52 protein-coding genes (2 of these 52 only partly in view) are annotated in these 57671 nt (G+C 60.7%); 22 read left to right on the forward strand and 30 right to left on the reverse strand.

Features of this window, described 5'->3' with window-relative positions:
- Positions 1–973, forward strand: partial view of an aspartate-alanine antiporter gene (aspT, locus tag GL286_RS03680; RefSeq protein ID WP_155094166.1) — the 3' portion only. The gene continues 707 nt to the left of window position 1, outside the view; 973 of the gene's 1680 nt are visible here — the last part of the coding sequence; its start codon lies beyond the left edge, outside the window; its stop codon occupies positions 971–973.
- Here aspT and GL286_RS03685 read toward each other — a convergent pair.
- The 5 genes from GL286_RS03685 to GL286_RS03705 all read right to left on the reverse strand — a co-directional run bounded on the left by GL286_RS03685 (position 970) and on the right by GL286_RS03705 (position 5654).
- Complete coding sequence (locus GL286_RS03685) at positions 970–1632, reverse strand: aspartate/glutamate racemase family protein (RefSeq protein WP_155094167.1); 663 nt, start codon at positions 1630–1632, stop codon at positions 970–972. The two genes, aspT and GL286_RS03685, sit on opposite strands and share 4 nt — an antisense overlap.
- Positions 1632–2450, reverse strand: a complete 819-nt coding sequence (locus tag GL286_RS03690) for an ABC transporter permease (protein WP_155094168.1) — start codon at positions 2448–2450, stop codon at positions 1632–1634. Before GL286_RS03690 ends, GL286_RS03685 begins: the two co-directional genes overlap by 1 nt.
- A gap of 1 nt (position 2451) precedes the next feature.
- Complete coding sequence (locus tag GL286_RS03695; RefSeq protein WP_155094169.1) at positions 2452–3312, reverse strand: ABC transporter permease; 861 nt, start codon at positions 3310–3312, stop codon at positions 2452–2454.
- 65 nt (positions 3313–3377) lie between these two features.
- Positions 3378–4634, reverse strand: coding sequence for an ABC transporter substrate-binding protein (locus GL286_RS03700; RefSeq protein ID WP_155094526.1), 1257 nt, complete (start codon positions 4632–4634; stop codon positions 3378–3380).
- Between the two features lie 45 nt (positions 4635–4679).
- Positions 4680–5654 carry an ABC transporter ATP-binding protein gene (locus tag GL286_RS03705; RefSeq protein ID WP_155094170.1) on the reverse strand — a complete coding sequence of 325 codons (975 nt, stop codon included), beginning with the start codon at positions 5652–5654 and terminating at the stop codon, positions 4680–4682.
- Between the two features lie 231 nt (positions 5655–5885).
- Between GL286_RS03705 and GL286_RS03710 the strand changes: the two genes are divergently transcribed.
- The 3 genes from GL286_RS03710 (at position 5886) to GL286_RS03720 (ending at position 8129) form a co-directional block, all read left to right on the forward strand.
- Positions 5886–6569, forward strand: coding sequence for a GntR family transcriptional regulator (locus GL286_RS03710; protein WP_155094171.1), 684 nt, complete (start codon positions 5886–5888; stop codon positions 6567–6569).
- Complete coding sequence (locus GL286_RS03715) at positions 6566–7390, forward strand: GNAT family N-acetyltransferase (protein WP_155094172.1); 825 nt, start codon at positions 6566–6568, stop codon at positions 7388–7390. The genes GL286_RS03710 and GL286_RS03715 overlap by 4 nt, the downstream gene beginning before the upstream one ends.
- Positions 7391–7472: 82 nt before the next feature.
- Positions 7473–8129: a hypothetical protein gene (locus GL286_RS03720; RefSeq protein ID WP_155094173.1), complete on the forward strand. Its 657-nt coding sequence runs from the start codon at positions 7473–7475 to the stop codon at positions 8127–8129.
- A gap of 5 nt (positions 8130–8134) precedes the next feature.
- Here GL286_RS03720 and GL286_RS03725 read toward each other — a convergent pair whose 3' ends face one another.
- Positions 8135–8638, reverse strand: coding sequence for a MarR family winged helix-turn-helix transcriptional regulator (locus GL286_RS03725; RefSeq protein WP_170295029.1), 504 nt, complete (start codon positions 8636–8638; stop codon positions 8135–8137).
- Between the two features lie 120 nt (positions 8639–8758).
- On the opposite strand from GL286_RS03725, the gene GL286_RS03730 reads away from it, so the two are divergent.
- A complete protein-coding gene (locus tag GL286_RS03730; protein ID WP_246184811.1) occupies positions 8759–10312 on the forward strand; it encodes an MDR family MFS transporter in 1554 nt (517 codons plus the stop codon).
- On the opposite strand, the gene GL286_RS03735 is transcribed toward GL286_RS03730, so the two are convergent.
- The 6 genes from GL286_RS03735 to GL286_RS03760 all read right to left on the reverse strand — a co-directional run bounded on the left by GL286_RS03735 (position 10309) and on the right by GL286_RS03760 (position 17000).
- Entirely contained in the window at positions 10309–11367 is a 1059-nt protein-coding gene (locus tag GL286_RS03735; protein ID WP_155094175.1) for a glycosyltransferase family 4 protein, read from the reverse strand. The genes GL286_RS03730 and GL286_RS03735 overlap by 4 nt on opposite strands.
- Positions 11364–12917 carry an ABC transporter permease gene (locus GL286_RS03740; RefSeq protein ID WP_155094176.1) on the reverse strand — a complete coding sequence of 518 codons (1554 nt, stop codon included), beginning with the start codon at positions 12915–12917 and terminating at the stop codon, positions 11364–11366. The genes GL286_RS03735 and GL286_RS03740 overlap by 4 nt, the downstream gene beginning before the upstream one ends.
- Positions 12914–13663 carry an ABC transporter ATP-binding protein gene (locus tag GL286_RS03745; protein WP_155094177.1) on the reverse strand — a complete coding sequence of 250 codons (750 nt, stop codon included), beginning with the start codon at positions 13661–13663 and terminating at the stop codon, positions 12914–12916. Before GL286_RS03745 ends, GL286_RS03740 begins: the two co-directional genes overlap by 4 nt.
- 10 nt (positions 13664–13673) lie before the next feature.
- Positions 13674–14666 (reverse strand): ABC transporter substrate-binding protein, encoded by a 993-nt coding sequence (locus GL286_RS03750; RefSeq protein WP_155094178.1) that lies wholly within the window; start codon positions 14664–14666, stop codon positions 13674–13676.
- Between the two features lie 97 nt (positions 14667–14763).
- Positions 14764–16296, reverse strand: coding sequence for a sulfatase-like hydrolase/transferase (locus GL286_RS03755; RefSeq protein WP_155094179.1), 1533 nt, complete (start codon positions 16294–16296; stop codon positions 14764–14766).
- The gene (locus GL286_RS03760) at positions 16293–17000 is read right to left on the reverse strand and encodes a CDP-alcohol phosphatidyltransferase family protein (RefSeq protein ID WP_246184812.1); all 708 of its coding nucleotides are present in this window, start codon (positions 16998–17000) and stop codon (positions 16293–16295) included. Before GL286_RS03760 ends, GL286_RS03755 begins: the two co-directional genes overlap by 4 nt.
- Positions 17001–17136: 136 nt before the next feature.
- On the opposite strand from GL286_RS03760, the gene GL286_RS03765 reads away from it, so the two are divergent.
- Positions 17137–17685, forward strand: a complete 549-nt coding sequence (locus GL286_RS03765; protein WP_155094180.1) for a cytochrome b — start codon at positions 17137–17139, stop codon at positions 17683–17685.
- An 8-nt stretch (positions 17686–17693) separates the two neighbouring features.
- On the opposite strand, the gene GL286_RS03770 is transcribed toward GL286_RS03765, so the two are convergent.
- Positions 17694–18395, reverse strand: a complete 702-nt coding sequence (locus GL286_RS03770; protein WP_246184813.1) for a helix-turn-helix domain-containing protein — start codon at positions 18393–18395, stop codon at positions 17694–17696.
- Positions 18396–18655: 260 nt separating this feature from the next.
- Between GL286_RS03770 and GL286_RS03775 the strand changes: the two genes are divergently transcribed.
- The 9 genes from GL286_RS03775 to GL286_RS03815 all read left to right on the forward strand — a co-directional run bounded on the left by GL286_RS03775 (position 18656) and on the right by GL286_RS03815 (position 31720).
- Positions 18656–21367 (forward strand): nitrate/nitrite transporter, encoded by a 2712-nt coding sequence (locus tag GL286_RS03775; protein WP_155094181.1) that lies wholly within the window; start codon positions 18656–18658, stop codon positions 21365–21367.
- 20 nt (positions 21368–21387) lie between these two features.
- The gene (locus GL286_RS03780) at positions 21388–25155 is read left to right on the forward strand and encodes a nitrate reductase subunit alpha (protein ID WP_155094182.1); all 3768 of its coding nucleotides are present in this window, start codon (positions 21388–21390) and stop codon (positions 25153–25155) included.
- Positions 25152–26675: a nitrate reductase subunit beta gene (gene narH / locus GL286_RS03785; RefSeq protein ID WP_155094183.1), complete on the forward strand. Its 1524-nt coding sequence runs from the start codon at positions 25152–25154 to the stop codon at positions 26673–26675. The genes GL286_RS03780 and narH overlap by 4 nt, the downstream gene beginning before the upstream one ends.
- A complete protein-coding gene (gene narJ, locus GL286_RS03790; RefSeq protein ID WP_155094184.1) occupies positions 26672–27361 on the forward strand; it encodes a nitrate reductase molybdenum cofactor assembly chaperone in 690 nt (229 codons plus the stop codon). The genes narH and narJ overlap by 4 nt, the downstream gene beginning before the upstream one ends.
- 13 nt (positions 27362–27374) lie before the next feature.
- Positions 27375–28061: a respiratory nitrate reductase subunit gamma gene (gene narI, locus GL286_RS03795; protein ID WP_155094185.1), complete on the forward strand. Its 687-nt coding sequence runs from the start codon at positions 27375–27377 to the stop codon at positions 28059–28061.
- A gap of 5 nt (positions 28062–28066) precedes the next feature.
- The gene (locus GL286_RS03800; protein WP_155094186.1) at positions 28067–28858 is read left to right on the forward strand and encodes a peptidylprolyl isomerase; all 792 of its coding nucleotides are present in this window, start codon (positions 28067–28069) and stop codon (positions 28856–28858) included.
- Between the two features lie 12 nt (positions 28859–28870).
- Entirely contained in the window at positions 28871–29383 is a 513-nt protein-coding gene (locus GL286_RS03805) for a DUF2478 domain-containing protein (protein WP_155094187.1), read from the forward strand.
- A gap of 302 nt (positions 29384–29685) precedes the next feature.
- Positions 29686–30801, forward strand: a complete 1116-nt coding sequence (locus GL286_RS03810; protein WP_155094188.1) for an alpha/beta hydrolase — start codon at positions 29686–29688, stop codon at positions 30799–30801.
- Positions 30802–30865: 64 nt separating this feature from the next.
- Complete coding sequence (locus tag GL286_RS03815) at positions 30866–31720, forward strand: 2-keto-4-pentenoate hydratase (protein WP_155094189.1); 855 nt, start codon at positions 30866–30868, stop codon at positions 31718–31720.
- 2 nt (positions 31721–31722) lie between these two features.
- On the opposite strand, the gene GL286_RS03820 is transcribed toward GL286_RS03815, so the two are convergent.
- Positions 31723–32664: a helix-turn-helix transcriptional regulator gene (locus tag GL286_RS03820; protein ID WP_155094190.1), complete on the reverse strand. Its 942-nt coding sequence runs from the start codon at positions 32662–32664 to the stop codon at positions 31723–31725.
- A gap of 181 nt (positions 32665–32845) precedes the next feature.
- On the opposite strand from GL286_RS03820, the gene cysD reads away from it, so the two are divergent.
- Positions 32846–33751 carry a sulfate adenylyltransferase subunit CysD gene (gene cysD / locus GL286_RS03825; RefSeq protein ID WP_155094191.1) on the forward strand — a complete coding sequence of 302 codons (906 nt, stop codon included), beginning with the start codon at positions 32846–32848 and terminating at the stop codon, positions 33749–33751.
- Positions 33752–33796: 45 nt separating this feature from the next.
- On the forward strand, positions 33797–35704 hold the full coding sequence (gene cysN / locus GL286_RS03830) for a sulfate adenylyltransferase subunit CysN (RefSeq protein ID WP_155094192.1): 1908 nt from the start codon (positions 33797–33799) through the stop codon (positions 35702–35704).
- A gap of 54 nt (positions 35705–35758) precedes the next feature.
- On the opposite strand, the gene GL286_RS03835 is transcribed toward cysN, so the two are convergent.
- Positions 35759–36439 carry a Crp/Fnr family transcriptional regulator gene (locus tag GL286_RS03835; protein ID WP_155094193.1) on the reverse strand — a complete coding sequence of 227 codons (681 nt, stop codon included), beginning with the start codon at positions 36437–36439 and terminating at the stop codon, positions 35759–35761.
- A 342-nt stretch (positions 36440–36781) separates the two neighbouring features.
- Between GL286_RS03835 and GL286_RS03840 the strand changes: the two genes are divergently transcribed.
- A complete protein-coding gene (locus GL286_RS03840; RefSeq protein WP_211596169.1) occupies positions 36782–37669 on the forward strand; it encodes a hypothetical protein in 888 nt (295 codons plus the stop codon).
- 20 nt (positions 37670–37689) lie between these two features.
- Here GL286_RS03840 and GL286_RS03845 read toward each other — a convergent pair whose 3' ends face one another.
- The 4 genes from GL286_RS03845 to GL286_RS03860 all read right to left on the reverse strand — a co-directional run bounded on the left by GL286_RS03845 (position 37690) and on the right by GL286_RS03860 (position 41463).
- Positions 37690–38340 carry a hypothetical protein gene (locus GL286_RS03845; RefSeq protein WP_211596171.1) on the reverse strand — a complete coding sequence of 217 codons (651 nt, stop codon included), beginning with the start codon at positions 38338–38340 and terminating at the stop codon, positions 37690–37692.
- Positions 38341–38497: 157 nt separating this feature from the next.
- Positions 38498–39781 (reverse strand): TfuA-like protein, encoded by a 1284-nt coding sequence (locus tag GL286_RS03850; RefSeq protein ID WP_155094195.1) that lies wholly within the window; start codon positions 39779–39781, stop codon positions 38498–38500.
- A complete protein-coding gene (locus GL286_RS03855; RefSeq protein WP_155094196.1) occupies positions 39778–41031 on the reverse strand; it encodes a YcaO-like family protein in 1254 nt (417 codons plus the stop codon). Before GL286_RS03855 ends, GL286_RS03850 begins: the two co-directional genes overlap by 4 nt.
- A gap of 60 nt (positions 41032–41091) precedes the next feature.
- On the reverse strand, positions 41092–41463 hold the full coding sequence (locus GL286_RS03860; protein WP_170295030.1) for a GNAT family N-acetyltransferase: 372 nt from the start codon (positions 41461–41463) through the stop codon (positions 41092–41094).
- A gap of 323 nt (positions 41464–41786) precedes the next feature.
- On the opposite strand from GL286_RS03860, the gene GL286_RS03865 reads away from it, so the two are divergent.
- Both GL286_RS03865 and GL286_RS03870 read left to right on the forward strand, forming a co-directional pair.
- Entirely contained in the window at positions 41787–43553 is a 1767-nt protein-coding gene (locus tag GL286_RS03865; RefSeq protein ID WP_155094198.1) for an adenylate/guanylate cyclase domain-containing protein, read from the forward strand.
- A gap of 42 nt (positions 43554–43595) precedes the next feature.
- The gene (locus GL286_RS03870; protein ID WP_155094199.1) at positions 43596–43943 is read left to right on the forward strand and encodes a cupin domain-containing protein; all 348 of its coding nucleotides are present in this window, start codon (positions 43596–43598) and stop codon (positions 43941–43943) included.
- Positions 43944–43989: 46 nt separating this feature from the next.
- On the opposite strand, the gene GL286_RS03875 is transcribed toward GL286_RS03870, so the two are convergent.
- From GL286_RS03875 to araD, 11 genes are all read right to left on the reverse strand, one after another.
- Positions 43990–44724, reverse strand: coding sequence for an SDR family oxidoreductase (locus tag GL286_RS03875; protein WP_155094200.1), 735 nt, complete (start codon positions 44722–44724; stop codon positions 43990–43992).
- 11 nt (positions 44725–44735) lie between these two features.
- Positions 44736–45686 carry a 2-hydroxyacid dehydrogenase gene (locus tag GL286_RS03880; protein WP_155094201.1) on the reverse strand — a complete coding sequence of 317 codons (951 nt, stop codon included), beginning with the start codon at positions 45684–45686 and terminating at the stop codon, positions 44736–44738.
- Positions 45683–47314, reverse strand: coding sequence for an ABC transporter ATP-binding protein (locus tag GL286_RS03885; RefSeq protein WP_155094202.1), 1632 nt, complete (start codon positions 47312–47314; stop codon positions 45683–45685). Before GL286_RS03885 ends, GL286_RS03880 begins: the two co-directional genes overlap by 4 nt.
- Positions 47307–48227 (reverse strand): ABC transporter permease, encoded by a 921-nt coding sequence (locus GL286_RS03890; protein ID WP_155094203.1) that lies wholly within the window; start codon positions 48225–48227, stop codon positions 47307–47309. Before GL286_RS03890 ends, GL286_RS03885 begins: the two co-directional genes overlap by 8 nt.
- A 9-nt stretch (positions 48228–48236) precedes the next feature.
- The gene (locus GL286_RS03895; RefSeq protein ID WP_155094204.1) at positions 48237–49151 is read right to left on the reverse strand and encodes an ABC transporter permease; all 915 of its coding nucleotides are present in this window, start codon (positions 49149–49151) and stop codon (positions 48237–48239) included.
- Between the two features lie 77 nt (positions 49152–49228).
- Positions 49229–50731 carry an ABC transporter substrate-binding protein gene (locus tag GL286_RS03900; RefSeq protein WP_155094205.1) on the reverse strand — a complete coding sequence of 501 codons (1503 nt, stop codon included), beginning with the start codon at positions 50729–50731 and terminating at the stop codon, positions 49229–49231.
- Positions 50732–50823: 92 nt separating this feature from the next.
- On the reverse strand, positions 50824–51726 hold the full coding sequence (locus GL286_RS03905) for a DMT family transporter (RefSeq protein ID WP_246184814.1): 903 nt from the start codon (positions 51724–51726) through the stop codon (positions 50824–50826).
- 22 nt (positions 51727–51748) lie between these two features.
- Positions 51749–52822 carry an Ldh family oxidoreductase gene (locus GL286_RS03910; protein WP_155094206.1) on the reverse strand — a complete coding sequence of 358 codons (1074 nt, stop codon included), beginning with the start codon at positions 52820–52822 and terminating at the stop codon, positions 51749–51751.
- 54 nt (positions 52823–52876) lie between these two features.
- Positions 52877–53587: a ribonuclease activity regulator RraA gene (locus GL286_RS03915; RefSeq protein ID WP_155094207.1), complete on the reverse strand. Its 711-nt coding sequence runs from the start codon at positions 53585–53587 to the stop codon at positions 52877–52879.
- 1 nt (position 53588) lies between these two features.
- Positions 53589–54779 (reverse strand): L-talarate/galactarate dehydratase, encoded by a 1191-nt coding sequence (locus GL286_RS03920; protein WP_155094208.1) that lies wholly within the window; start codon positions 54777–54779, stop codon positions 53589–53591.
- Positions 54780–54791: 12 nt separating this feature from the next.
- Entirely contained in the window at positions 54792–56534 is a 1743-nt protein-coding gene (araD, locus tag GL286_RS03925; protein ID WP_425496081.1) for an L-arabinonate dehydratase, read from the reverse strand.
- A 153-nt stretch (positions 56535–56687) separates the two neighbouring features.
- On the opposite strand from araD, the gene GL286_RS03930 reads away from it, so the two are divergent.
- Complete coding sequence (locus GL286_RS03930; RefSeq protein WP_155094210.1) at positions 56688–57398, forward strand: GntR family transcriptional regulator; 711 nt, start codon at positions 56688–56690, stop codon at positions 57396–57398.
- A gap of 37 nt (positions 57399–57435) precedes the next feature.
- Positions 57436–57671 carry the 5' portion of an enolase C-terminal domain-like protein gene (locus GL286_RS03935; RefSeq protein WP_155094211.1) on the forward strand. 1171 nt of this gene lie beyond the right edge of the window, so only the first 236 of its 1407 coding nucleotides appear in the window; its start codon is at positions 57436–57438; the stop codon falls past the right edge of the window.

The raw sequence follows: 57671 nt of genomic DNA on the forward strand, positions 1-57671 counted from the left end.
GACCGTGGTCATCCATGCGGTCAAACGCGGCGATCAGTTGCTGTTGGCCGATTTGGACTTCGTCATCGAACCCGGCGACATCGTCGTTTTGCGCGGTCGTCGCAGCACCTTGATCGCAGCCGGAAAAATGCTGGGCCGCGAGGTTCCGCTGTCAGAAGGCGTGGGCTTCCCGCTGGTTTCGGACGAGGTGATCCTGACCCGCCGCGAGGCATTTGGCCATGAATCGCGCGACTTGCGCCGTCTTGCCAATCCCGAGGAACAGCGCGGCATCTTCCTGACCCAGATCCGCCGCATGGGGCATGAAATCCCTGCTCTGCCCAAAACAATTCTTCAAGAAGGCGATATCCTGACGCTTTACGGCCCCGCCGAAGCGGTCAAGCGGGCTGTCGCAGCACTGGGCGAACCTCTTCCTCCGGATGAGAACACCGACTTCGTCTTTCTCGGCCTTGGCATCGTGGTCGGTCTGCTGATCGGGCATCTCAGCTTCAAGATGGGTGCGCTGGATCTGACCTTGGGCTTGGGTGGCGGCGCGCTGCTTTCCGGCTTGCTGTTTGGCTGGCTGAACATGCGGTTTCCTCGCCACGGCGCTTTCCCCGAAGCAGCGGCCCATTTTGCCAAGGATTTCGGCCTAGCGGCCTTCATCGCGGCAATCGGGCTGGGGGCCGGGCCGGATGCGATCAAACTGATCAAGGAATACGGTCTGGTCTTCCCCATTTTGGGTATCCTGCTGTCGATTGCGCCTGCATTCGTATCGCTCTTCATCGGTGCGAAGCTCATGAAAGTGCCGATGCCGATCCTGCTGGGCGCGATTGCCGGTCAGCATTGCAGTACGCCCGCGATCAGCGCCTTGGTCAATCAGGCCGGAAATACTACGCCGGTGATCGGCTACACCGTCACCTATGCCGTCGCGAACGTCCTGCTTCCCTTGACCGGACCGGTGATTGTGAACCTTGCATTTGCCCTGACCGGCTAGGAACCGGTCCGGCCCATCGACGCCATCGCGGCAGCAAGATGGGCCGAAGCCTCTACCCCGTCGATCAGTTTCAACGAAACCAAATGCTCAAGCTTCGGCTTGAGCGTTGCCATTCCTGCACAGCCCAGAATGGCGACCTGCGCGCCCTCGGTATCGGCAGCATCGCGGATGACCTCGGCCAAACGATTGCAGACCGCGTCACCGCCCGCTTCGACCGTCAGCACCGACAGGTCCGACGCCCGGACCGAGGTGCAAAGCCCGCCATACCCCGTGCGGTGAACGTTCTGTTCGATGACCGGAACCGAGACCTGCAGGGTCGTCACAATCGCATATGGCAAACCCAGCAATGTCGCGGTCGCACAGGCGGCTTGACCGATCCCCAGAACCGGACAATGCGCGGCTGCCCGCATTTCCTCCAAGCCCGTATCGTCGAAGCAGGCTATGATGATTGCGTCCGCGCCAAGCGACTTCGCCGCCGGCAGTTGCGCCATGAGGCCCGAAACCGCCGCCATCCCGTCCTCGGGGCCTTGGATCGCAGGCGGCGCGCCGTGGTTGGTCCAGCCAATGATCTCGGCCCGAGGCAAGGTTTTCCGGGCAACGTCAACAATGCTTGTGGTCATATGTTCGGATGAATTCGGGTTAAGGTACAGAAGCCGCATCAGCTGGCCCGCCGCGCGCGACGTTTTCCCAAGATCCAAAGCGTGCCAAGAAACACGAGGATCATCACCAGCGAAAAGACCGTGGTCAGCGTCCCCAGTGCATAGATCACCGGCTTGGTGACATTGGTCGTCATACCGAAGATCTCGAGCGGCAATGTGTTGTGACTGCCCGCCGTCAGCAGAGTGCGCGCAAACTCGTCATAGGAAAGCGAGAAGCCGAACAGCGCCACCCCAATGACCGAAGGCGCGATGATCGGCAGAACGACGTGCCGGATGGTCTGCCAAGCCGTTGCGCCTTGGTCGCGGGCAGCTTCTTCGAAGCGTTTGTCGAAGCGGTTGAACACCGCGAACATGATCAACAGGCCGAATGGCAGCGTCCATGTCAGTTGCGCGCCGAAACCCGACGTCGCCCAATAAACCTTGGCTCCGACCTGATTGAAGATCAGCCCCACCCCGAGCGACACGAGGATCGACGGGATCACCAGCGAAGCAATCGTCAGATAGAACAACACGCCCGAGCCCGCGAATTTCTTGCGGAATGCCAGACCGGCCATGACCGAGATGACCACGGTAGCCACCATCACCATCAGACCCAGCGCGAATGATCGGCGGAACGCACCCCAGATGTCGCCCACGGCCTGCTGCTCGAACAGATTGTGGAACCAGTAGGTCGAGACGCCATTCATCGGGAAGGTCAGCCCGCCCTGCGGGCCCTGAAAGCTGAGAATGCCGATGGTGATCGTCGGGCCGTACAGGAAGATCACGAACAGGATAAAGAAGGCAGTCAGCCAATAGAAGCTGCGCGGACGGGGTTCCATGTCAAAGCTCCTTGCGGATGTTCACAAAGCGCATCAGCGTGCCGATGATCAGCAGCACGGTGACAAGCAATACGACCGAGGTCGCCGAGGCTGACGGATATTGCAGCAGCGAAATATCGTTCGAGATCAACCGCCCGACATTGGCCGCCTGTGATCCCGACATGACCCGCACGGTAATGAAATCACCCATCACCAGCGTCAGCACAAAGATCGTACCGATCATGATTCCGGGCTTGGACAGCGGCAGGATCACATTGGTCAGGATCTGCCGACCGGATGCACCATTGTCCCGCGCGGCCTCGATCAGCGATCGGTCGATCCGCATCATCGTGTTGAAGATCGGGACGATCATAAACAGCGTGTAAAGATGCACGAATGCGAGGATCACCGAGAAATCCGAGTAGAGCAGCCATTCCAGCGGTTCATTGATCACACCCATTCCGATCAGGGTCTGGTTGGCGATGCCGTTCCGGCCCAGAAACGGTATCCACGAGATCATGCGGATGATGTTCGAGGTCAGGAACGGGATCGTGCAGACCAGAAACAGGATCGTCTGGACATTGCTCGACCGGATATGGAAAGCCAGATAGTAGGCGACGGTGAAACCGATCAACAAGGTCAGCGCCCAAGTGATCAGGGCATAGCGGAACGTCGCCCAGAAGACCTTGTAGGTCACCGACGACCCGAATAAAAATTCATAGTTCTCAAGCGAGAACGCCGGAATGATCGAAAATTCGGTTGCCTGCCAGAAACTGACGATGGTGATCATGACAATCGGCAGCAGCAGGAATCCCAGCAGCACGACCAGCAGCGGTAGGGCCAGCGCCCAGCCCTTGAGCGTTTCGGATTTTGCGGATTTCATTGACAAGCCTTTGGGCAGGGCGGGAAACGAAGGCAGGCCGAAGGCCCGCCTTCGCATGAGGTCCGTTAAGCGGCGATGAACTCGTTCCATTTGCGAACCATGTACTGGTTCTCATCCATGACCGAGTTCCAGCAGGCGACCGCACCCATCCGGTCGTAGAAGGAACCGCCATCGCGGCTTTCTCCGGCCTTGGCCATGACATCGCCGAATGGGTTGGCGATGTCCTCGGCTGCGGGCTTGCCCTCGAACCAATAGCCCCATTCGTTCGGGGTCATGTGTTCCTTGGACGTCTCCGGCACGGCCGAGTAGTAACCCTGCCGCATCAAGAAGCCGCCGACCCAGCCGGACAAGTACCAGTTGATATATTCATAGGCCGCATCCAGAGCGATGCCGTTCAGCGATTTCGACAGGCCAATGCCACCGCCCCAGCTGCGATAACCTTCCTTCAGCGGCTGGTAGACGCAGGGAATGCCGCGGGTCTTGACGGCAGTAATGGCGGGCGACCACATCGACTGGATCACCACCTCGCCCGACGCCATCAGGTTCACGCTTTCATCGAAGGACTTCCAGAAGGCGCGGAACTGGCCGTTCTTCTTGGCCTCGGTGAAGATCGCGATGGTCTTGTCGATCTCCTCTTTGGTCATATTGCCCTTGTCGCCGTATTTGATCTCGCCCATGGCTTCGCAGACCATGGCCATGTCCATGATCCCGATCGAGGAAATATCCAGAAGCGAGGCCTTGCCCTTGAACTCGGGGTTCAGCAGTTCGGTCCAGCTGGTGATCGGACGTCCGATCAGGTCAGGACGGATACCCAAGGTATCGGCGTTGTAGATGGTCGGGATAAGCGTCATCCATTGCGTCTGTTCCTTGGCGAATGCCTTGCTGTCCGGCCCCTCGACGAAGCCCACCGTATGCGGTGCCGTACCCTGCGCGATGACGCTTTCGGGGGTCAGCTTGCCGTCCTTGAAGATGCCGATGATCTTGTCGTAATTCTTGATCTTGCTGGTATCCATCGCCTGCAAGTTGCCGGTCGGCCAGACCTTCTTGCAGATCCAGTATTCGATATCGGCGATGTCGAAGCTGTCGGGCTGGGTCGCGGCGCGCTGGGTGACGCTGTCGCTGTCCAGCGCGGTCATTTCCAGCGTGAAGCCCAGATCCTCTTTCACCTTCTGCGCCACCTCGTTCAGGTTCGAGACCCCGGTGCCGAATTGGCGCAGGGTCACGTCCTTGATTTCCTGCGCCCAGATCATCGGCGCGGGCAAGGCCGATGCGGCCAGCACGGCGCCTCCGGTCTTGAGCAAAGAACGACGGGAAAATCTCATTCTGGACACGGTATTTCCTCTCTGTTGGTTCTTCTTGGTGGTTTTTCAGGCTTCCAGCAGGTGCTGCCAGCGGGCGTCCCAGCCCAGTTGAACAGCATCGCCCGGATTGATCGGCTGGGTGAAAAAGGCGTCCTCGGGCATCAGGGCCACGATTTCCTCGTCAGCAGCGGTGCGGGTTGTGACGGCGACACGGTCGCCCTGATATTCAACGCCCGTCGTGGTTGCGGGCAGGCCCTCGGCTCCGATGCGGATCACATCCGAGCGGATGGCATAACGGCCCCCGTCAACGGTCACGACGTTATGGCCGCCCATGAAACGCGCGACGAATTCGGTGCGGGGTTTGCCCCAGACCTCGCGCGGGGGGCCGGCCTGTTCGATGACCGCGTTGTTCATCACGACAACCTCGTCGGCCAAAGCCAACGCCTCGTCCTGACCGTGGGTGACATGGATGAAGGTGATCTCAAGTTCGCGCTGCAGGCGTTTCAGTTCGGCGCGCATGCGGATGCGCAGGAAGGGGTCCAGCGCCGATAGCGGCTCGTCCAGCAGCAATACGCGCGGCTCGGTGATCAAGGCGCGGGCCAGAGCCACGCGCTGCTGCTGACCGCCGGAAAGCTGGGCGGGCATACGGTCGGCCAGATGCGTCATCGCAACCAGTTCCAGCAGCGTATTGGCCTTGGCGTAGCGGGTCGCCTTGTCCACGCCTTTCATTTTCAGACTGAAGGCCACGTTGTCGCGCACCGAAAGATGCGGAAATAGGGCATAGCTTTGAAACATCATCGCCGTACCGCGCTGCGCGGGCGGCAGATGCGCGATCTCTTTCCCCTCCAGCACGATATTGCCGTCAGAGACGCTTTCATGCCCCGCGATCATCCGCAGCGTGGTGGACTTTCCGCAGCCCGAGGGACCAAGCAGGCAAACATAACTTGCCGGAGCGAAAAGATGGCTGATGCCGTTGACGGCCACGGTGTCGCCGTAGCGTTTGGTCAGCTTGGCAAGCTCAAGATCATTCGGGGTCCGCATGGGCAATCCTTCAAGTCCGGCTGATGCGCCAAGACTGCGACGAATCCGCTGCGGGACAGGATTATTCGACCGTTCATCGCCGGGTTTTGTGACTCTGCGCAGGATTTGATCGCAGCCGAAAAGCTGCCGCCCAGAATTTCATCCAATATCGTATACAATCATGTGTCCGACGACGGGATCTTGTCTGTACCAGCCCGCATCATCAGTTAGATGGGAAACAGGAGGCATCCGATGGCTCTGCCCGATAAAGACAACAGCGCCGAGGCGATCGCTGCCTCGCTTGCCCACGCGATCCACGAACACCGCCTTGCTCCGGGATCGAAGTTGTCCGAAGACGAGGTCGGCGAAATCTTCGGCGTGTCGCGCACGGTCGTCCGCGCGGCTTTGCAGCGCCTGTCCCACAGTCGCCTTGTCGAGTTGAAACGCAATCATGGCGCTTTCGTCGCCCAACCCAGCATCCGCGAGGCGCGCGAGGTCTTCGAGGCCCGCGCACTGCTGGAGCCGCGCACCGCACGTTCCGCTGCCGAACGGATCATGCCTGCAGACATCCAACTGCTGCAAAGCCATATCGAGGCCGAGCACGATGCGCTGAAAAACGGCTCGGCGGGGCGCGCGCTGTATCTCTCGGGGCAATTCCATGTCGAGATCGCGCGGATCGCCGATCAGGACACCATCGCCGAATATATCACCCAGCTTGTGGCACGATCATCCTTGGTCATCGCCCTTTACTGGCAACGACGCGCGGCCCTGTGCGAAAGCCATGCCCACGATGCGCTGCTTCGCGCTTTGGCGACACATGACGGGCAACGGGCCGAGGAGTTGATGAAAGAGCATCTGTTGTCGCTAATGACCTCGCTTGACCTGCGCGACCGCAATGCCGTTCCGACTTCGCTGCGCGAGGCACTGGGGGCATGACTGTCCGCTATCGCAATATGACCGCCAACGAGTTGCCCCTTGTGCTGGATTGGGCAGCCGCCGAGGGCTGGAATCCAGGGCTGGATGACGCGACGCCTTTCTATCGCGCTGATCCTCAAGGATTTTTCGTCGCCAAGTCGGACGGGAAAATCGTTGCGGCCATTTCGGTTGTGAACCACAATCCTGATCTCGCATTTCTGGGACTTTACCTGTGCCGCAGCGAGTTCCGAGGTCGTGGCATCGGGTTTGGACTTTGGCAGCACGCTTTGTCCCACGCCGGAACCCGCACGGTCGGCCTTGACGGGGTTGCAGCGCAGCAAGCGAACTATGCCCGCTCGGGCTTCGTGCTGGTGGGTAGCACATCGCGCTATTCGGGCCGACTGGCCGGCAGGCCGGATCGCATCATCCGATGCGCTGACACCAATGATCACGCGGCGATCCTGCAACTCGACGCCAACGCGAACGGCTACGCGCGACCTGAGTTTCTAGGGGCCTGGCTTCTGCCATCGACGACGCGGACGACCCTGATCGACACCGAGATGCAGGGTTTTGTCACCATTCGAAAATGCCGTGAGGGGGCCAAGATCGGACCACTGGTTGCGCCCGATGCGGATCGGGCGCTGGTCCTTGCGCAAGCCGCATTGTCTGTCTGCCCTGCAGACAGCGTTGCAATCGACCTGCCTGACAGTGCGGTGGGGTTTCGCGCCCGACTGATTGCGCACGGTTTTTCGCCTGGTTTTTCCACCGCGCGGATGTTTCGCGGACCTGCACCCGTCGCGGGACCAAACCTGCAAGCCATCGCCACGATGGAGGTTGGCTGAACCCGATCCGGCGCTTCGGCATTGACGAAGGCCCATGCCAGCAAGCAGGCTTGTGTTACCATCCGCAGTCAAGGACGCCGCGATGCGATATTTCGACTTCAGCTCGTGGCACGGCGTATTCACCACATTGCTCGGGCTTGCGATCTTCACCCTTGTCGGAGTTGGAATCCGCGTTCTCATGCTGCTGACAATCCAGCAACGGCAGCAACGCATGAACCGCCAGATCAACGAACGCCTTCGGACCCTGATCGCGGCCTATAAGGCGCTTGGTGGCTCGTTTACCGGCCAGCTTCACGTCGATCCGACCCATTTGCGCGAGTTGCGCCAGCTTGAGGCAATCGAGGGAATGGAACTGACCCTGACGGGCTCGGACCGGACAAGACGTATCCGCGATGCCGTCGAGGCTGCGCTTTCCGACATCATCCTGCTGGGGACCGAGGACCAGATCCGCCTCGCCAGCCGTGCGGCCGCCGAAATGGCTGCGGGTCGGCCAATCCATACCGCCGAACTTGTCGTTTCACTGCGCGATTTCATCCGCAAGGCGCTGGATCTGGCTCCGGTGCCCGCAGATGCCGAAATACCGGCCCAAGGCCCCGCGCGCGCGATCAGCGGATCGGGCCGCTCGACGCAAAAAGAAAGCTCGGGCGGCGGAAAAAGCGGGGGCGCAGGCGGATCAGGTGGCGGCGGTATGGGTGGGATGGGGGGAATGGGCCTGCCCCACAAGATCGAGGACGAATAACGCGATCAAGACGTCGGGCAATCGCCATGCGCAGCAAGCAATTTCTGCTCAAGTGCGGTGGTAAAATCCTCGAAGCTTTCGGCAAAGGCGCTGACCCGTTCCTCGGGCCAGTCGCCCACGATTTCGCGGATCAACTCGGTCTTGACCCGTCGTATCTCGACGAATATCTCATCTCCTGTCGCGCTGCGTTGTAGGACGGCCCGACGTGCATCCCGTTGCGAGACCGCACGGATCAGAAACCCCTGCTCTACCATTGCCGCGGCCAGCCTGCTGGCCCGCGACGGGTCGATGTGCAGGTGCCGCGCGATATCCCCGACCGAGACCTCGGCCGCCGCCTTGTTCGCAGAAGAAGGGATCAGCATCAGAACGTCCAGATCGGACACATCCAGCGTCGGCGCGACATTCCTTAGCGCCAGCCGGCTGATCACGCGGCGCCCGATCAGAACGCGGAACCGCGCCATCGCGGCCGAAATCTGGGCAATCCCGACCTGTTCTTCTGCATCTTCCATCGGGGCCCTCATGATCGTGCGCAATTTTATGTGCTGTTGACATGTAAATGCCTTTTGCACATATAATTCCGGACCAGCCATTCTGCAATCACAAGCTGGCAAGAACAGGTCCATTCGCTGATGTCTTCGCAATCTCCGTCTTCGGTCGGGCCTGTCAGCCTGACCCATCGTCGCCGCATGACGATATTCTGCTTCCTGATGCTCAGCCTTTTTATGGCGACATTGGACAATCAGGTGGTTTCGACCGCACTGCCCACAATCATCGGAGAGTTCGGCGCAATCGAGCGCTTTGGCTGGATCGGCTCGGCCTATCTGCTGGCGCAAAGCGCTATCATGCCGGTCTACGGCAAATTGGGCGACCTGTTTGGCCGCAAATATGTGATGATGTTCGCGGTTGCGCTGTTCACGCTGGGTTCGATGCTTTGCGGATTGGCATGGTCGATGGACAGCCTGATCGCCGCCCGGGCCTTTCAGGGGCTTGGCGCGGGCGGGATCATGGTCTCGATTTTTTCGATCAATGCCGATCTGTTCGAACCACGCGAGCGGGCGCGGTATCAAAGCTTTTCCAGCCTTGTCCTGATGGCCTCGGGGTCGATCGGGCCCAGTCTTGGCGGCACAATGAGCCAGTATCTGGGCTGGCGTTCGATCTTTCTAATCAACCTTCCCATCGGGATCGTCGCATTGACCGGATTGATGCTGCTGCTTCCCTATCGCCGTCCCGAGCGCCAGCCCAAGATCGACTATCTTGGTGCCATCCTGCTGGCGATTTCCATCTCGGGGGTCGTGCTATGGGCTGACAGCCAGTCATTGTTCGGCTCGGCCCTGTCTGCCCCTGCCCTTGCATTGCCCGTGGTCTCGGCCCTGGCGATTGCAATCTGGATCTGGGTCGAGCGTCGCGCCCCCGAGCCGATCATCCCGCTGGGCCTGTTCCGCGACCACAACTTCTCGCTTCTGCTAATCGTTGCGACCGTCAGCGGCGCGGTCGGGATCGGCATGGTCAACTATCACGCCTTGTTCCTGCAAATGACGACGGGCCTTTCGCCCGCCCGTGCAGGGCTGTTTTTCATCGCAGTCACCGGCGGCATCACGCTGGGCTCGCTGACTGCAGGCAGACTGATCTCGCGCACGGGACGCTACAAGCCTTGGCTGGTCATGGGCCTTACGCTATCGACCCTGTGCCTTTGCGCATTGGCGCTGCTGCCGCTGCATGCGCCGTTCTGGCTGATCGGCACGTTGCTTCTGGCGATGGGGATTGCAATCGGCCTTGGCCAGCAAAGCCCCGTGATCGGAGTCCAGATCGCATCTCCGCCCCGCGATGTTGGCGCAGCGACGGGCGCGGTCACCCTTTCCCGCATGGGCGGAGCCGCGCTGGCGATCTCGGTCTATGGCGCGATCCTGTCGGACCGGATGATGCATGCGACCATTTCCGGCGCAGGTTCCATTGCCCAGATGTCGCCCGACAGAATGGCGGCACTTCCCGCCGCCGCGCAGGAGGCCGTGGCCGCCGCCTATCGCAATGCCTTTGACTGGGTCTATCTTTCCGCAATGGTATTTGCTGCAATCGGCTTCCTTGCCGCCGCGATGCTGCGCCCCGTCCTTCTGGCTCCGCCAACCGCCGCTGCCAGATCCGGCGAGGCTCCAGCCGGATTGCCGAAAACGTCGCCTCCGGCCTAACCCGCACCTGCGGCAAGCCGCACGATAACCCGGCTTGCCAAGACCGCCGACTGCGCCCAATCGGGCAGTTCCTGTCCTGCATTCAAGGCAATCCCCGCCATCCGGAGTCGCATCGCCGGGTCCGTTATGATTTCACGCAAAGCCTCGGCAAAGGCTACGGCGTTTTCGGGTTGAACAAGCAGGCCCGCGCCCTTTGGCACGGTGTCGGGAACTGCACCGGTGCAGCAACTGACAATCGGCAATCCGCGCGCCAATGCCTCGTCAAACACAAGGCCGTAACCTTCATATCTGGTCGCAAGGGCAAAGACCGAAGCCTGCGCATAAAGCGTCTGCAACTCACCGTCCGAGACCCGACCCGCAAGACGAACCCTGTCCGCGACGCTGCAGTCTTTCAGACGACGGGCCAGAAATTGCGCATGTTCGGCATCCCAAGGGTTCCCGACAATTACCGCCTGCCAGTCCAGATCATCAAGCTGCGACAGTGCCTCGATCAGGATGTCATGCCCTTTGCGTGGATGCAGGATACCGACCGACAGGATCAGCAATGGCGCGACCGGAGTCATGGCAACAGTCGGACGATCCACACCCGGACCGACAATCGAGATACGGTCCGGATCAACCTGATATCGCTCGACCAGCAGCGCGCGCGTATGCGGGCTTGGAACCAGCACGTGCCGCGCAAGTCGCAGATTATCCCGTTCGGTTCGGAACAAACGGTCACGGCGCGACACGGAAAGACCGCTTTCCATCGCCAAGGGATGATGGATCATGGCAATGACCGGAGCCTTCACTCGCGCCAGACCCACCGTCGCAATCGCTCCGAACACCAGGCCGTCAACAATAAGCGGACGCAGCGAATCGACAGCTTCAAGGGCTGCAATCGCAGCGCTCATATCCGCCGGTCCCGCGTCGGGAAAGCTTGCTGGCAGGACCAGATGCTGCATGTCGTGGCCCAGATTGCGCAGCCCTTCGAGTAATCGCCTTTCGTAAATGTAGCCTCCGGTCAGGGTCCCGATATCGCCGGGGATGGCAAAGGCGGCTGGCGGAAAAATCATTGTCGCACCTGCTCGGGGGCGTAGATCCGCAGCACATGACGCTCCAGACTGGCGACGGCAGCGTGACTCAGGACCGAGAACAGCGTCACCAGAAACACGGCCGACCAGAGCATGCGATAATTCGACGTCGAGGCCGATAACGCCATCAGGCTTCCCAACCCCCGCCCCGTTGTCAGCCACTCGACGACAGTCACCGCTAGAACAGCGGTCGGAACGCTCATCCTCGCCGCCGCAAATAATGCGGGCAACATCGCGGGGATGCGGGCATAGAGCAGTTTGCGGAAGGGGCCAGCGGCATAGACATCAAAAACATCAAGCACTTGCCCAGGAGCTTGCCGCAGGCCGTGGATGCAGGCGACAAGCGCGGGGAAAAAGACCATGACCGCCACCAAGGTAATTGTTCCCGTCGCCCCCCGCCCCAGAAACAGGACAAAGACCGGAGCCGTGGTCACGATTGGTACGGCGCGCAGCGCAACGGCGATCGGCATGATCAAAGGCACGACTGCGGGAACAAGCACCAGCAACATCGCGAGTCCGGCCCCGACACCAAGCCCGATCAGGTACCCGGGCAGCGCGAAACCGAGGCTTTGCCGGAAAGCCAGAAACAAGGCGGCGCGCGACTCTGATGCCTCGGCTGACCAAGTCAGCGCTGCCGCCACATCCAGCGGACCCTTGGCCAGAAACGGATTCAAACCCAGCAGCCGGATGCCGCCCCACCATAAGAGCAGAACCGCGACGACCAGCACGACCGCATCGCGGAACCGTCCTTTCCCGCATCGTCCCGACGCTGGCGATGACAAAAGCACCACCGGCGGAAGATCATGCAGCACAAGCCGCGCCATCATGCCAACCGCCGCGTAAGCCATGATCGAAACCACGGTCGCCACCACCGAGATCCCCCACAATGCCGCAACATCAAGGGCACGAATGTACCGGATCGTCAGCACGCCCAATCCCCGCTCGGCACCGGTAAACTCGCCGACCATGGCACCCAGAAACGCTGCCGGAGCAGCAATTTGCAGCCCCGCGAACAAATAGGGCAATGCCGCGCGTGCGCGCACGAACCACAGCTCCGCAAATCGTTTCCGACCGTAGACATGGACCAGATCCAGCCATGCCGAGGGCACGGCCCGAAGTCCCGTCAGCAATGTCACAAGGCTGGTATAACTGACTGCCAGCGCCGCCAGCGTGATCTGCGGTCCCTCGCCCTGCCCCATCAGGCTTCGCAGGATTGGTCCCGTCGCAATCAGCGGCAAACAGAACAGGACCAACGCCAATCCACCGATCACCCCGAGCAGCTTGGGAAACAGGATTCCGATCCCTGTCAGCACTATGGCGATCAGATTTCCCGCCAAGTACCCCAATGCGGCATTTCCCAGCGTCCGGCCAAGCGCCCTTGCCACCAGACCGATATTCTGCGTCAGCCAGTGCAGTACCTCGACCGGACCCGCGAGAAGTGCCTTGCCTTCAAGGCCCGTCGCCAGCAGTTGCCAGCCAATCAACAGCAATACCGGACCAAGCAATACAGCAAGCCAATCGCGCGTTCTCATTTTGCCATGGCGGCAGACGCTGACAAGACCGTCAGTACCTTGTCCTTCAGCGAACGGAATTCGGGTCCATCGCCCAATTCCGCCGCATACGGCACCTCCAGATCCGCGACCACGCGCGCGGGACGCGGCGAGAATACGACAATCCGGTCGGACAGCATGATTGCCTCGTCAACCGAATGGGTCACCAACAACGTCGTGGTCCCCTGCGATTTCCACAATGGCGAAAGATCGCGGGCAAGCTGCCGGCGCGTCAATTCATCCACCGCTCCGAAGGGCTCATCCAGCAGCAGAACCTGCGGATCGCTGGCCAAGGCCCGCGCCATTGCCGCGCGCTGTCGCATCCCGCCCGACAGTGCGGCAGGCCGGACTTTTTCAAACCCACCCAGACCGACCAACCCGATCAGCCGCGCGACCCGAGCCGGATCCGGCGGTTTTCGCGCCAGTTTTCGCGCCAACGAGATATTGCTTTGCATCGTCAGCCAAGGCAGTAAGGACGGGTCCTGAAACGCCACCGAAATACCCGCCCTGCGCCGCTGCTCGGCAGGTGATTGCCCCAAGACGCGTACGTCTCCGACCGAAGGCTCCTCGAGCCCAGCGATGAGACGCAGCAATGTCGACTTGCCGCAACCCGAAGGACCAATCAGCGCCGTGGTCCGCCCCGACGAGAAGTTAAGATCAAGCGGCGATACCGCTTCGATACCGCCCCGGTAGGTTTTGCCAAGACCGATACAGGTGATGCCTTGCATCGAAGCTGCCCTATCCGGCTTGGATCTCGTCGAGGATCGAGCGATCCCATAGGTCGGGCGAGACCTTGTGCCCCAGCAAAGCGAGCGTCCGGATATTGGCCGCCACACTTTCGTCGCTCCACCAGCCGAAACCATTGGCATCCGTCAGGTCCGAGAACATCAGCGGCACTTGCCGTTTCGCCTGTAGTTTCTGGGTTGCCAGATCCAATCCCGCGTCCGGAAACATCCGCAACGTGAGTTCCGCTGCGGCATCGGTGTCGGAATGATAAGCCTGCCAGCCGCGCAACTCTCCGGCCATCAACGCGACCAGATCCTTTCGCCGCGAAGCGAGACTGTCGCGGGTCGTGATATAGGTCTGCGAATGCAGCGAATAACCATGATCGGCCATCAGCATCGTCACGGCCTTTATCCCGTTCATCGCCATCGCAACGGGCAGGTCGGTTTCCCAGCATAGCAGGCAATCCACCTCGTTCGAGACCAGCGGCTGCGCCGAATACTGGGTCGGGACGATGGTGATCGCGTTGAAATCGACATTGTTCAGACTGCACAGCGCCTTCAGCACTGGAGTATTGGCAATGGCCATGCCAATGCGCTTGCCCTGCAGATCGGCCGGCACGTTGACCGGATTGGCCGGTAGCGACGCAATCACGAAGGGGTTCTTCTGCATGGCAACGCCGATGATCCGGAAGTCGCCCCCCTGCTCGATTGCGCTGGCGGCATAATCCGCTGCCGAAATCCCGACCAGCGCCGTTCCGGCCACGACCGGAGGCTCGACCGGAGCATTCGGACCGCCTTGCAGCAGGCTCACCTGCAAGCCGGATTCCTGCCACCAGCCATTTTCCAAAGCGAGGTAGCTTCCGGCAAATTGCACCGAATGCAGCCATGACAGCTGGAAGCCGGCCTGCACCGTTTGGGCATGGGCTCGCGTCAGCCCCCCTGCCAACAAGGCCCCAAACGCTCCGCCCGCCAACAGGCCCCGTCTGGAGATCATCCGTGACGACATCGACCGATCCTCCCTCGCGTTCCGACAGGCTCGGACATGTCGATGCCCGAAATCAACAGTTTTTCTGCGCCGCGCTATTTCCGCCCCGACAGAACCACTACGGATCGCTGAAGCTGCCAAGGATCAGATCGCGCATCCGGTCCATCGGGATCGGGTCTGCCATCGGCGGCACCAGTCCGGGTTGCAGCCCCCATGCCGCAGTCCGAGCCACCAGCGCCTGAGGACCAATGACGTGCAACGGCACGTCCCGCCCGCCATCCGGCGCGATGCCTTGGGCGGTCTGATGATCGCCCAGCACGAAAATCAGCGGAGCATCAGCAGCATGCAATTCGACATAGCCAAAGACGGCCTGCAGCGCGTAATCCAAGGCATCCCGATAGCTTTCCCTGACCTTCACGGGATCGCGCCAAACCACTTCGGGCGTCTCGCTGGCATGGGTCATCGCGTCGAACTCGGTTCCGTCGCCCAACCCGTCCCATGACAACATCCAAGGCACCGGCACCCAAGGCGCATGGGATGAAATCAATGCGACCTGCACGAATTTCCGTGGCCGGTCTTTGCCACCAAGAACCAGCCGGTCGATCGCAGCCAAGGTGAATTGATCCGGCATCGTCACCCAGTCGAAAGGCTTGCCGCGATAACCAAGATCGTCAGCCGCCAGAACCCGATCAAATCCCATCGAGGCTGATTCCGGCCAGGCCCGCGTAATGGCAGGCATGACGGCAAGCGTGGAGAAACCGGCCCGACGCGCATAGTGGAACAGACCCTGCCGCCCGCTACGCAGCAATGTGCCGTAACTGGCCTGATCCTTGATCCACAAACCATTTGCGAATGTCGCATGGGCAAGCCAGCTTTGCCCCCCTTGCGTTGGCGAGCGCAAAAACCCCGAACGCATTTTCAGTCCTGCACCGGCCAACCGCCCCTCGGCCTGTCGCAAAGTGGCAAGGTGGCGCTCGGCATAGAACGGGGTCTCGAAGCTGCCGCGCCCGTAACTCTCGACGAAAATGACCAGTACGTCGCGATCTATGGCCGACAACAGGCCATTCTGCGAAAGGAACGGGTCTTTGTCGGCGGCCACACGCAGCAGGCGCAACTCGGCATGGGTCTGGCGGGCTGTTTCAATTCGGGACAGGGCGTAGACGCTAGCCTTTGCATAGGGATACCCCAGCAGCAAAATGGCCGTCGCGACCCCGAACAAGGCAAATTTCTGCGCCGCGGACCAACGAACACCTGCCCATCGACCTGTCGCCCACCAAAGCCCTGCGACGATGATGGCAGCAAGGACGATGGCCGAAACTGCAACGCCGACCGCAGCAAGCACCCCCAGACTACCCGATATCAGCCGCATCGCAGCGTCGATCAACGGCAGATCAGCAAGGGGATCAAATGCTCGACCCAGCACGCCCATCATCGCAAGGTCTGCGATTTTCAGGATCACAAGAATAGACAGCAGCGGCACGACAATGAACCTTGCCCGCGCGCCGGTGATGCATAGCAAGGCAAGAACCAAAGGCAACTCGACCGGAGGGCCGGCCATCGTCCACGGCAATCTGGCAGGGGCATTGGGCAGGACCAGCGCCAGATGGATCAGCAGCGCCGCCAGCAGCAACGGCAGCGCCTTGCGGATCATCTGCATTCCCTTCGCAACCAAAGGATATCCGCCCCGAATGACCAAAGTAGCGCGAAAACCGCCAACCATGTCAGCAGCAGCGCAAATTCCTCAGGCAGGACCGGCAATTGCAGGGCAATCAGGACAACCATCTGCACGATACAGACCAGCCTGCGCCGATGACTGAACGGCAGCGGCGCTGCCAGCCATGGTAACAGCAGGCCAGCCGCGACAAAAGCGTATCGCATAAATCCCAGCAAAAGGATCTCGGGGCCGATTGAGCCTATGGAAAGCGCGTGCAGGGACAGAACCAGCGCGAAGGCGGCGTCGACCTCGATATCGAATCTTGCGCCGAAACCAGAGACCAACCCGCTGCGACGGGCCAACCAGCCATCCACGCCATCCAGTGCCAAGGCAAACAACGCAAAACCGGTAATTCCGTACCCGCCAGCATTTCCGGCCAGAAGCGGAGCGAGCAATCCGCAGGTCAGCGCAAGCCGCATCAGCGTCACGAAATTGCAGGCCCCCATGCGCAGATGCGGATAGTGCTGCCGCATCAGTTGAGCGACCATCAGGCACGCCAGCAGAAACAGCCCCCAGACAATCAGCCAATCGCTTGCCGCGGCCTCGGGGCCTAAAATCCGCATCGCATGGATCAACGCCAGTCCCGACGCAGCAGTCGCGACAAGACGCGGCGCGATGCCGGAACCAAAGCCGGCATTCATGGGCTTCAACGCTCGGGTTGGCACAGGTTCGCGCATTGGCCAGAGTCTAAGCCGACCGCGTTGCGGGTCAAGCAGCGATGAAGGCACTTTGCGACGAGCGGTTTCGGGCGTAGCTTCAAGAACAGGAGTCTGCGCCATGCCGGATCGACAAGCAGGTTATCGAACGCCCGCCCGCATGTTCCATTGGGGGATCGCTATCGCGGTGCTGCTGATGATCCCTGCGGGATTGACCATGACACGCGAAGGACTGCCCCGCGGGCTTCAGGATGCCTTGTTCCTGTTTCACAAGAACCTTGGCGTGCTGTTGGTCCCGTTCATCCTTGCCCGTCTGATCTATCGAACCATCCATCCCCCGCCGCCTTTGCCCGAGACAATGCCGCAATGGCAAATTCGGGTTGCACGTATCTCGCACGCGCTGCTTTACGCCTTGCTGATCGTCATGCCGCTGAGCGGCTTCACCCGTGTTCGCGCAGGCGGCTTTCCGGTCGAATTGCTTGATCGGTTAGGCTTCGGGCCATGGATCGCAAAATCCGAGACCTTAGCGGCTGCCGCCCAAGCCCTGCATTTCCTTGCCGCATATCTGCTGATCGCTTTGCTGGCGTTGCACGTCGCCGCCGCGCTGCACCATGCCCTGATCCGGCGCGACGAGGTCTGGACCAGAATGTGGCCACCTCGACAAGGTTAACGAAGCGTTCAATGCGGGATATGCCAATCCTCGCCCACCAGTTTTATAAGCTTCGTCAAATCGTTGATGGTGACGTTAGCGCCGTGGACGTGGACGCCATCCTCTGCCAGTGATTTGAACGCGCGGGACAGACTTTCGGGGGTCATACCCAGATATGATGCCAGTATTCGTTTCTCCTGCTCGATGACAATCTCGGTCGCATGGCCGTGTTTTTCCGAAACATCAAGGATATAGGCCGCGAGCCGCTCGCGCGCGCGGCGCAATTTCAGCCCTTTGGCATGATCGACCATCTGGCGATAGCCCATCGCCAACTGCCGGTTTGCAGCGACCGCAAAATCGGGATCTATCCTGAAAATCTCGCGCACGTCTTGCGAGGGAATGAGAACCAGCCTGCTTCGGGACAAGGTCCGCGCCGACATCAGAAGTGTCATATCCAACATGCAGGCAGCAAGAATGAAGCTGCTGACGGGACGAACGACCGCCATTGTGGCCTCGCGTTCACGCCAATCCGCAGAAAGAACGACCGTGCCTTCGATCAGGACATGAAGGAAATCGGCCTTACCACCTTGCTGGAACAGCTGTAAATGCTCTGGAAACTCCTGATCATAGGCTCCTCGCATCATTCGGTCGAAGTTTTCCGGCTTCATATCCTGAAACAAAGCCAGGCCCTTGATGTCGGTCAGATCCTTGTCGCGCACGGAATGTTTCAAGTCCCTTTTTCAGATGGCGGAATCATGTTCCAGAATCGCCCCGAGTGGATTGACTTATATCAAATCATCACCCGCGATTTGGTCAAAAGCCAGCACAACTTTTCCACAAGAAACCAGACCGTATTGGTAAGTTATTGAGTTATCTTATTAAAAACTCCAAGAACCCGTCTGTTTCTTGATTCAAATCAAACGAAACGGCGGCCGGGCATGTTCGTAAAGTCCCGAAGCCTTGCGTGAGCGAGGCAACAGGAGCAGCCAACATGTCGCAAAACATAGGGGCGTCCGCGACTGAACAGCAAAAGGCATTGTGGCTCAGTACCACCGCTTTCACGCTGTGTTTTGCCGTATGGACGATATTTTCAATCATCGGCCTGTCGATCAAGGATCAACTGGGCCTTTCCGAGTTTCAGTACGGTCTTCTGATCGCAACGCCGATCCTGAGCGGTGCGTTGACCCGACTGATCCTGGGTGTCTGGACCGAGCGTTACGGTGGCCGTCTGGTTTTCTCGCTGCAGATGGTCCTGACCGGCATCGCGACCTGGGTTCTGACCTGGGCTGACAGCTATCCTACATTCCTGATCGCCGCATTGGGCGTCGGTCTGGCCGGTGGATCGTTCATCATCGGTGTTGCCTATGTCTCGAAATGGTTCCCTGCCGAACGGCAAGGGACCGCCTTGGGCATTTTCGGCATGGGCAACGTTGGCGCGGCAGTGACCAAGTTCCTTGCCCCGTTCATCCTTGTCGCATGGGGATGGGAGGCCGTGGCCCATATCTGGGCGGGCGTCATCGCGCTGATGGGCGTGATATTCTACCTTGTCGCGCGCGATGATCCGGCCTTCGTCACACGCAAGCAGCAAGGCATCAAATCGCCCTCTCTGGCCGAACAGTTCGCGCCGCTGAAAAACCTGCAGGTCTGGCGCTTCGGGCTGTATTACTTCTTCGTCTTCGGTGGCTTTGTCGCCCTTGCCCTGTGGCTGCCTCACTATCTGACCGCAGTCTACGGCGTGGACATCCGCGTCGCCGGTCTGTGCGCCGCCGCGTTCAGCTTCTCGGCCTCGGTGTTCCGCGCCTATGGCGGGGTGCTGTCGGACCGTTTCGGTGCGCGTTCGGTCATGTACTGGACCTTCGGCTTCTCGGCGCTGCTGCTGATCATGCTGGCCTATCCGCCGGCGGATTACACCATCCGCAGCATGCATGGACCGATCAGCTTCTCGACCGAAATGGATCTGGTGCCCTTCGTGGTCACGGTCTTTGCGCTTGGCTTCTTCATGAGCCTCGGCAAGGCCGCGATCTTCAAACACATCCCCGTCTACTATCCGAACCATGTCGGTTCCGTTGGCGGCCTTGTCGGCATGATCGGCGGGCTGGGCGGTTTCATCCTGCCCATCGTCTTCGGCGCATTGCTGGACCTGACGGGTATCTACACATCCTGCTTCGCCCTGCTGCTGCTCGTGGTCGTGGTCTCGGCGCTTTGGATGCATTTCTCGATCCGTCATATGGAGCGCAACGCCGCGAACATGGACAAACTTCCCAGTTTCCCCGAACTTTCGAAGGTTCACGACCCCGAACTGACCGTCATGCCGCGCGTGCTGGATAACTGGCAGCCCGAGGATCCCCAATTCTGGGCCTCGAAAGGCCGCAAGATTGCCCGTCGCAATCTTTGGACATCGATTCCCGCTCTGCTGCTGGCCTTCTCGATCTGGATGGTCTGGTCGGTCGTGATCGCGCGCCTGCCCTCGATCGGCTTCAACTTCAGCCAGGACCAGCTGTTCTGGCTAGCCGCGCTACCCGCCTTGTCGGGTGCAACCTTGCGGATCTTTTACAGCTTCATGGTGCCGATCTTTGGCGGCAGGCTGTGGACGACACTGTCGACCGCCTCGCTGCTGATTCCGGCGCTTGGCATCGGCTATGCCGTGCAAAACCCGCAGACACCTTACATCATCTTCGTGGCGCTTGCCCTGCTTTGCGGGCTGGGTGGCGGCAACTTCGCCTCGTCCATGGCCAATATCAGCTTCTTCTTCCCGAAAGCCGAAAAGGGCAACGCTCTGGCACTGAATGCGGGGCTTGGCAACCTTGGCGTCTCGGTCATGCAATTCGTCGTGCCGATGGTCATCACCGCAGGCGTGTTCGGCGTCATGGGTGGTGCTCCGCAGGAACTGAGCGATGGCGGCAAGTTGTGGATGCAGAATGCCGGCTTCATCTGGGTTCCGTTCATCCTTGTCGCGACCATCGCTGCATGGATCGGCATGAACGATATCGCCGACGCTAAATCCAGCTTCCGCGAACAGGCCGTGATCTTCAGCCGCAAGCACAACTGGATCATGTGCCTGCTTTATGTCGGCACCTTCGGCAGCTTTATCGGCTTCTCGGCGGGCTTCCCGCTGCTGAGCAAGCTGTCCTTCCCCGAGGTCAACGCCCTGCAATACGTCTTCCTCGGTCCGTTGGTAGGCGCACTTAGCCGCGCCGGTACCGGCTGGTTGTCGGACCGCATGGGCGGTGGACGCGTCACCTTCTGGGTCTTTGCCGGAATGATCGTCAGCGTTCTGGTGGTGATCTTCTCGCTGAAAGCTCTGACCTTCTGGGGCTTCTTCGCAGGTTTCATGGCGCTGTTCTTCTTTACCGGAGTGGGCAACGCCTCGACCAACCAGATGATCCCCGTGATCATGGGCAAGGAAATCAAACGCCTGATGCCCGAACTGAGCGCCGACGAACGCCGCCGCCAGTCCGACCGTGAATCCGCCGCCATCATCGCCTTTACCAGCGCGGTCGGCGCCTATGGCGGGTTCTTCATTCCCAAGGCTTACGGCAGCTCAATCGCCATGACCGGCTCGGCCGTGGGTGCGCTTTGGGCATTCCTTGTCTTCTACGTGATCTGCCTTGTCGTGACCTGGGCTGTCTACAGCCGTCGCGGTGGCCTTTTGTACGATACCGAACGTGGTCTGACGTCGACGCTGACGCCTGAACACGCCTGAAATTCAAAGGAGAAAGCAGTATGAGCCATCTTCTGGATCGCCTGAACTTCCTGTCGACCACCCGGCAAAACACCTTCTCGGACGGCCATGGTCAAACCACCACCGAGAACCGCGCCTGGGAGGACACCTATCGCTCGCGTTGGCGGCACGACAAGATCGTGCGCTCGACCCATGGCGTGAACTGCACCGGTTCCTGCTCGTGGAAGATCTATGTCAAATCCGGTATCGTCACTTGGGAAACCCAGCAGACCGACTATCCGCGGACCCGCTCGGACCTTCCGAACCACGAACCGCGCGGCTGCGCCCGTGGTGCGTCATATAGCTGGTATCTTTACAGCGCGAACCGTGTGAAGAACCCGCTGATCCGTGGCCGCCTGATGAAACTGTGGCGCGCAAAACGCGCCTTCATGTCGCCCGTCGCCGCATGGGAGGCGATCCAGAACGATCCCGCCGCGCGCGAAAGCTATACCCGCATCCGTGGCAAGGGCGGCTTTGTCCGTGCCACATGGGACGAAGCGACCGAGATCGTCGCCGCAGCCAACGCCTATACCGCAAAGAAATACGGTCCCGACCGCGTCTTCGGCTTCTCGCCGATCCCCGCCATGTCCATGGTGTCCTATGCCGCAGGCACGCGCTACCTGTCGCTGCTGGGCGGAACCTGCATGTCGTTCTACGACTGGTATTGCGATCTGCCACCCGCCTCGCCGCAGGTCTGGGGCGAGCAGACCGACGTGCCGGAATCCGCAGACTGGTACAATGCGGGCTATCTCATGCTTTGGGGTTCGAACGTGCCGCAGACGCGCACGCCCGACGCCCACTTCTATACCGAGGCCCGCTATAAAGGCACCAAATCCGCCGTCATCTGCCCAGACTATTCCGAGGCCGCCAAATTCGGCGACATCTGGCTGAACGTCAAACAGGGTACGGATGCGGCGCTTGGCATGGCCTTCGGTCATATCATCCTGCGCGAATTCCATCTGGATCGCCAGGTTCCCTATTTCGAGGATTACTGCCGCAAATACAGCGACATGCCGATGCTGGTCCGCTTGGACAAGCAAGACGGTCGTCTGGTTCCGGGGCGCCAGTTGCGCGCAGCCGATCTGGCCGGAGCCTTGGGCCAAGCCGCCAATCCCGAATGGAAAACCGTCGCCATCGACGAAAATACCGATGAACTGGTCGTCCCGAACGGCTCGATCGGGTTCCGCTGGGCTGACGAAAAAGGCGCATGGAACCTGCAGGAAAAAGCCGGCGACGCCGATGTCAGCCTGAAAATGAGCCTGATCCTTGACGAGGATCGCGACGACATCGCCGCCGTGGACTTTCCCTTCTTCGGCGGAGCGGCCACGAACGGCTTCGAGGTCGATGGTCGCGGCGATGTCCTGACCCGCAATGTTCCGGTCAAGAAACTGACTCTTGCCGATGGCAGCGAGGCGCTGGTCGCCACGGTCTTCGACCTGATGTGCGCCAATTACAGCCTCGACCGCGGTCTGGGCGGCGAGCATGTCGCCAAGGACTATGATGCCGACGTGCCCTTCACCCCCGCTTGGGCCGAGCGCATCACCGGCGTCCGCCGCGACAAGATCATTCAGGTCGCCCGCGAATTTGCCGACAATGCCGAGAAAACCAATGGTCGGTCGATGATCATCATCGGCGCTGCGATGAACCACTGGTTCCACATGGACATGAACTATCGCGCCGCGATCAACATGCTGGTCATGTGCGGCTGCGTGGGTCAGTCGGGTGGCGGCTGGTCGCACTATGTCGGTCAGGAAAAACTGCGCCCGCAAACCGGCTGGACGCCTTTGGCCTTTGCGCTGGACTGGCAGCGCCCGCCGCGCCACATGAATGCGACCAGCGCATGGTACGCCCATACCGACCAATGGCGTTACGAGACCGTTTCTTCGGAAGAACTGCTGGCCTCTACCGCCCCCAAGGGCGACTGGAACAAGCTCAGCCTGATCGACTACAACATCCGCGCCGAACGGATGGGCTGGCTGCCCTCGGCCCCGCAGCTAAAAACCAACCCGCTGCAAATCGGCCGCGCCGCCCGCGAGGCAGGCGTTCCGGTCAAGGATTACGTCGCCGAGCGGCTGAAATCCGGCGAGCTGGAAATGTCCTGCGTCGATCCCGATGCACCGGAAAACTGGCCGCGGAACCTGTTCGTCTGGCGCTCGAACCTGCTCGGGTCGTCGGGCAAGGGCCACGAGTATTTCCTCAAGCACCTGCTGGGCACCGACCACGGCGTTCTGGGCAAGGATCTGGGCGAGGAAGGCCGCCAGAAGCCACATGATGCCGTCTGGCATGATGACGCGCCCGAAGGGAAACTCGACCTTCTGGTGACCATCGACTTCCGGATGTCCACCACGGCTGTCTATGCCGATATCGTTCTGCCGACCGCGTCCTGGTACGAAAAGGACGACATGAACACCTCGGACATGCATCCGTTCATCCACCCGCTGCAGGCGGCGGTCGATCCGGCCTATGAGTCGAAGTCGGACTGGGAAATCTTCAAGGCGATTGCCAAGAAATTCTCGGATATCGCCCCCGAAGTGCTGGGCGAGGAAATCGACGTCGTACAGCTTCCGTTGCAGCATGACAGCAAAAGCGAAATCGCCCAACCCATCGTTCGCGACTGGAAACTGGGCGAGTGCGACCTGATCCCCGGCGAAACCGCGCCCGCCTATATCGAAGTCGCGCGTGATTACCCGAACCTTTACAAACGCTTCACCGCACTTGGCCCGCTGATGGAGAAGGTCGGGAATGGCGGCAAAGGCATCGCTTGGGACACCAAGACCGAGGTGCATCACCTACAGGCCCTGAACGGCAAGGTCACGGACGAAGGCCAGACCAAAGGTTTGGCGAAAATCGATACCGCCATCGACGCCGCCGAGGTCATCTTGATGCTCGCCCCCGAAACCAACGGTGAAGTCGCCGTGAAAGCGTGGGAAGCGCTGGGGAACTTCACCGGTCTTGACCACAAGCACTTGGCCGAGGTGAAGGAAGACGAGAAAATCCGCTTCCGCGACATCGCTGCCCAGCCGCGCAAGATCATCTCGTCCCCGACATGGTCGGGCATTGAAAGCGAAGAGGTCTGCTACAATGCCGGCTGGACCAACGTCCATGAACTGATCCCGTGGCGCACCCTGACCGGACGGCAATCGCTGTATCAGGACCATGAATGGATGCGCGCTTTTGGCGAGGGCTTTGTCACATGGCGCCCGCCACTGGACCTGAAAACGGTCGGGGCCGAAGCACGCAAGTCACTTGGCGCAAGCGAAAAGCACGTCGTACTGAACTTCATCACGCCGCACCAGAAATGGGGCATCCACTCGACCTATTCCGACAACCTGCACATGCTGACGCTGAATCGCGGCGGGCCGGTGGTCTGGATTTCGGAAGTGGACGCCAAAAAGGCGGATCTGGTCGACAACGACTGGATCGAGGTCTTCAACACGAATGGCGTCATCACCGCCCGCGTCGTGGTCAGCCAAAGGATGAAAGAAGGCACAGCCTTCATGTATCACGCTCAGGAAAAGATCGTGAACACGCCCGGCAGCCAGATCACAAATCTGCGCGGCGGCATCCACAACTCGGTCACACGGGTCGTGCTGAAGCCCACCCATATGATCGGCGGCTACGCCCAGCTTTCCTACGGCTTCAACTATTACGGCACGGTCGGTGCGAACCGAGACGAGTTCGTCATCGTGCGCAAGATGAACAAGGTCGACTGGCTGGACGGCCCCTTGAAAGACGATACCGCAACCCAAGCTCCGGAGGCAGCGGAATGAAAGTACGTGCGCAAATCGGCATGGTGCTGAACCTCGATAAATGCATCGGGTGTCACACTTGCTCGGTCACCTGCAAGAACGTCTGGACCTCGCGCGAGGGCGTTGAATATGCGTGGTTCAACAATGTCGAAACCAAACCGGGCATCGGCTATCCCAAGGATTGGGAAAACCAGAAGCGCTGGAACGGCGGCTGGACCCGCACCAAAGCGGGCCATCTGCGCCCGAAACAGGGCGGCAAATGGCGGATCTTGGCGAATATCTTTGCCAACCCCGACCTGCCCGAGATCGACGATTTCTACGAGCCCTTCACGTTTGACTACGATCACCTGAAATCCGCGCCGGAATCGCAGGCCTTCCCGACCGCGCGTCCGCGTTCGCTGATCTCGGGCGAGCGGATGGAAAAGATCGAATGGGGTCCGAACTGGGAGGAAATCCTGGGCGGCGAGTTCGAGAAACGCTCCAAGGACTACAACTTCGACGGCATCCAGAAAGACATCTACGGGGAATATGAAAACACCTTCATGATGTATCTGCCGAGGCTGTGCGAGCATTGCCTCAACCCTGCCTGCGTGGCGTCCTGCCCCTCGGGCGCGATCTACAAACGCGAGGATGACGGCGTCGTCCTGATCGATCAGGAAAAATGCCGTGGCTGGCGCATGTGCGTATCCGGCTGCCCCTACAAGAAGATCTATTACAACTGGTCTTCGGGTAAGTCCGAGAAATGCACCTTGTGCTATCCGCGTCTGGAATCCGGTATGCCGACCGTCTGCTCGGAAACCTGCGTGGGCCGCATCCGCTATCTTGGGGTGATGCTTTACGACGCCGACAAGATCTCGGAAGCGGCTTCGACTGAAAGCGAAATGGACCTGTATGACGCGCAGCTGGGCGTCTTCCTTGACCCGAACGACCCCGAGGTGATCGCGGCCGCCCGCGCCGAGGGCATCCCCGAGGACTGGATCAAGGGCGCGCGGAACTCTCCGATCTGGAAGATGGCGATGGAATGGAAGATCGCCTTCCCGCTGCATCCCGAATACCGCACCCTGCCGATGGTCTGGTACGTGCCGCCGCTATCGCCGATCCAGAACGCTGCCGAGGCGGGCAAGATCTCGGCTCTGGACGACATGCCCGACGTGCGCAGCCTGCGCATCCCGCTGCGCTATCTCGCCAATATGCTGACCGCAGGCGACGAGGCTCCGGTGGCAACAGCACTGGAACGGATGCTGGCGATGCGCAGCTACATGCGCTCGAAATCGGTCGATGGCGTGGTCAATCTTGGCATCGCCGAGCGCGTCGGCATGACGCCTTTGCAGATCGACGAGATGTACCAACTGATGGCCATCGCGAATTACGAGGACCGCTTCGTCATTCCGACGACGCACCGCGAACTGGTCGAGGATGCCTACGACCTGCGCGGCGGCTGCGGCTTCACCGACGGAAACGGCTGCTCGTCGGGCAGCAATGGCGGCTCGCTGTTCGGCGGCAAGAAATTCCGCAGCCCGCAGGAGTTCATCGCATCATGAAAACCCTCAAGGCACTTTCCGCGCTGCTGAGCTATCCCAGCGAGGATCTGATCGAAGCCGTGCCGGAAATCCGGAAAGTTCTGGTCGATGAGGGGCTGCTTGGCCCCCAACGACTGACCGATCTGGCCCCGTTGCTGAACGAGCTTGGCTCGAATGACCTGTACGATCTGCAGGAGCGCTATGTCTTGCTGTTCGACCGCACCCGTACGCTGTCGCTGAACCTGTTCGAGCATATCCACGGCGAGAACCGCGACCGCGGCAGCGCGATGGTCGATCTGCTGGAAACCTATCGGGCCGGTGGCTACGATCTGGACAGCAGCGAATTGCCCGACCATCTGCCGGTGCTGCTGGAATTCCTTTCGACCCGCCCGCTGCCCGAGGCCCGCGAGATGCTGGTCGATGCGGGACATATCATCGCCGCTTTGGCCGAGCGTCTGGGCAAACGTGACAGTTCGTATACCGCAGTCATGACCACGTTGATGGCCTTGGCCGCAATCGACGGCGATGTTCCGGCCGAACTGGCGGATGTCCCCGACGAAGACCCCGAGGATCTGGAGGCGCTCGACGCCGTCTGGGAAGAGGCCGAAGTCACGTTCGGCCCGGACCCGAATGCCGGCTGCCCCGTCAGCCGCGATATCCTAGCCAAGATGGACCCGCGCTCGGTCGCGGCCCGTCCGGCGGAATGAACAGGAGGTTCAGATGAACAACTTACTTTTCGGCATCTACCCCTATATCGCCATCACGATCATGATTTTGGGCTCGATTGTCCGCTATGAGCGTGATCCCTTTACATGGAAATCGAAATCCAGCCAGCTTCTGCGCAAGAAGCAGTTCGTCATCGGCTCGATCCTGTTCCATGTCGGCGTTCTGGTCATTCTAGGCGGGCATCTGGTCGGGCTTTTGACCCCGATCGCCTTCTTTGACGCGCTTGGAATCAGCCACGGCGCGAAACAGGTTCTGGCCATGACGGCCGGCGGCATTGCCGGTCTGATGGCGCTGGCCGGTGGTGCGATCCTGCTGCACCGTCGCCTGACCGACCCCCGCATCCGCGCGAACTCGACGCTGGCCGATACCGGTATTCTGGTACTGCTGCTAGCCCAACTGGTGCTGGGGCTGCTGACGATCCTCGTTTCTATGCAGCATCTTGACGGGCACGAGATGACCAAGCTGATGAATTGGGCCCAAAGCATCGTCTATCTGCGTGCCGGTGCCGCCGAACACATCGCCGATGTCAACATCCTGTTCAAACTGCATATCTTCCTGGGCCTGACGATCTTCGTCCTGTTCCCGTTCACGCGGCTCGTGCACATGATCTCGGCTCCGGTGCGTTACCTGTGGCGTCCGGGTTACCAGATCGTCCGCACCAAACGCCACGGGTCGGAGTAGGCGTCATGGAGATCAAACCCCTTCTGCCCCCTGTCACGGTGAATGGTGTCACTCTGGACCCCGGTCGCATCGCGGACGAGGCCCAGAACCACCCTGCCCCGCACGGCAAACCGGGTCACGCCTGGAAATCGGCCGCGCGCGCCTTGGCGGTCCGCGAACTGCTTCTGCAACAGGCCAAGGCCGCCAAGCTTGATGCCGATCCGACCGAGATCGCACCTGGCCAATGGGAAACCGAGGATGAGGCGATGATCCGGCAATTGCTGGATCAGACGCTGACGCCAGCCGCTGCCGATGAAACGGAAATGCGCGCGATCTATGACGCACATCCCGAGCGCTTCTGTGCGCCGTCCCTGTTCGAGGCCGCGCATATCCTGTTCCCCGCGGCTCCGGACGACAAAGAGGCCCGAGCATTGGCCCGCAAGGTTGCCGTCGACGTTCTGACGCAAGTCACCGCCGACCCGCGTCGTTTTGCCGGTCTGGCATTGAAGCACAGCGCCTGCCCGTCGAAATCCAATGGCGGGGTACTGGGACAGCTCAGCTCGGGCGATACGGTCCCCGAATTCGAAGCCACCTTGGCCTCGATGGAGGAAGGCCAGTTTTCGCTATGCGAGTCGCGCTATGGCATCCACATCATCCGTCTTGACGCGCGCGCGAATGGCGCGATCCTGCCCTTTGAAACCGTGCTGCCGCAGCTTGCCGAAGCGCATGACAAGGCCGCATGGTTGCGGGCCAGCCGGGACTATGTTGACGGGCTGGTCAGCGCGGCGGATATCTCGGGGATCGACCTCAAACCTTAAGGAGCAAGCAAGATGCAGATCGCCTATGTCAGCCTGCCGGGTCGCGGCGCGAACGACCGCTTTCTGGCCGCCATTGCGTCCGAACTGCAGGCCAAGGGCTTGCGTCTTGCCGGAACCGTGCAAACAAACATCGAGCGCGCCGATCGGGCGCGCTGCGACATGGACATTCTGGTCCTACCCGATGGCCCGATCCTGCGCATCAGCGAGGATCGCGGCGATCTGGCGCGAGGTTGTCGGCTTGACGCCGGTGCGCTTGAAGACGCGGTGGTTGGCGTCACCCGCGCTCTGCCCTCGGCGGACCTGCTGATCGTGAACAAATTCGGCAAGCAAGAGGCAGAGGGGCGCGGTCTGACCCCGACCATCGCCAACGCATTGGAATGCGGCATTCCGGTGATCTTGGGCGTGAATGGCCTGAACCTGCCTGCATTCGAGGAATTCGCCGGCGGATTGGCACAAGCCCTGCCCGCGGACGCGACCACGGTTCTGGAATGGTGCCTATCCCATGGCCGACGGAACGCGGCCTAATCCGGGATAAGACGCAGTCTGCGCGATAGACCGTAAATCATGATGATCTCTGGATAAATCAACACTTACTTTAATTGCAACGCATCGAGTTTGCGCGATGTTACCTCCTGCGAAACACCGCAGTTCGGGACAGCAAATTCAGATCCGACGGAATTTCTTAGGTCCATCACGCGACCCCATCGGCTCAATTGCAACATCGCATCCGGAATTGTCGGGATTGGCGACCCAGACGGGCAAAATTCTTGCCCGCAGCCTGCGCGGACAGCATTCTTCGCGCAACGTTTCCCAAAGCAGAGCCTCAAATGAGACTTCCGTCTACCGGTTCCCTCAAGGTCGCTATCCTTGCTTTTGCAATTGCGCTGACCGGCTGTAGCCGCGCTCCGGAAATCGTCGGGGTCGAAAACCCCACGGTCCCGACCGAGGCCGTGCCACAGATCAAACGCCATAAAATGTTCATCGCAACGACGCGACAGGCATCCGAAGTCGTGGGCACGCTATTTTCCGCCGAACGCGCCCCTGAACTCGGGCTGGCTTCGGTCGTGGCGACGGTTCCCCCGAACCATGTCGTCGGAAATCTGGAACGGCCCCAGAAGTTACCCCCCGACCCACGGACCGAATTTTCGGTCGTCGATCCGACGATTTATCGCAGCAACGCATCCTATATCGCCGCGATCAACAGCGAACTGGCCAAACGTCCGCCGGGACAGCGCAAGCTTCTGCTGTTCGTTCACGGCTACAACAACAATGTCAGCGACTCGGTGCTAAGACTTGCCCAGTTCGTCGAAGATACGAACTATCAAGGCGTTCCGGTGTTGTTGACATGGGCCTCGGCGGCCAATCCGGTGCGCTATGTCTATGACATGAACAGTGCGCTGATTGCCCGTGGAAAGCTGAAGGAAATCTCGAACCTGCTTGTCAGCACCAATGTCGAAAGCGTTGATATTTTTGCGCATTCCATGGGAACGCTTTTGACCATGGAGGGCCTGGTCGATGCACAAAAGTCTGGAACCTTGGGCTCGCGGCGGACGATCAACAATATCATTCTCGCCTCGCCCGACATCGATATCGACCTGTTCAGAACGCAGATCGAGCAGCTGCCGCCGAATGTCCGCTCCAAGATCTACCTGCTGGTTTCGCGTGATGACCGGGCGCTGCTGACCTCGCGTCGCATCGCCGGTGGCGTTCCGCGCGTCGGGGCCGCCAATGCGAGCGAACTTGAAGGGATGGGCGTCACCGTGATCGACCTGTCCGCCATCGAGGATTCAAGTTCGGGCAGCCATTCCAAGTTCGCAGGCTCGCCTGAGGTGGTCCAGTTGATCGGTGCCGGATTGAACCGCGCGGGTGGACTTGAGCAGGGCGGTCGCACCCCTGCGCTGCAGCAGCTTCTGCAAAACGTCCCGATCCTGATTACGGACTGAAAACACCTGTAAAATCTTTGTTTCCGTGGCATCATCGCTTCGAACGCTCAGGGAAGGAGTGATGATGCCGAAACCGATCCGGTCCGCCGTAAGCCTTGCCTTTCTATCGCTTCTAGCATCAGCCGGATCCGCCATCGCCGATTGCCCATCGGATCAGGTCATGGCGGATCTGGCAAAAAACATCCTGACGGCGACCCCCGTCACGGCTCCGACTGTCGCTACGCCCGAGGACGCACTCTGCGCGCAAGACAAGCTTGTGCAGATTCTCGCTCAGGAATGGGGCGCACCATCAGGATACAAGGCCGGTCTGACCAGCAAGCCGGCGCAGGATGCGTTCCAAGCCTCGGGGCCGGTACGAGGTGTGCTATATGCTGACATGATGCTTGAAAGCGGAGCCAAGTTGCCCGCCCAATTTGCCGCTCTGCCCCGCTTCGAGTCCGATCTGATCCTTGTCGTCGCCGATCCGGCGATCAATGAGGCAAAAACACCAGCCGAGGTCTTGGCCCACCTATCTGCAATCCATCCCTTTATCGAACTGCCTGATCTGGTCGTCAGCGACCCCAAGACATTGACCCCTTTGAGCATTACCGCCATCAATGTCGGCGCGCGGATGGGGGTTCTGGGCGATGCCATCCCTGTGCAGGGCAGCGACCTGTCCCCTGATGTGCTTGCGCAAATGCAGGTATCGGTTTCGGACGAAAGCGGACAGAAATTGGCGAATGCGCCCGGCGCGGCGGTTCTGGGCAATCCCCTGAACGCGGTCTTGTGGCTGCGTGATTCAGGAGTCCGGTTCAAACAGGGAGATCTGGTCAGCGTCGGGTCATTCGGGCCTTTGCTGGTACCGAAAGCGGGACAAACTGTCACGGTCCGCTACACGGGACTGCCCAAAGATCCGACGATCAGCGTGAGTTTCGAATAGGCCTATGTCAGCCATACCGCACCGGTCAACATCCGGCGCAGGACAGCGGATTGTCCTTTGACCCCCATCCGCGCATAGACCTGTTTCGAGCAACTGCGTGTCGTTTCCAGTGTCCATCCCAGATCCAATGCAGCGTCTTGCAGGCTGGCTCCATCGCATAACAGGATCGCCAGCCGCGCCTCGCTGCGGCTGAGATCGAATGCGGTCGCGACCTGTTCGACCGAAAGGGAACGCGCGGATATTCCATGCCGGATCAAGCCCAGCAAAACCCGCTCACCTGCAACCTCCTTCGGCATAAGCGCAATCTCGATCGCCGGATCGCGCGAGATTTCCACGGGGCGGATCAGTCCGTTCCCTGCCTGAGCGGCCGCAACTGCGCGACGGAATGACTGCGCGACCCCCCCTTCGCGAAATTCGAGCCAACCATTCGGCCGCTGCTGGACTGTTGGTGAATTATCCAACCATTCCCGCGTGTTGTCGGCCATATCAATCACGTTTCCGGCGGGTGTGAACATGATCCAGCCCCCACCCAAGCGGCCCGAGACCTGTCGGTCAAGCGCCGCACGCGCACGCTCGTGATCCAGCGCGAACCAGTTCGCCAATGCCTGCCCCAGATAAGGGCCAAGACCGGAAAGCTTGACGCCATCGACCGCGCGAAAGTCCTGCCCCCCCCTTTGCACTGCCAGCACCGCAAAACCGATTGCCCCGACCGAACATTTCAGCACGCGCATCGGCAATCGACCGTCGTGTCCGGGCATGTCGATCTGGGCATAGACCCGATCAAACCGCATTTGCCGCATCTGTGCCAGCTCCGGCAGTCTCAGGCGGCCATGCTGCCATGAAAGCCCGCGCCCGACATCCAGTTCCAAGTGCAGCGCCGCCGACTCGGCCCGAAGTTGATGCGCCAGCAGCCCGAGGAAGTCCGGCCATAGATCCGGTATCAAAGCCTCGTTCCCGCGTGACCGGGAAAATCCGGTCGCCGCGGCAAAGAGGGATTGCACGATATCGGTTTCGGCTGAAATGGCGGAATTCCCCAAATTTGCAATTTACCCCCCATTTGGGGGGTTAAAGGAAGTATTCCGGACGTTAGCTCTAGGTCAACAAGGTTATGACAGAGAATTCCCTATGGACCAGAAATCCCTGACCCACCTTCAGCGCCTGGAAGCGGAGAGCATCCAAATCCTGCGCGAAGTTGTCGCCGAAGCTGAAAACCCCGTCATGCTGTACAGTGTGGGCAAGGACAGTGCGGTCATGCTGCATCTGGCCAAAAAGGCGTTCTACCCCGCGCCGCCGCCCTTCCCGCTGCTGCATGTCGATACGACGTGGAAATTCCGCGATATGTATGCGCTGCGCGACAAGGCCGCCCGCGATGCTGGCATGGAGTTGCTGGTCTATCAAAACCCCGAAGCGGTCGAAAAAGGCATCAACCCCTTCGATCACGGCTCGGTTCACACCGATATGTGGAAGACCGAAGGTCTGAAGCAAGCGCTGGACAAGTACGGCTTTGACGTCGCCTTCGGCGGCGCGCGTCGGGACGAAGAGAAATCGCGTGCCAAAGAGCGCGTCTTCTCGTTCCGTTCGGCCAACCACCGCTGGGACCCCAAGAACCAGCGCCCCGAGCTTTGGCGGCTTTACAACGCCCGCAAATCCAAGGGCGAAAGCGTCCGCGTCTTCCCGATCTCGAACTGGACCGAGCTGGACATCTGGCAATACATCCATCTTGAAGGCATCGAGATCGTGCCGCTGTATTTCTCGGCGCCCCGCCCGACCGTCGAGCGCGACGGGTTGATCCTGATGGTCGATGACGAACGCTTCCCGCTGGCCGAAGGCGAAACGCCGGTCATGCGCTCTGTCCGCTTCCGGACGCTGGGCTGCTACCCGCTGACCGGTGCCGTCGAAAGCGAAGCCAAGACGCTGCCCGAGGTCATACAGGAAATGCTGCTGACCACGACCTCGGAACGTCAGGGTCGCGCGATCGACCACGATCAGGCTGCCTCGATGGAGAAGAAGAAGCAGGAAGGCTATTTCTAAGCCTTTTTGCCCTTTCCCAGACATTTCCACCGCAACAGGTGACCCATGACGACCCAAGAACCCATTTACAAAACCGACGCCCTGATCGCCGAGAATATCGACGCATATCTTGAGGCACACCAACACAAGACCATGCTGCGCTTCATCACCTGCGGCTCGGTTGATGACGGAAAATCCACCCTGATCGGGCGGCTTCTGTACGACAGCAAGATGATCTTCGAAGACCAGCTCGCCGCGCTGGAAGCCGATAGCAAACGCGTCGGTACGCAGGGGCAAGAGATCGACTTCGCATTGCTGGTCGACGGCCTTGCCGCCGAGCGCGAGCAGGGCATCACCATCGACGTGGCCTACCGCTTCTTCGCCACTGAAAAGCGCAAGTTCATCGTCGCCGACACCCCCGGCCACGAGCAATATACCCGCAACATGGTCACCGGCGCTTCGACCGCCGATGTCGCGGTCATCCTGATCGACGCGCGCAAGGGCGTGCTGACCCAGACTCGCCGCCATAGCTATCTGGTCCACCTGCTGGGCATCCGCCACATCGTGCTGGCGGTGAACAAGATGGATCTGGTTGGCTACGATCAGGCCACTTTCGACAAGATTGTGGAAGAATACACCGAGTTTGCTCGCAGCATCGGGATCACCGAATTCACCGCGATGCCGATTTCGGGCTTCAAAGGCGACAACATCACCGCCTCTAGCGAGAACACCCCCTGGTATACCGGGCCCGCCCTGCTGCCGCATCTGGAGACGGTGGAACTGGACTCGGCCGCGGATCAGGCCAAGCCGTTCCGCATGTCGGTCCAATGGGTCAACCGCCCCAACCTCGACTTCCGCGGCTTCGCCGGTTTGATTGCCAGCGGCACGGTCCGCCCCGGCGACAGCATCCGCGTGCTGCCCTCGGGCAAGACCTCGTCCATCGCGCGTATCGTCAGCCTTGAAGGCGACCGCGATCTGGCCGTCGCAGGCGAATCCGTCACCCTGACCTTCGCCGACGAGATCGACTGCTCGCGCGGGCAGGTCATCGTGGCCGCCCAAGCCCCGCTGGAGGTCGCCGACCAGTTCGAATCCACTCTGGTCTGGATGGACGAGAACGAATTGGTTCCGGGCCGCGCCTATTGGCTGAAAGTCGGGACGCAGACCGTCTCGGCAACGGTCCATGCCCCCAAATACGAGGTGAACGTCAACACGCAGGAACATCTGGCAAGCAAAACGCTGGACCTGAATGCGATTGGCGTGGCCAATATCACCACCGACCGCGAAATTCCCTTCGCGCCCTATGACGAAAACCGCGATCTGGGCGGCTTCATCCTGATCGACAAGATCTCGAACCGCACGGTTGCGGCAGGGATGATCCACTTTGCCCTGCGTCGCGCACAGAACATCCATTGGCAGGCGACCGATATCGGCCGTGAACACCACGCCAATATGAAACACCAGAAGCCCGCCGTGCTGTGGCTGACCGGTCTTTCGGGTTCTGGCAAATCGACCATCGCCAATATTGTCGAGAAGAAGCTGGCGCGGATGAACCGCCACACCTTCCTTCTGGACGGCGATAACGTGCGTCACGGCCTGAACAAGGATCTGGGCTTCACCGAGGCCGACCGGATCGAAAACATCCGTCGCGTCGGCGAAGTGGCCAAGCTGATGACCGATGCGGGTCTGATCGTGATCACCGCCTTCATCTCGCCGTTCCGGTCCGAGCGGGACATGGTGCGCGGCATGATGCAACCGGGTGAGTTCGTCGAAGTCTTTGTCGACACGCCGCTATCGGTCGCGGAAAGCCGTGACGTGAAAGGTCTTTACGCCAAGGCTCGCTCGGGCCAGCTGAAGAACTTCACCGGTATCGACTCGCCTTACGAAGCACCCGAGGCGCCTGAACTCCGGATCGACACCACCGAGATGACGCCGGAAGAAGCGGCCGATGCCATCATCGCGCGGCTGATCCCTTAAGCCAATCAAGCGGGGTACGTAACGGGCCCCGCTTTTCATTCGCGATGGCGGGATCTAGTCCTGATCCTGCCCGCCTTCATGCATCAGCGCCTCGGGCTGCAGGATGCGCAGATATTTCCGACCCGATTCGATGATTCCCTTGCGATTAAGGGTAGCAAAGTTGCGGCTGACGGCTTCGCGATTCGCGCCGACAATATTTGCGATCTCGGCATGGGTTGGCAGGTTGGTCAGCGTCCGTCCAGGCTCTAGCCCGCCCTGCTCCATGGCGACTCGCAGAAGATAGGCCCGCAACCTGTCCTCGACCCCAAGCGAGGTCAGTTCATGCACCCGCTCGGTCAATTCATAGACTCGGCGCACCAGCCCCCGCATCAGCGCGGCCCTGACCGAAGGATGCGCGTCGATCAGCCCCAGAAACAACTCTCCGGGCATCTCCAGCAACGTGCAATCGGTGCGGGCATATAGCGAAAGCGAGCGTGGATGGCCGGAAATCACGGACAATTCGCCAAAGGCGCTGCCAGAGCCGATATCGCTGTAGACGATCTCGCGGCCTGATTGCGTCCATTGCACCGCCAGCACCTGCCCGGACAGAACGAACAGCACGGTATGGCCCGGATCGCCCCGTTCAAGGATGCGTGTGCCTGATGTGAAGGTCCGCCGCGTGGAAAGGGAATCGATCCGATTGAGCTCTGCCGGGGGTAGTTCAGAGAACCATACCAGATCCTGAAGCCCGATCATGCTTAGTTCTCCCGCACGTCATTATTCTCCAAGGCAATTTATTTGCCCTTCGGCGAAAAAATTAAACGGTTTGTGCGCCGGAGCACAGACCCAAACCACCATAATCGTCAATTGTGTCCTCGTGATCTCCGCAACCGGAAGAGTACGCAAATGACAAGTATATTGGTAAATGTTCCTCTCGCGTCGTGCCCTCTCTCGGCCTTCGGGCAATCCCTCTACCGGGTCGGGATCACTTCGCTACACATGCAAGCAAGGGCCCAGCTGCACGAACAGCAAACTGGCCGGGCCCTTGCCAACGGACAAGGCGCAATCGCCCGCGCCAGCGTCGATACCGAGACTAATATGGTCGCGATGTCACGCTACTGCCTGCAGCAGCTTGTTCCGCGCATCCATAGCCTGATGATCCAGTCAGAAACGGTGGCCGACGCGGTCCACGCGCTCGCCGACGGCAAACCGGCCGATCTGTCCGCGGGGATGAATGCCATCGCGGCCGAGTTGGACCGCTGCGGCATCATCCTTCGCGGTCACGCCCGCTCGTCACTGCGCGTCACCGGAATGATCCGCATGAGCGAGCAGCGCCTATGGGGCGCGCTGGCATCCGAACTGGACCGCACAGAAGGGACCGATGGTCCCATCATGCGGGCATGTGCCCGTATCGAAACTCTGGCCTTCGACCTTGCGATGGCCGTCGATGAGCTGATGGAGGGCGACGACGACCTGTCGCTGGCCACCCGCAACAAGATTTGCGACATCCTGATCAGGGTCAGTTCGGATGCGGGTATCGGGACGATCACCAATAACGAGCGCTCACATCTGATCGACGTCCTGTGCGACCGTCTGGGTGACATCCGTGTCATCATGGAGAGCCTGACCGATGAACGCCGCGTATTGCGCGACATGTCGGTCGAGGTCGAACGCGCCCTGTCGATTGCCACCGATGCCAGCGCGCAATCGGTCGTGACCGGTCGGCTTGAAGATCTATTCCGCGAACTCGACGGACAGTTCAGCAAAATGGCAAGCGACTACCGCAAGCTTGCGCGTAAGACCGCGCGACCTGCTGGCCGTCAAGCCGCACTGGATCGCGTGACCACGGATGCCCGGCATTGGCATCAGGCAATGCAGGCCGTGCATGAGCCGATGTCGCTGAGCGACATCGAGCCCGATCCGTCGGTGCAGCTGCGCACTCCGCCGCGGAAACGGCCGGGACTCGCCTCACAGCTTCGCGCCTGAGGCGGCCCCGCACCACCGGGTCAGTCGTCGGTCTTGTTGCCGGAACCCGTGCTTTGGGCGCTCATGCCACCAGCACTCATACCTCCGACGCTCATGCCGCCGACACTCATACCCTGAACGCTCATGCCGCCAGTATTCGCAAAATGCGCGCTCATGCCCGGGGCACTCATGCCCCGGACGCTCATTCCTTCAGCGCTCATCCCGACCGCTCCCATGAACGGCACGCTCATGCCATGGGCGCTCATTCCCACGACGGGGCCGCAAGTCGTCGAGACCAGCAACTGGTCAAACATGCCGGTCCGCACATCCATACGCACGGTGAAATCGGCTTTGTCATAGATCCAGACGGACAGATCCTGAGGCAAAGGCAGGTCTGATGTCGCCGTTTTTTCCGCAGGGTCTGGCGAAAACAACTTCAGTTCTGCAAGCGCTTGGCCCGCCGCTTCTCCGCTGCCATGGACCAGAAATAGCGCGGTTCCGGTAAGAAGATGGAAATGCCCCTCATGGCCAAAACCATAGATACGGGCAAAATTGGCATCCGGCGCCCGAAGCTGCTGTTCGAGATGGCCAGTAGAACCGGTTGCATCGGAGGCGGTGGACTTGATCTGCAAATCTTCGACCACGCGGCCGAAAAGCAGGATCTGGGACGGGCTGATCAAGGTTTCGGGCATTCTGGAACGTCCTCAAAACGAAAAACTGAAGAACACCGCCTCGGATCAAGACGCAATCATGCGAAGGCGGTCCCCGGCAAGACGCTAGCTCAGGTGACAAAACCTGTCGACAATCGCGTGCCGCAGAACGGATTTATTTTTCCCGATAGTCGCGGAATCAATTTTCTTGCGCACATAGCGCGTATTCGCTCGCCAATAACTCGTGCAGGCGATCAATCCCCGATAGGCCAAGATCTCGCGCATGGGCCGACAGATCCTCGGGAACCGGTTTCCCGAGTCGCGTTCCGAAATACCATGCCACCAGAACGGGTAACGGAGGCGCGCTGCGACGGCTTGACCAAACCTCGGTTCGCGCCTTGGCCCTCGTCCTGAGGGCAACGTAACGACCCTGCAGCCGCAACTGATCCAGCATAGCGCCCTGCAACTCGCTGTCCTGCGCCGCAGCCAACTGCTCGAGCGCCCCCCTACCCGCGACCAGCCGTTCAACGCCTTGCTGATCGACGTCATTCTGCTTTGCCCAATGATCGACATCTTTTTGCCGCATCAGCCCCCGCGCCATGCGAAACTCGGTCATATGCGTAGAAGCGTTTCCACCAACAGCGTGGGATCGGGCTTGCACACGGCCGGCAAGCATATGCAGCAAAGCCGCCTCACGTGTTTGCCGATAGGCGGGACCGTCCAATCGCAACTCGTCCAGCACCTGCAGCGCCTCACGAGGCAGATTTCCTGCGCCTGTCAGCCAAGGAGCATTGGCCCAGGCCTCGGTCCATTCGAAGGCAAACGCTGGGATCGGCGCGGCGTGGCCATCTGCAAGATGGGCACGAACAGCATCCAGAAGCGCCAAGGCATCTTGACGCTTCAGATCTACTTTATTGGCGGGAAGCCATGCCCTGAAGTCAAGAAGCAGCTCAGAGGCAAAGACGTCAAGAACGGTTTCCCAGCTACGTCTCTGATAGAATTGGTTTTTGGCTACGTCCAGAAGCCGCTGCGCCGTCTCGGGGTCCAGAACGTTCTCGGCTACGGCGCATTCGACCGTCGCACGGATATTCACAATCGGTTCGCTCAGGGCGACATAGCCCGCCTCGGCGGGACCGTGTTGCAGGGCAACCTCGTCATCATCGGTCAGGCGATTGTCGCGGAAATCCTGAAAGATGCGACCGATCCCGATCATTCCGAAACTGTGCAACTCGGCAGCGCGCAGGGCGCCCATGCTTGCCGCCCCGAAGACCGCGATGCCTTGGCTCATCGCCCACAGGACTTCCTTGTGCCAAACCGCCGGAACACCGTCGAAATAGCCGTCAATGATCCCGATGACCTTCGGGCCGCTACGCGCTGCTGCGTAAAGCTCGCCCTGCCGGACGGGGGCACGGAACTCGATATCCGGATATTGCGCAAGATCGGCCTCGCGCAGGGAAGGACCGGCAAAGACAATCGGGGTCATCCCTGCACCTGCATCATGCGGGCGGCACGCGGGCCGGGCAGGTAACCGCGATGGTCATGCGGCCCCTCAAGGCCCGGTATCACCACTTTGACCACTGATAGCCCCAACGCAGGCTTGCTCAGATCCACGCCGACGACCTCGGTCACGCCGACGCCGCGCAACCGCTCCAGCAGCCAATCCAGATCTTCGGCAAAACTCGGCGCGACGTGCTGCGATATGCCGCTGAAATTCCGCACTGGCCGATGTTCGGCCCGCCAACGTGCCGCGACCCGCGCCTTACTTTTCCGTTCGGCGACTGAGTACTCTTCGGGGGTCAGGTCGTCGCGTGCGCCCGAGATATAGGTCGTCCGGACCTGAACCGCCTCGGTCAATGCCCGCAACAGGGCAATTCCCTTTGTCGGATGACAACCCGCACCGATGCCATGATGCTGCAACGGATCAAGCCGGTCCGAAATCAGGCAAAAGAACGACGGAACGCCGATATCGGTCGTCGTTTCCCAAACATTCACGTCGAAATCGGCGCGGGCAAGTTGCCCCAGCACCTCAAGACATGCCGCGTCATCGACGCTGGCAAGGTTCAGACCGGTCATGCCTTGCGTCCCACCGTCCAGCACGTTCCAGATCGTGGTCGAGTCCCGCTCGACCACCTCGCAGATCGCATGGCACGTCGCCTCGATCATACTGTTCCCCGACGCCAGCCCGTTGCTGCTGCAATCAAAGCAGCCGCTGCCCGGAGGAGGAGGCAGGGTAAAATTCGTCCGCACGCTTTCAAAAGGCAGCCACCGCGCTTCGCCCGAGACGAGATCATGTCCTTCGACCCAAAGCATCACCAGATCATGGTGGAACCGATCCGAGATCCGAGGCAAGCGCGTCACGTCGATGAACTGGTGGCTATGGCTCAACTCGGCGATGCAGCCGAGTTTCAGAGGCAATTCGATATGTTCGGCGTGATAAAGCTCGGCGGCCTCCATCAGACCTGATGCCGTCGCGGCGGCCAGATCGCCGCCCTTGCCCTGCGATACCGCCAGCGACCGTGCGTTGGGGCGGCAAACCATGACTACAGGGATACCGATGCGGTCGAGGCCCGTTACATTGGCGACCCGCGTGATCCCCATCCGGTCCATGATCGCGGTGACGCGCGCGACGGTCTCGGCCGGACTGACACGGCGATGCGTGCCGTGGACATGCCCCTTCAAGCTGTCTTCAAGCCGGAAACCGGCCAGACCCCGATCCGCTTCATCAAAGCTCATACGTTCCGCCCCGCCACCATTGTTTGCCGGATGTTAGGGACGAGGTCCGTTGGGGGAAAGTCAGCAAACGTCGGAATCAGGTTCCCAGACCATATCAATGATCGGAGTCGCCTCGGAATCGATGATCCGGAACCCGAGCCGCTTGTAAAGTTCGATCGCGCGATTGGTCCGTACCGCCGAAAGGGAAATCGTTTTCCCCTCGTTCTGGGCGCGGAGTTGAAGATCGCGAATGATTTGTGAGCCGATGCCAAGACCACAGTACTCTTCGAGGATCTGGATTTGCGCGATGTTGTAATCGGCATCGCGCACGCTGATCTGGGTCCAGCCGATATCGATCCCGTCCAGAACGATGATGCACGAATCAGCCGCCTTGTACGAACGCCGGATACCCGCGCGACGCATCGGCTCATCCCAGGCGCCCAGTTTCAACATGAGCGGTCTCATGGCATTGATGTAAATCTCTGCTGCAAAAGGAAACTCGTCCGGAGTGGCGGGTCGCAGTTCAAAAGTGGGGCATTGCTTCATGGTGGCGTTTCATATCCAATTGAACCCGCATCGCGGCTTTCAGCAAGATTCTCAAATACGTCATTATTTCTCGATAGATGTTCCATATGCCTCAACTACAAGGCTAATGTCTTGACAGAATCGCAACTGAGGGCCTTTTGGTTCCGTGATGCGACCGGATGAAATCGTGCGGGGTAGATCAGCCAATCGGGTTCTGATCCCGCTCAGACCGAAAGGACGGCGGCATTAGCATGAGTGCGCTAACGGGTTTGGCCGGTCCTCGGCTTCTCACGGTGCTCTATGCCGATGTGCATGGTTATACGCGCCTGCTCGAACTGGACGAGGAAAGCACCGTCAGGCGGCTGACAAATTCGCTGGCGCTGATCCGCAATCTGGTCGGCGATTATGGCGGGGAAGTGGTGAACACCGCAGGCGACGGTTTGGTCGCGGTATTCGAAAGCGTTCAGAAGGCATTGCATTTCGCTCTTGAGATGCAGCGCGAAATGGCCCGCGAGGCAGCCTGGTCCGAGGGAGGAGCACCCATCCACTACCGGATCGGGATCTCGATCGGCGACACCTTCCTTGGGCAGGACGGAGTCTACGGCCAAAGCGTGAACCTGGCCGCCCGCATCCAGACCTATGCCGAACCCGGAGGGATCTGCATCAGCGAGGCGGTCTATCAGGTCGTCCGGAACAAGCCGGACCTGAACCTTCGCTCGATTGGCACAAAGCAACTCAAGAACATCTCTGCACCTGTCGAGATCTATGCGGTCGAGCAGCAATTCGCGTCACCGCGTCGCGAAGACATCATTATTCCGCCGCAAGGTTTGACCACAGCCGGAACCTTGCCCGATGCTTCATTGGCCGTTCTGCCGATGGAGAATTTATCTGGGGCGCCCGAAGACCATTACCTGTGCCAAGGTATCATCGCCGATCTGATCACCAGCCTTTGCCGGTTCCGCAACCTGATGGTGATTGCGCGGCATTCCTCGATCCTTGCTGCGGCGAATGCCCGCTCGCTGCGCGAGGTCGGGGAAAGGTTGGGTGTCCGCTATCTGCTGTCCGCGAACTTCCGTCGGGTCGAAAACCGTATCCGCATTTCGGTCGATCTGATCGAAGCGGCCAGCGAGAATACCATCTGGTCCGAACGGTATGACGGCGTGATGGCCGATATCTTCGATTTTCAGGACGATGTGTCTTCGACGACCGCCGCACGCGTCGCGATCCATATCGACGCAAAGGAACAACGCCGCCTGACGGAACAGTCCCATCCCGCGCTTTACGCCTATGGTCTTGTCCTGCGCGGTCAGGATATGGGCTTCCGCTTTCTGCCCGACGCCAACCTGCACGCCCGTCGGCTGTTCGAACAGGCGCGCGAACTCGAACCCGACTATGGCCGCAGCTACGCCGCCATGTCGCGCACCTTCAACGTCGAATGGCGCTACAACTGGACGAATGACCCCGATGCAGCCTTGAACAAGGCGCTGTCCTTGGCCAAGCGCGCGGTCGAATGCGATCATCTCGACTCGCGCGGGTTTTCCGAGATGGGTCTCGCGCATCTCTACAAAAAACAACATGACGAGGCGCTGTCCGCCTATGAACACGCGGTCCAGCTGAACCCCAATGACGCGGATCTGCTGGCTTACATGGGCGACTGTCTGGCCTATATCCGGCAAGGTGATCGTGCGGTCCAACTGCTTGAACGCGCGATCCGGCTGAACCCCTACCATCCCGATTCCTATCTCTGGTTTCTGGGTGACGCCTATTTCCACAAGGGCGATTACCAGAACACCATCGATACGCTGCACAAGATGCGCGATCAGTCCGAGGCACACCGTTTACTGGCCGCCAGCTATGCCATGTTGGGCCAGATGGATGACGCCCGTCGCCATGGTGCCGAGGTCATGCGCGTCCACCCCAATTTCACCATCGAGCATTGGCGCAAGGTGCCGCCCCTGAAGCATGTCGAAGACCTTGACCTTTATGTCGAAGGTCTTCGAATGGCGGGCCTGAATTAGGCCGGCAGCCCCCCGGAAACACGGAAATCAAAGGACAGTTTCATGGTCATCATCGACGAGCGCGACGTCATGCGCGAAGAGCCGACGCCTCACGGCAAGATTGGCACCTGCACGGCCTTTCGCATCGCGGATCAGGTTCCCAACCGCAGCATGGAGTTCCGCAAGCGCATCCTGCATCCGGGCGCAGAGATCGGCCTGCACCTGATCGAGCATGACGAGGTCTACTATGTTCTGGACGGGGAAGGCGAGGTTTTCGCGGATGGAAAGTCCAGCCCTCTGAAAGCAGGACAGGCGGCATATCTTTACACTGGCGATAACGTCGGTATCCGTCAGGTCGGGACAGCCGATCTGACAATGATCGTCTCGTATCCATTGGCCAGCAAAGCCTGAACCTGTATCGGGCCGCAGCTTGTTGCGGCCCGACACGTATTTCCGATCAACCGCGACCGTAAAGCGGCATGGTCGTGGGCATGATCGTCGAGAACGGCACCATCACCTCGGCGGGCAATTCCGCAAGCCCCGCGATATGGCGGGCGAGCATCTCGACATCCATACGCGGCTCGATCGCGGTCGTGCCATTGGCTTGCGGCACGCCCTGAGACATCCGGTCGGTGCGCGCGGTCGCCGCATTGCCGATATCGACCTGACAGACCGAGATCCCGTAATCGCGGCAGTCGAGGATCAGGCTTTTCGTCAGGCCCGTGATCCCGTGTTTCGAGGCCGTATAGGCGACGCTATGCGGACGCGGACCGTAGGCCGACACCGAACCGTTATTGATGATGCGCCCGCCTTGGCGGCTTTGCACCTTCATCGCGGCAACGGCCTCGCGGGCGCAAAGCAGCGGGCCGGTCAGGTTGACGGCGATGACTTCGGACAGCGCCTCGGGGGTCAGGGTTTCGAACGGCACGGCAGGGGTATTCGTGCCCGCATTGTTGAAAAGCATGTCGATCCGGCCATATTCGGCCTTGGCGGCGGCGAACAGCGCCGCGACCGAAGCGGCATTCGACACATCGGTCGGCACGGGCAGACCGCGACCGGCAAGGCGAGCGGTTTCCTCAAGCCCCTCGGCGCGGCGACCGGCAAGGACGATATCCCAGCCGCGACCGGCCAATTCGACAGCAACGGCCCGCCCGATGCCGCTACCGGCACCGGTGATAATGGCTAAAGGCATGTGATTTCCTTTCAGTTGACCGGGGTCAGCAGGGGTTGTCCGGCGAAATGCGCGGCGAGATTATCGACGACCAGTTGGGACATCTTGTCCCGCGTCTCGACCGTGCCGCTGGCATGGTGGGGATACAGGACCACGTTCGGCAGTTTACCAAAACGCGGATCGGGGTTCGGTTCGTTCAGGAAAACGTCCAAGCCTGCCGAGCCCAGTTTCCCGCTTTCCAGCGCATCGAGCAACGCGCCCTCATCGACGACCGAGCCACGCGAGATATTGATGAAGCTGCCCTCGGGGCCAAGCGCGTCCAGCGCCTGCGCGGACACCAGATGCTGCGTCTCGGGACCGCCCGAGGCGGCGGCGATCAGCACATCCGACCAGCCCGCCATCTCGGTCACGTCGCCGAAATACTGGTAGGCGACACCGGATTTCGGCTTGCGGCCATAATAACCGATCTGCATCCCCAGCGCCTCGCAGCGTTTGGCGATGGCAGCGCCAATGCGGCCAAGGCCGACGATGCCGACCTTGCGCCCCGAAGTGGTGCGGGTCAGCGGCAGCATCCCCTTGCGACCCCAATCGCCCGAGCGGACATAGGCATCGCCCGCGACCAGATTGCGCCGCACCGCCAGCATCAGCAACACCGCGATATCGGCCACGTCATCGGTCAGAACATCGGGCGTATGGGTGAAGCGGATGCCGCGCCGGGTCATGGCGTCCACGTCCAGCGTCTCATATCCGACCGAGGAACAGGCCGCGATTTGCAACTTGGGCAGGCGCGAAAGGAACGCCTCATCGGCGGGGAAATGGCCGTTGCTGACCATCGCCACACAGGATTCCCCGGCCTTGTCGATCAGGGCTTCGCGCTCGGCGTCGTCCGTCAGCTTGTAGAGCGGGAAGACATTGTAGGTTTCTTCAAGGATCGCCAGTTTCTCGGGGCGGATCGGGGTGCAGACCAGCACATCTTGCTTCATGCGGGGACGAGTCCTTCTGACTTGCGGGCATTGCGGCGGGTGGCCTGAACCTCGGGATCGGGGTCGAGTGAGGCCGCCAGAAGCGCCTGAGTATAGGGCATGCGCGGGGCGTCGAAGATCTGGCCGACATGGCCTTCCTCGACGATCTCGCCGGATTTCATCACGATGACGCGGTCGGCAAAGTCGCGAACTACCGGCAGGTCATGGGCGATGAACAGATAGGACAGGCCCAGATCGCGGCGCAGACCGTCGAGCAGCTCGATCACCTGCGCCTGAATGGACACGTCCAAGGCCGAGACCGCCTCGTCGCAGATGATCAGCTTTGGCTCCAAGGCCAGCGCGCGCGCGATGGCGATGCGCTGACGCTGTCCGCCCGAGAATTGGTGCGGGTAACGTTTCGCCATTTCAGGGCTAAGGCCCACCTGCACCAGCAGTTCCGCGACGCGATCCTTCCAGCGGGCTTTCGGCAGGATGTCGGGGTGGACGATCCATGCTTCCGAGATGATCTGATAGACCGTCATGCGCGGGTTCAGCGATTGCGTCGGGTCCTGGAACACCATCTGGATATCGCGGCGGATCGCGAACAATTCCTTCGGCGTCATCTTCAGCAGATCGCGGCCCTTCCAGATGACCTTGCCGCCGCTCGGCTCATCCAGCCGCAGGATCGCCCGCGCCATGGTCGATTTGCCCGAGCCGGATTCGCCCACGATCGCCACGGTTTCGCCCGGCATGATCGAGAAGCTCGCGCCCTTCAGCGCATGGAAACCGCCGTAATGCTGCTGCAAGCGGTCGACGCGTAGCAAAGGCTCGCCCAGACGGTCCTCTTCGTCGCGGGTTTCGCCCTTGCCGGGGGCGGCGTCAATCAGGCGCTTGGTATAGGGGTGCTTGGGGTTGAGATAGACCTCGGCGGCATCGCCAGACTCGACGATCTCGCCTTTGTTCATCACCACGACGCGGTCGGCGATCTCGGCCACGACACCAAGGTCGTGGGTGATCAGCAGAAGGCCCATGCCGGTCTCGCGCTGCAACTCCTCAAGCAGTGCCAGAACCTGTGCCTGAACCGTCACGTCAAGCGCGGTGGTCGGCTCGTCGGCGATCAGGATGTCAGGCTTCAGCGCCAGCGCCATCGCGATCATCAACCGCTGCCGCTGCCCGCCCGAGAACTCGTGCGGGTATTTATCCATCGCGGCTTCCGGGTTCGGGATGCCGACGCGACGCAGCAGTTCCAGCGTGCGGGCCTTGGCCTGATCCGCGGGAACGTCATGCACGGTCATCATCTCGCAGATTTGCCAGCCGACGGTATAGACCGGATTCAGATGGCTCAGCGGGTCTTGGAAAATCATCGCGATGCGGCAGCCGTTCAATTCGCGGCGCTGCTCATCGGTCATCTTCAGCAGGTCGCGGCCCTCGAACAGAACCTCGCCCGAGGTGATCTCACCCGGAGGCATGTCGATCAGGTTCATGATCGTCGAGGCCGAGACCGACTTGCCCGAACCGGATTCGCCAAGGATGGCCAGCGTCTCGCCCCGGTCCAGATGCCATGTCACGTTTCTGACGGCGCTGACAGTTCCGGCGGCGGTGTGGAAATCGACCGAGAGGTTCCTGACCTCAAGCAGATGTTCAGCCATTCTTGCGGCCTCCCATTTCAAGGCGCCAGCGCTGCACCGGATCAAGCGCGATCCGCATCCAAGCCGACAGAAGGTTCAAGGACAGCGTGGTCAGGATGATCGCCAGACCCGGCCAGAAGGACAGCCACCATGCATTCGTCAGGTAAGGCCGACCTTGGCTGACCATCAGGCCCCAAGTGATCTCGGGCGGCTGGATGCCGATGCCCAAGAAGGACAGCGAGCTTTCTGCCAACATGACAAAGGCGAAATCCAGCGTCGCGATGGTGATCAGCGTCGGCATCACCACCGGCAGGATGTGGCGGAAGACGATGCGGCGATCCGAGGTGCCCATGACGCGCGCCGCCGAGATGAACATGCGCTCGCGCACTTCCAGAACCTCGGCGCGGGTGGTGCGCAGATAGATCGGGATGCGGGTGATCGCCAGAACCAGCACGATATTCGCGACCGAGGGTTCCAGCATGTAAAGCACGATCACCGCCAGCAGCAGCGAGGGGAAGGACATGATCACGTCGCCAAGACGCATGATCGCCCCGGACCAGCGGCTGCGCGTATAGCCCGCGACCAGCCCAAGCGCCGAGCCGATGATCATCGAGCAGATCACCGCACCGGCAGCGACAGCCATGGTGTTTTGTGCGGCGACGATGATGCGCGGCAGCAGCGGGCGGCCCAACTGGTCCGCGCCGAGGATATACATGAAGCCGCGCGAAAGCTCGAAGGGCGGTGCGTTGCGGCCGCGCAGGTTCTGGCGCGTCGCCTCATCCGACAGCCAGATCGGGCCGAAGATCGCGCAAAGCACGACGACCAGCAGGAAAAGCGCGGCGAAGAAGGCGAATTTATCGGCCCAGAGCAGTCGGATGAAGGTTCCGATGCGTCCGCGCTCTTTCGGGGTCGTCGTTGTGTTGGTTTGGCTCATGGTCATGACTCAATACCGGATGCGAGGATCAAGCATCGCATAGGCGAGATCGATCAAGAGATTCATGATGAAGATGGCCACGGCGGAAACCATGATTGCGGCAAGGATCACGGCGAAGTCGCGCTGCAGGATGGCGTCGATCATCAGTTTGCCGATGCCGGGGAAGCCGAAGATGGTCTCGACCACCACCGCGCCGTTCAGAATGCCCGCCGCCTGATCGCCGATGACGGTGATCACCGGCAGCATGGCGTTGCGCAGACCGTGGACGAAAATGATCGGACGCGGCGGCACGCCCTTGGCCTTGGCGGTCTTCACATAGGCCGAGGAAAGCGCCGTGATCATCGAGCCGCGCACGACCTGCAGAATCAGACCGAAGGGGCGGATGAACAGGACCGAAATCGGCAAAATCCAATGCCAGATCGTCCCCGTCCCCGAGGTCGGCAGCCAGCGTAACTGCACCGCAAAGATCACGATGCCGACGATGGCGATCCAGAAATCCGGCGCCGAAGCCCCGATCAGCGAGAAGAAGCTGGTGATCCGGTCGAACACCCCGCCAACCTTGAAGGCGGCGAGCGAGCCGATGACAATGGCCGCGACGGTGACCAGCGTCATGGTGATGACGGCCAGCGTCAGGGTCCAGCGGAAGCCCTCAAGCACGACCTCCATCGCGGGGCGGGCCTGACGGATCGACTCGCCGAAGTCGAAATGCAGCAGGTCCCAGACATAGCGCCCGAATTGCACGATCAGCGGATCGTTCAGCCCGTGCAACTCGCGGAACTTGTCGCGCATTTCCTGCGTAGCGTCGATCGGCAGGTAAAGATCGGTGGGGTCGCCCGTCAGGCGCGACAGGAAGAAGACAAGGACGATGAGGCCGACAAGCGAGATCGCGCTCGCCATGGCCCGTTTGCCGATGAATCGTTTCATATTGGGTTCCTCGACCGGGGGCCGTGCGGCCAGTCGTGTGAGGCAAAGGGGAGGGTTGCCCCTCCCCCGCAGTCAGATCACTTGAATCCGATTTCGGACAGGCGCAGTTCGCTGTTCGTCGAGATCGTCGGCGTGAAGTCGAGGCGCGGGTTCACCCGGCTGAAGCCGACCATGTGGAACATCTCGACATCGCCGATCAGGTTCTCATGGATGTCCTTCATCACATCCGACCACAAAGCCGCGCGGTCATCGCCGCTGGCCTCGGTCGCCTTGGCGATCTCGGCGTCGAGTTCCGGATAGACCAGACCCGATTGCAGCCCCTCGGTGCCATATTTGAAGTACATCGAGAAGACCGGGTCGCCCTTGGCATTGTCATGCTGGGCGGCGACCAGTTGCGGGCCACGACCCTCGGCGAAGGGGCGGTTGTAGTAGGTGTTGTAGTCCGCGACTTCCTTCATCTCGAGCTTGGTGTTGAAGCCCGCGTCGTTCAGCATCTGCGACATGGCCTCAAGAATCTCGGAGATGTTCGGGAACATGCCCAGACGACCGACGATCAGGATTTCCTGATCGACCGGCACGCCGGCGGCCTTGGCCTCGGCCAGCAGCGCCTTGGCGCGCTCAAGATCGAAGGGATAGGGTTTCAGGTCCTTGTTATAGCCCAAGGTGGTCGGCGGCACGACGGCGGTAGCCTTGGCCGAGTCCTTGCCGACAAGCGTGCCGATGAAGGCGTCGCGGTCGATGGCGAGGTTCATCGCCTCGCGCACGCGGCGGTCGTTTAGCGGCGCGGTCGCGTGATCGACGCGCAGATAGGTGGTTTCCGAGTTCGGATACGAGAAGTCCATATCCGGGTTCGTCGCATCCAGCTCGCTGATGACCGGGGCGATATCGGCCTCACCGACCTCGACCATGGCGGCGCGGACGGCGCTGTCATCGCGGAAGACGTAGGTCGCCTTGGTCACCTTGGGCTTGTCGCCCCAGTAATCCGCGCGCTGGGTCAGGACAATATTCGTGCCGATATTGCGCTCGGTCATGGCATAGGGGCCGGTGCCGATGGGCTGCTGCACCATCTCAAGCGGGGTTTCCTCGGGGACGATGGTCAGCGAGGACATCAGCAGCGGCAGGATCGGCTGGGCCGGATCGGTGGTGATGTCGATGGTGAAATCGTCGACCTTGGTCGCGTTGATCTTGAAGCCGCCGAAATACTTGCCGCCGACTTCGCAGGTCATCTTGTCGCTGATCGTGCGCTCCAGCGAGTGGATCACGTCCTGCGCCTTGAAATCCGTCCCGTCCGAGAATTTGACGCCCTGACGCAGCTTGAAGCGCCAGGTGCCGGGCTGGGTCTCTTCCCAGCTTTCGGCCAGAAGCGGCTTCAGCGTGGCGGTCGCTGGCTCATAGACGGTCAGCGTCTCGCTGATATTGCCCAGAAGGACGCGGCCGATGTTGGATTGTGACGACATGCACGGGTCGATCAGCTCCAGCTCTTCGCTGAGAACGATGGTGACGTCGGTCTTGTCCTGCGCGAATGCCGCACCAGACATGATGGTGCTGGCAAGCAGCGCTCCGAATAGGGTCGTTTTCATACTTCCTCCCAGGTTTTCAGTCGTTTCGAATGCCGCGCCCTCCTCGGCGCTTGTCGTCTCGAATCAACTCCTCAATTAATATATTAGTGCATCTAAAATCTTTGAGAACCCTCTTTGTTGCGGCCGCGCGCCATTGTACCGATCAGGATTGCTGAAATGATGATGCCCGCGCCGATCCAGGTCGAGATACCGGCCACCTCGCCGAAAAAGACGAATGCCAGCAAAGCAATAACGGGAAGGCGCAGGAAATCAAGCGGCGCGAGGAACGAGGCGTCGGCCAGCGAGAACGCCCGCGTCACTAGGGCCTGACTTGCTGCCCCCAGCGCCCCTTGCGCTGCCAATAGCCCAAGGGCACGGGAATCAGGGGTTTGCCACACCGACAAGGCCAGAACGAAGGCCAGCGGCACCATGGCAATCAGGTTCCATGCGACCAGACGATCCGGCCTGTCACGTCCCGACATGCTTTTCAGGATCAACTGGATCAAGGCCGTCAAGACCGCCCCTGCCAAGGCAAAAAGCAATGCCGGATCGAAACTGCCCGCGTCGGGCCGGATAATGACCAGCATCCCCAGAAAACCGACCAGCACTGCAATCGCACGGGCGATGGTCATCTGTTCGCCAAGCAGAAGACACGCGCCCAGCAGCAGAAAGATCGGCGTCGAGAAACTGATCGCCGTGACATCCGAAAGCGATGCTTTGGCAAAGGCCACGAACAACGCAAGCAACGAGGCAAGCTTCAGCGCCGCGCGCAGGACATGCAGCCAGCGATACGGCGAGCCCATCAGATCACCGCTTCGCAAGATCCACGGCAGCAAGAATACCAGACCGAAGGCTGCTCGGAAAAAGCCGATGATAAAGGGATGCACCTCTCCGGCAAGAAGCCGGACGATCACCCCGTCGCAGGCGTTCAGCAGCGTGGCCAGAACCATCATCCCAGCGGCAGCCAGCAAAACCTTGCGGCGATGGGATTCGGGCAAGCCCTCGGCCACGGTCATGCCGGTAACTTGTGGAAAGACATCAGCATACCGGCGTCGCTTCCTTGATCTGCGAAGGAACGGCGACGCCCAGATCGGCGGCCCGAGCAGCGATCCTTGGCCAGAGTTCGTCAGCAACCGGCACGCCTTCGATCAAAGCTGCGCGGCGCTTTCTGGCGGCGGAATCGCCCGGAACCCTGACCCCACCGCGTGTCTGCGGAGCCGGAGGGTTGGTCTGACAGGCATTCACCAGCCAGTCAGCCTGTTCGCGGAATGCGTCGATCCCCGCGAATGCCTGAGGGTCGATCACCTGAATAAAGGCGCTTTGCGCCAACGGACCTGCAGGAGTGTTCGCCCTCCCCTTGCCCGAAAGCCCCTGCCCCAGCAATTCGACCATCAGACCCAGCCCGTAGCCCTTATGTCCTTTCAGCGCGCCGCCCAAGGGCAATAGCGAGCCGCCGCGCTCGGTCACTTCGCGCGGATCGTCGGTCGGCTCGCCAGTTGCCGTCAGCGCCCATGCTTCGGGGAAACGTTCGCCCGCTTTTGCCAAAGTCTGCGTCATGGTCGTTGTCGTGATCGAGGACGAGACGTCGATCAGCACCGGATCGCCCGAGGTCGGAAAGCCCGCCGCAATCGGGTTCGGCGTCAGCACCGGCTTGGTCCCGCCATAAGGAGCGACACGCGATGCCGCCGGATTCGAGCACGAGATCTGCACGATCAGCCCGCGATCCGTCAGTTCCCGCATATAGGCCGAAAGCGCGCAGGTATGGTGTGTATTCCGGATCGCGGCGGTGACAACGCCGTAGGTGGCGACGCGGTCAGCCGCCTGTTCCAGCGCGCGGGTCAAAAGCCACGCGCCCGGCAGCAGCATCCCGTCCCAGACGAATGTCGCGCCGCGATCCGTGACGATCTCGGGTTCGCCGGAACCGCGCAATGATCCGTCCGCCAGACTGTCCAGATACCACGGCAGCAAGCCGACGCCGTGAGTCTCGTGGCCGATCATGTCGCCTTCGACCAGCACCTGCGCCGTGACGCGGGCCTTGTCCCGTTCCATTCCGGCTGCGGCCAGCAGCGCCTCGGCATAGCCCGTCAGGGCCTCGCGTTCTATCCGTGGCATGAAGCCTCCGTCTGTCGTAAATGGAAGGCGGCCTTGCCGCCTTCGCCATGTTGGTTAACGCCCGTTGGCAGCCCGCCATTCCGCGAACAAATCAAGGTTCGTTTCATCCGTAGCCGGATAAAGCCCGATGATCGTGGCCCCGCCCTTGACCCGTTCGACGACGAAGTCTTCGTAAGCCGTCATCTCGACCGCCTCATCGGCAATTTCGTCGGCAATTTCGGCAGGGATCACGATGACGCTGTCATCATCGCCGACCACGATATCGCCCGGGAACACCGGAACGTCGCCGCAACCGATCGGCACATTGATATCAATGGCCTCGTGCAGGGTCAGGTTCGTCGGCGACGACGCGCGGTGGTGATAGGACGGGATGTCAAGCTGCGCGATCGACATCGAATCCCTGAAACCGCCATCGGTGACGACGCCAGCCCCGCCCCGCACCATCAACCGCGTGATCAGGATGTCGCCAGCCGAGGCCGCGCGGGCATCCTTGCGGCTGTCCATGACCATGACATGACCCTCGGGACATTGCTCGATGGCCGCACGCTGCGGGTGGTCCGGATTGCGGAAGACCGTCATCGGGTTACGGTCCTCGCGCGCGGGCATGTAGCGCAGGGTGAACGCCGGACCGACCATGTTGCGCCCACGCGGGCGCAACGGACGCACATCCTGAATCGTCTGGTTGCGCAGTCCACGCTTGTAAAGCGCCGAGCAAAGCGTGGCGACCGAGACGCCCATCAGTTTCTCACGGGTCGAGGGGTTCAATTCAGCCTCCGAAAGTAGTCGTTTCGACGGTCCAGTCGCGGGCCTTGCCGGTCAGGCTGCATCCCAGACCATGACGCGCCGGAACGATCATGCGACCATCGCGGATTTCGAGCTCCTCGTTGAACAGCGGCGCGAGCCAGTCGAAATGCTCGACCCAAGGCTCATGCGGATAGGCAGCCGCCAGATGCAGGTGGATCTCCATCGCGAAATGCGGCGCAAGGCGCATACGCTTGGCATCGGCCTGCGCGCAGATCTTCAGGAACTGGGTGATACCTCCGACACGCGGCGCATCGGGCTGGATGAAATCGACCGCATCGGCGCGGATCAGCGCCATATGCTCATCAGCCGAGGCCAGCATCTCGCCAGTGGCAATCGGCGTGGCCAGTTCGCGCGCCAGCAAGGCATGGCCTTCGGCGTCATAGGCGTCCAGCGGTTCCTCGATCCATTCGAGGTTCAGGGGCTCGACCAAGCGGCCAAAGCGCAACGCGGTCACGCGATCCCATTGCTGGTTGGCATCGACCATCAACGGCACGCGGCCATTCAGATGCTCGGTCACGGCATCCAGTCGGCGCAGGTCGATCATCGGGTCGGGTTGGCCGACCTTGATCTTGATCCCGCCGATGCCCGAAGCCAGCGATTGGTCAATTGCGGCCTTCACCTCGTCGATCGAGGAGGACAGGAACCCGCCCGAAGTATTGTAGCAGGCCACCCCGTCACGATGCGCACCAAGCAGTTTTGCCAAGGGCAGTCCGGCGCGTTTCGCTTTCAGATCCCACAGGCAGATGTCCATCGCGGCAATCGCTTGAGTGGCAATACCCGAACGCCCGACCGAGGCGCCCGCCCAGCACAGCTTATCCCAAAGACGGGCGATATCGTTCGGGTCTTCGCCGATCAGGTTATCCGCGATTTCGCAGGCATGGGCATAAAGGCCGCGACCACCGGCGCGTTTCGAATAGCTGAAACCAAGCCCCGAAAAGCCCGCTTCGGTTTCGATCTCGCAGAACAGGAAGGCGACTTCGGTCAGCGGTTTCTGGCGGCCTGTCAGAACTTTCGCATCGCTGATCGGACGGGCAAGCGGCAGATAGGCCAGCGACAGCTTGACCGTTTTGATCGCGTCCTGCGTGGCCGGACCTGCAGCAAAACCCGCTTTGGGAGGCTGCGCCGGAATCAGGCGTTTGTCGGTGTCAAACATAAGGTGTCCTCCTTAGTTGATCGCAGGTTCGGGGGTCTTGCCGCCGAATTCTGTTTTCAGGAAATCAAAGTCACAGCCCTTGTCGGCCTGTTCGATGTGCTTGCTGAACATCAGGCCGTAACCGCGCTGATAGTGCGGTTCGGGCGCTTGCCACGCGGTGCGGCGGGCTTCCAGATCGGCCTCGCTGACCAGCATGTTCAGGCTTCGGTTCGGGATGTCCAATTCGACCATGTCGCCGTTTTTCAGCAGCGCCAACGGGCCGCCGACAAATGCCTCGGGCGAGACGTGAAGCACGCAAGCCCCGAAGGACGTGCCCGACATCCGCGCATCCGAGATCCGCACCATGTCACGCAGACCCAGCTTCAGCAGCGCCTTGGGCATCGGGATCATGCCCCATTCCGGCATACCCGGCCCGCCCTGCGGTCCCGCATTGCGCAGCACCAGAACCGTGTCCGGCGTCAGCGGATAATCCGGATCGTCGATGATCTTCTTCATCTCGGCGTAGCTGTCGGCGACCAGCGCCGGACCGACATGATGATGGAATTTCGGATCACAGGCGGCTGGCTTGATGACGGCCCCGTCAGGACAAAGATTGCCCTTCAACACGGCAAGCGAGCCTTCGTGATAGACGGGGTTGGAAAGTGGCCGGATGACGTCCTCGTTCCAGATCTTCACCTCGGCAAGCCCCTCGATCAAAGGCGTCCCGCTGACGGTGATCGCCGTCGGGTCCAGCTTGTCGCCCAATTGCTTCATCAGCGCGCGAAGACCACCGGCGTAGTAGAAATCTTCCATCAGATAGGTCGTGCCCGAGGGCCGGATATTCGCCAGAACCGGAGTCGTGCGGCCAATCCGATCCAGATCGTCCAATTCCAGCGGCACGCCCGCACGGCGCGCCATCGCGATCAGGTGGATGATCGCGTTGGTCGAACAACCTGTCGCCATCGCGACCGTGACCGCATTGTTGACCGCAGCCGGCGTGACGACCTTTTCAGGCGTCAGATCATCCCAGATCATTTCGATGATGCGACGACCGCAAGCCGCCGACATGCGCTGGTGATTGGCATCGGCAGCCGGAATGGACGAAGCCCCCGGCAAGGTCAGCCCCATCGCTTCGGCAATCGCCGTCATCGTCGAGGCCGTACCCATCGTCATGCAATGGCCATAGGAACGCGCGATACCGCCCTCGATTCCCTGCCATTCTTCCTTCGAGATCGTGCCAGCGCGGCGCTCATCCCAGTATTTGAAGCCGTCCGTGCCCGAGCCCAGATATTTGCCCGCATAGTTCCCGCGCAGCATAGGTCCGGCAGGAAGGTAGATGAACGGAATGCCCATGCTGAGCGCGCCCATGACCAGACCCGGAGTGGTCTTGTCGCAACCGCCCATCAGCACCGCGCCGTCCACGGGATGACTGCGCAGCAGCTCCTCGGTCTCCATCGCCAGCATATTGCGATATAGCATGGTTGTCGGCTTCACGAAGTTTTCCGACAGCGACAGCGCCGGAAGCTCCATCGGAAAGCCGCCAGCCTGCAGGATGCCGCGTTTGACCCATTCGACGCGATCCTTGAAATGCATGTGGCAGGGCTGGGCGTCGGACCATGTGTTGATGATCGCGACGATCGGCTTCCCCTCCCAGTCTTCGGGGGCGTAACCCATCTGCATCGTGCGCGAGCGGTGACCGAACGACCTCTGGTCGTCGGGGACCATCCATCGCGCCGAGCGCAGGTCCGCGTATTCTTTTTTCTTCTGCATCCTCATCCTCCCTCGCCCGCTCGGATGCGCGTGCCGCGATTTGGCGCTGACGCCACGAAGCACTTGAGCGGGATGCGAATCTGATATATTAGTCAGATAAGAATATCAATGAGGAATTGTGCATCGGCAAGAACGACCTGCCGAACGCCGGAAAAAGACATGACGCATTCGATCATTTCGACCTTCAGCCTTGCTGATCCGGCCCCGAATCCGGGACAGGGCGGCACCGTGCAACGCGTGTACGAAGACCTTCGCCAACGCATTATTTCCTTTGATTTACCGCCGGATATGACGCTTGCACGGAACGATCTGACCGAGGAATACGGCGTCAGCCTGACCCCTTTGCGCGAGGCATTGCAGAAACTGCACCTCGAAGGGCTGGTCCGGATCTATCCGCAATCCCGCACCGTGGTGACGCGAATCGACATCCCGCAAATCTACGAGGCACATTTTCTGCGCGTCTCGCTGGAATGCGAAGTGGCGCGAAATCTGGCGCTGGCACGCGATGAGCAACTTGTCACGCGCGCCCGCTCTATCATCCGCATGCAGGAAGCGGTCGCGCTAGACCCTGATCAGGTTTCGATGTTCCAGGAACTGGACGAGGTCTTTCACAACACCCTGTTCGCGGCGCTTGGCCGTGGCGCCCTGCACCGCATGATCCGCGAACGCTCGGGCCATCTGGAACGTGCGCGCCGGTTGCATAATGCACAGGGCCGCGTCGGCTCGATCATCGCGGGACATTCGAGTGTCATCGACGCCATCGCCGCTGGCGATGCGGATGGCGCAGTCATTGCCATGCGCGGGCATCTGGGCGGCACGATCTCGCAGATCGAGCAGCTCAAGATCAGACATCCCGACTATTTTTCCTAACATTTCACGGAATTTTCGCAGATTCAGGAGGAATCCGATGTCCTATGGACTCGTAACCGAACGCCCGTCAGGGTCAGTCCCGACCGACAACGACAAGACCAATGGCGGCGGCTCGCCCGTCGTGCGCAGCGTCCGTGTCGTTCCGGTCGCGGGTCAGGACAGTATGTTGCTGAACCTGTCAGGCGCACATGGTCCCTATTTCACCCGCAATATCGTCCTGATCACCGACTCGCGCGGGGCCACCGGCATTGGCGAGGTTCCCGGCGGCGCGGC

This window comes from Paracoccus aestuariivivens (assembly GCF_009711225.1).
GTDB lineage: Bacteria > Pseudomonadota > Alphaproteobacteria > Rhodobacterales > Rhodobacteraceae > Paracoccus > Paracoccus aestuariivivens.

Bases quoted from the DNA above. Each gene is read 5' to 3' on its own strand.
- GL286_RS03685 (WP_155094167.1), bottom strand. From the start codon at position 1,632: ATGCGGCTTCTGTACCTTAACCCGAATTCATCCGAACATATGACCACA.
- GL286_RS03690 (WP_155094168.1), bottom strand. From the start codon at position 2,450: ATGGAACCCCGTCCGCGCAGCTTCTATTGGCTGACTGCCTTCTTTATC.
- GL286_RS03695 (WP_155094169.1), bottom strand. From the start codon at position 3,312: ATGAAATCCGCAAAATCCGAAACGCTCAAGGGCTGGGCGCTGGCCCTA.
- GL286_RS03700 (WP_155094526.1), bottom strand. From the start codon at position 4,634: ATGAGATTTTCCCGTCGTTCTTTGCTCAAGACCGGAGGCGCCGTGCTG.
- GL286_RS03705 (WP_155094170.1), bottom strand. From the start codon at position 5,654: ATGCGGACCCCGAATGATCTTGAGCTTGCCAAGCTGACCAAACGCTAC.
- GL286_RS03710 (WP_155094171.1), top strand. From the start codon at position 5,886: ATGGCTCTGCCCGATAAAGACAACAGCGCCGAGGCGATCGCTGCCTCG.
- GL286_RS03715 (WP_155094172.1), top strand. From the start codon at position 6,566: ATGACTGTCCGCTATCGCAATATGACCGCCAACGAGTTGCCCCTTGTG.
- GL286_RS03720 (WP_155094173.1), top strand. From the start codon at position 7,473: ATGCGATATTTCGACTTCAGCTCGTGGCACGGCGTATTCACCACATTG.
- GL286_RS03725 (WP_170295029.1), bottom strand. From the start codon at position 8,638: ATGGAAGATGCAGAAGAACAGGTCGGGATTGCCCAGATTTCGGCCGCG.
- GL286_RS03730 (WP_246184811.1), top strand. From the start codon at position 8,759: ATGTCTTCGCAATCTCCGTCTTCGGTCGGGCCTGTCAGCCTGACCCAT.
- GL286_RS03735 (WP_155094175.1), bottom strand. From the start codon at position 11,367: ATGATTTTTCCGCCAGCCGCCTTTGCCATCCCCGGCGATATCGGGACC.
- GL286_RS03740 (WP_155094176.1), bottom strand. From the start codon at position 12,917: ATGAGAACGCGCGATTGGCTTGCTGTATTGCTTGGTCCGGTATTGCTG.
- GL286_RS03745 (WP_155094177.1), bottom strand. From the start codon at position 13,663: ATGCAAGGCATCACCTGTATCGGTCTTGGCAAAACCTACCGGGGCGGT.
- GL286_RS03750 (WP_155094178.1), bottom strand. From the start codon at position 14,666: ATGTCGTCACGGATGATCTCCAGACGGGGCCTGTTGGCGGGCGGAGCG.
- GL286_RS03755 (WP_155094179.1), bottom strand. From the start codon at position 16,296: ATGATCCGCAAGGCGCTGCCGTTGCTGCTGGCGGCGCTGCTGATCCAT.
- GL286_RS03760 (WP_246184812.1), bottom strand. From the start codon at position 17,000: ATGAATGCCGGCTTTGGTTCCGGCATCGCGCCGCGTCTTGTCGCGACT.
- GL286_RS03765 (WP_155094180.1), top strand. From the start codon at position 17,137: ATGCCGGATCGACAAGCAGGTTATCGAACGCCCGCCCGCATGTTCCAT.
- GL286_RS03775 (WP_155094181.1), top strand. From the start codon at position 18,656: ATGTCGCAAAACATAGGGGCGTCCGCGACTGAACAGCAAAAGGCATTG.
- GL286_RS03780 (WP_155094182.1), top strand. From the start codon at position 21,388: ATGAGCCATCTTCTGGATCGCCTGAACTTCCTGTCGACCACCCGGCAA.
- narH (WP_155094183.1), top strand. From the start codon at position 25,152: ATGAAAGTACGTGCGCAAATCGGCATGGTGCTGAACCTCGATAAATGC.
- narJ (WP_155094184.1), top strand. From the start codon at position 26,672: ATGAAAACCCTCAAGGCACTTTCCGCGCTGCTGAGCTATCCCAGCGAG.
- narI (WP_155094185.1), top strand. From the start codon at position 27,375: ATGAACAACTTACTTTTCGGCATCTACCCCTATATCGCCATCACGATC.
- GL286_RS03800 (WP_155094186.1), top strand. From the start codon at position 28,067: ATGGAGATCAAACCCCTTCTGCCCCCTGTCACGGTGAATGGTGTCACT.
- GL286_RS03805 (WP_155094187.1), top strand. From the start codon at position 28,871: ATGCAGATCGCCTATGTCAGCCTGCCGGGTCGCGGCGCGAACGACCGC.
- GL286_RS03810 (WP_155094188.1), top strand. From the start codon at position 29,686: ATGAGACTTCCGTCTACCGGTTCCCTCAAGGTCGCTATCCTTGCTTTT.
- GL286_RS03815 (WP_155094189.1), top strand. From the start codon at position 30,866: ATGCCGAAACCGATCCGGTCCGCCGTAAGCCTTGCCTTTCTATCGCTT.
- cysD (WP_155094191.1), top strand. From the start codon at position 32,846: ATGGACCAGAAATCCCTGACCCACCTTCAGCGCCTGGAAGCGGAGAGC.
- cysN (WP_155094192.1), top strand. From the start codon at position 33,797: ATGACGACCCAAGAACCCATTTACAAAACCGACGCCCTGATCGCCGAG.
- GL286_RS03835 (WP_155094193.1), bottom strand. From the start codon at position 36,439: ATGATCGGGCTTCAGGATCTGGTATGGTTCTCTGAACTACCCCCGGCA.
- GL286_RS03840 (WP_211596169.1), top strand. From the start codon at position 36,782: ATGGTCGCGATGTCACGCTACTGCCTGCAGCAGCTTGTTCCGCGCATC.
- GL286_RS03845 (WP_211596171.1), bottom strand. From the start codon at position 38,340: ATGCCCGAAACCTTGATCAGCCCGTCCCAGATCCTGCTTTTCGGCCGC.
- GL286_RS03850 (WP_155094195.1), bottom strand. From the start codon at position 39,781: ATGACCCCGATTGTCTTTGCCGGTCCTTCCCTGCGCGAGGCCGATCTT.
- GL286_RS03855 (WP_155094196.1), bottom strand. From the start codon at position 41,031: ATGAGCTTTGATGAAGCGGATCGGGGTCTGGCCGGTTTCCGGCTTGAA.
- GL286_RS03860 (WP_170295030.1), bottom strand. From the start codon at position 41,463: ATGTTGAAACTGGGCGCCTGGGATGAGCCGATGCGTCGCGCGGGTATC.
- GL286_RS03865 (WP_155094198.1), top strand. From the start codon at position 41,787: ATGAGTGCGCTAACGGGTTTGGCCGGTCCTCGGCTTCTCACGGTGCTC.
- GL286_RS03870 (WP_155094199.1), top strand. From the start codon at position 43,596: ATGGTCATCATCGACGAGCGCGACGTCATGCGCGAAGAGCCGACGCCT.
- GL286_RS03875 (WP_155094200.1), bottom strand. From the start codon at position 44,724: ATGCCTTTAGCCATTATCACCGGTGCCGGTAGCGGCATCGGGCGGGCC.
- GL286_RS03880 (WP_155094201.1), bottom strand. From the start codon at position 45,686: ATGAAGCAAGATGTGCTGGTCTGCACCCCGATCCGCCCCGAGAAACTG.
- GL286_RS03885 (WP_155094202.1), bottom strand. From the start codon at position 47,314: ATGGCTGAACATCTGCTTGAGGTCAGGAACCTCTCGGTCGATTTCCAC.
- GL286_RS03890 (WP_155094203.1), bottom strand. From the start codon at position 48,227: ATGAGCCAAACCAACACAACGACGACCCCGAAAGAGCGCGGACGCATC.
- GL286_RS03895 (WP_155094204.1), bottom strand. From the start codon at position 49,151: ATGAAACGATTCATCGGCAAACGGGCCATGGCGAGCGCGATCTCGCTT.
- GL286_RS03900 (WP_155094205.1), bottom strand. From the start codon at position 50,731: ATGAAAACGACCCTATTCGGAGCGCTGCTTGCCAGCACCATCATGTCT.
- GL286_RS03905 (WP_246184814.1), bottom strand. From the start codon at position 51,726: ATGACCGTGGCCGAGGGCTTGCCCGAATCCCATCGCCGCAAGGTTTTG.
- GL286_RS03910 (WP_155094206.1), bottom strand. From the start codon at position 52,822: ATGCCACGGATAGAACGCGAGGCCCTGACGGGCTATGCCGAGGCGCTG.
- GL286_RS03920 (WP_155094208.1), bottom strand. From the start codon at position 54,779: ATGTTTGACACCGACAAACGCCTGATTCCGGCGCAGCCTCCCAAAGCG.
- araD (WP_425496081.1), bottom strand. From the start codon at position 56,534: ATGAGGATGCAGAAGAAAAAAGAATACGCGGACCTGCGCTCGGCGCGA.
- GL286_RS03930 (WP_155094210.1), top strand. From the start codon at position 56,688: ATGACGCATTCGATCATTTCGACCTTCAGCCTTGCTGATCCGGCCCCG.